Annotated in this window: 55 protein-coding genes, 1 tRNA gene and 1 pseudogene (1 of these 57 running past the window's edge); 19 read left to right on the top strand and 38 right to left on the bottom strand. The window is 39.2% G+C overall.

Annotated elements, in window-relative coordinates; translation table 11 throughout:
• Positions 1-518: the 5' portion of a triose-phosphate isomerase gene (tpiA, locus tag HJG58_RS00285; protein WP_046812055.1), read on the bottom strand. Its footprint begins 277 nt before the window's first position; only the first 518 of its 795 coding nucleotides appear in the window; its start codon is at positions 516-518; its stop codon lies off the left edge, out of view.
• A gap of 291 nt (positions 519-809) precedes the next feature.
• On the opposite strand from tpiA, the gene pilB reads away from it, so the two are divergent.
• The 4 genes from pilB to coaE are packed head-to-tail and all read left to right on the top strand — an operon-like array spanning position 810 to position 5,233.
• Complete coding sequence (gene pilB, locus HJG58_RS00280) at positions 810-2,522, top strand: type IV-A pilus assembly ATPase PilB (RefSeq protein WP_170247559.1); 1,713 nt, start codon at positions 810-812, stop codon at positions 2,520-2,522.
• 26 nt (positions 2,523-2,548) lie between these two features.
• Positions 2,549-3,775 (top strand): type II secretion system F family protein, encoded by a 1,227-nt coding sequence (locus HJG58_RS00275; RefSeq protein ID WP_005079343.1) that lies wholly within the window; start codon positions 2,549-2,551, stop codon positions 3,773-3,775.
• Positions 3,775-4,635 (top strand): prepilin peptidase, encoded by an 861-nt coding sequence (locus HJG58_RS00270; RefSeq protein WP_170247558.1) that lies wholly within the window; start codon positions 3,775-3,777, stop codon positions 4,633-4,635. The genes HJG58_RS00275 and HJG58_RS00270 overlap by 1 nt, the downstream gene beginning before the upstream one ends.
• A gap of 1 nt (position 4,636) precedes the next feature.
• Positions 4,637-5,233, top strand: a complete 597-nt coding sequence (gene coaE, locus HJG58_RS00265) for a dephospho-CoA kinase (protein ID WP_081175453.1) — start codon at positions 4,637-4,639, stop codon at positions 5,231-5,233.
• On the opposite strand, the gene HJG58_RS00260 is transcribed toward coaE, so the two are convergent.
• The 4 genes and pseudogenes from HJG58_RS00260 to HJG58_RS00245 form a co-directional block, all read right to left on the bottom strand.
• Positions 5,230-6,144, bottom strand: coding sequence for a DMT family transporter (locus HJG58_RS00260; RefSeq protein ID WP_170247557.1), 915 nt, complete (start codon positions 6,142-6,144; stop codon positions 5,230-5,232). The two genes, coaE and HJG58_RS00260, sit on opposite strands and share 4 nt — an antisense overlap.
• Before the next feature lie 36 nt (positions 6,145-6,180).
• Entirely contained in the window at positions 6,181-6,930 is a 750-nt protein-coding gene (gene rlmB, locus HJG58_RS00255) for a 23S rRNA (guanosine(2251)-2'-O)-methyltransferase RlmB (RefSeq protein ID WP_016142380.1), read from the bottom strand.
• Positions 6,931-7,032: 102 nt separating this feature from the next.
• Entirely contained in the window at positions 7,033-7,359 is a 327-nt protein-coding gene (ppnP, locus tag HJG58_RS00250) for a pyrimidine/purine nucleoside phosphorylase (protein WP_002115102.1), read from the bottom strand.
• 76 nt (positions 7,360-7,435) lie between these two features.
• Positions 7,436-8,745 (bottom strand): annotated as a pseudogene (locus tag HJG58_RS00245) (tetratricopeptide repeat protein).
• A 114-nt stretch (positions 8,746-8,859) separates the two neighbouring features.
• Here HJG58_RS00245 and recN point away from each other — a divergent pair.
• From recN to ruvX, 3 genes are all read left to right on the top strand, one after another.
• Positions 8,860-10,527 carry a DNA repair protein RecN gene (recN, locus tag HJG58_RS00240; RefSeq protein ID WP_170247556.1) on the top strand — a complete coding sequence of 556 codons (1,668 nt, stop codon included), beginning with the start codon at positions 8,860-8,862 and terminating at the stop codon, positions 10,525-10,527.
• 125 nt (positions 10,528-10,652) lie between these two features.
• The gene (locus HJG58_RS00235; protein ID WP_002114753.1) at positions 10,653-11,207 is read left to right on the top strand and encodes a YqgE/AlgH family protein; all 555 of its coding nucleotides are present in this window, start codon (positions 10,653-10,655) and stop codon (positions 11,205-11,207) included.
• Positions 11,207-11,647: a Holliday junction resolvase RuvX gene (gene ruvX / locus HJG58_RS00230; RefSeq protein WP_002115066.1), complete on the top strand. Its 441-nt coding sequence runs from the start codon at positions 11,207-11,209 to the stop codon at positions 11,645-11,647. Before HJG58_RS00235 ends, ruvX begins: the two co-directional genes overlap by 1 nt.
• Before the next feature lie 31 nt (positions 11,648-11,678).
• Here the strand turns inward: ruvX and HJG58_RS00225 are convergent, their stop codons facing one another.
• From HJG58_RS00225 to HJG58_RS00210, 4 genes are read right to left on the bottom strand one after another with little or no spacing between them, the layout of a single operon-like run.
• Entirely contained in the window at positions 11,679-12,680 is a 1,002-nt protein-coding gene (locus HJG58_RS00225) for an HlyD family secretion protein (protein WP_170247555.1), read from the bottom strand.
• A gap of 39 nt (positions 12,681-12,719) precedes the next feature.
• Positions 12,720-12,926 carry a DUF1656 domain-containing protein gene (locus HJG58_RS00220; RefSeq protein ID WP_002115096.1) on the bottom strand — a complete coding sequence of 69 codons (207 nt, stop codon included), beginning with the start codon at positions 12,924-12,926 and terminating at the stop codon, positions 12,720-12,722.
• A complete protein-coding gene (locus HJG58_RS00215) occupies positions 12,919-15,018 on the bottom strand; it encodes an FUSC family protein (protein ID WP_170247554.1) in 2,100 nt (699 codons plus the stop codon). Before HJG58_RS00215 ends, HJG58_RS00220 begins: the two co-directional genes overlap by 8 nt.
• On the bottom strand, positions 15,009-15,140 hold the full coding sequence (locus HJG58_RS00210) for a hypothetical protein (RefSeq protein ID WP_002115031.1): 132 nt from the start codon (positions 15,138-15,140) through the stop codon (positions 15,009-15,011). The genes HJG58_RS00215 and HJG58_RS00210 overlap by 10 nt, the downstream gene beginning before the upstream one ends.
• Before the next feature lie 367 nt (positions 15,141-15,507).
• Here HJG58_RS00210 and HJG58_RS00205 point away from each other — a divergent pair, with 367 nt between their 5' ends.
• Positions 15,508-16,281, top strand: a complete 774-nt coding sequence (locus tag HJG58_RS00205) for an IclR family transcriptional regulator (protein ID WP_016142387.1) — start codon at positions 15,508-15,510, stop codon at positions 16,279-16,281.
• 185 nt (positions 16,282-16,466) lie between these two features.
• Here HJG58_RS00205 and HJG58_RS00200 read toward each other — a convergent pair whose 3' ends face one another.
• The 9 genes from HJG58_RS00200 to lpxO all read right to left on the bottom strand — a co-directional run bounded on the left by HJG58_RS00200 (position 16,467) and on the right by lpxO (position 24,619).
• A complete protein-coding gene (locus HJG58_RS00200; protein ID WP_104080656.1) occupies positions 16,467-17,078 on the bottom strand; it encodes an alpha-ketoglutarate-dependent dioxygenase AlkB family protein in 612 nt (203 codons plus the stop codon).
• Entirely contained in the window at positions 17,075-17,929 is an 855-nt protein-coding gene (locus tag HJG58_RS00195; RefSeq protein ID WP_170247553.1) for a methylated-DNA--[protein]-cysteine S-methyltransferase, read from the bottom strand. The genes HJG58_RS00200 and HJG58_RS00195 overlap by 4 nt, the downstream gene beginning before the upstream one ends.
• A gap of 130 nt (positions 17,930-18,059) precedes the next feature.
• Positions 18,060-18,647 carry a CDP-diacylglycerol--glycerol-3-phosphate 3-phosphatidyltransferase gene (gene pgsA / locus HJG58_RS00190; protein WP_002114808.1) on the bottom strand — a complete coding sequence of 196 codons (588 nt, stop codon included), beginning with the start codon at positions 18,645-18,647 and terminating at the stop codon, positions 18,060-18,062.
• 118 nt (positions 18,648-18,765) lie between these two features.
• Positions 18,766-19,560, bottom strand: coding sequence for a thioesterase family protein (locus HJG58_RS00185; RefSeq protein ID WP_170247552.1), 795 nt, complete (start codon positions 19,558-19,560; stop codon positions 18,766-18,768).
• Between the two features lie 121 nt (positions 19,561-19,681).
• Positions 19,682-21,481 (bottom strand): excinuclease ABC subunit UvrC, encoded by a 1,800-nt coding sequence (uvrC, locus tag HJG58_RS00180; RefSeq protein WP_046812078.1) that lies wholly within the window; start codon positions 21,479-21,481, stop codon positions 19,682-19,684.
• 133 nt (positions 21,482-21,614) lie between these two features.
• A complete protein-coding gene (locus HJG58_RS00175) occupies positions 21,615-22,145 on the bottom strand; it encodes a CHAP domain-containing protein (RefSeq protein ID WP_170247551.1) in 531 nt (176 codons plus the stop codon).
• A 308-nt stretch (positions 22,146-22,453) separates the two neighbouring features.
• Complete coding sequence (locus HJG58_RS00170; RefSeq protein ID WP_170247550.1) at positions 22,454-23,497, bottom strand: DUF1311 domain-containing protein; 1,044 nt, start codon at positions 23,495-23,497, stop codon at positions 22,454-22,456.
• Complete coding sequence (locus HJG58_RS00165; RefSeq protein WP_014208213.1) at positions 23,494-23,619, bottom strand: hypothetical protein; 126 nt, start codon at positions 23,617-23,619, stop codon at positions 23,494-23,496. Before HJG58_RS00165 ends, HJG58_RS00170 begins: the two co-directional genes overlap by 4 nt.
• Positions 23,620-23,704: 85 nt before the next feature.
• Positions 23,705-24,619 (bottom strand): lipid A hydroxylase LpxO, encoded by a 915-nt coding sequence (gene lpxO / locus HJG58_RS00160; RefSeq protein ID WP_170247549.1) that lies wholly within the window; start codon positions 24,617-24,619, stop codon positions 23,705-23,707.
• 306 nt (positions 24,620-24,925) lie between these two features.
• Between lpxO and HJG58_RS00155 the strand changes: the two genes are divergently transcribed.
• The 5 genes from HJG58_RS00155 to HJG58_RS00135 all read left to right on the top strand — a co-directional run bounded on the left by HJG58_RS00155 (position 24,926) and on the right by HJG58_RS00135 (position 30,535).
• Positions 24,926-25,042 (top strand): hypothetical protein, encoded by a 117-nt coding sequence (locus HJG58_RS00155; protein WP_170247548.1) that lies wholly within the window; start codon positions 24,926-24,928, stop codon positions 25,040-25,042.
• A gap of 150 nt (positions 25,043-25,192) precedes the next feature.
• A complete protein-coding gene (gene fadB / locus HJG58_RS00150) occupies positions 25,193-27,346 on the top strand; it encodes a fatty acid oxidation complex subunit alpha FadB (protein WP_170247547.1) in 2,154 nt (717 codons plus the stop codon).
• A 12-nt stretch (positions 27,347-27,358) separates the two neighbouring features.
• Positions 27,359-28,531 (top strand): acetyl-CoA C-acyltransferase FadA, encoded by a 1,173-nt coding sequence (gene fadA, locus HJG58_RS00145; protein WP_170247546.1) that lies wholly within the window; start codon positions 27,359-27,361, stop codon positions 28,529-28,531.
• A gap of 153 nt (positions 28,532-28,684) precedes the next feature.
• Positions 28,685-29,386: a hypothetical protein gene (locus HJG58_RS00140; RefSeq protein WP_098713105.1), complete on the top strand. Its 702-nt coding sequence runs from the start codon at positions 28,685-28,687 to the stop codon at positions 29,384-29,386.
• Between the two features lie 39 nt (positions 29,387-29,425).
• On the top strand, positions 29,426-30,535 hold the full coding sequence (locus HJG58_RS00135; protein ID WP_170247545.1) for an ImmA/IrrE family metallo-endopeptidase: 1,110 nt from the start codon (positions 29,426-29,428) through the stop codon (positions 30,533-30,535).
• A gap of 50 nt (positions 30,536-30,585) precedes the next feature.
• Here HJG58_RS00135 and HJG58_RS00130 read toward each other — a convergent pair whose 3' ends face one another.
• Positions 30,586-31,077 carry a hypothetical protein gene (locus HJG58_RS00130; RefSeq protein WP_001010125.1) on the bottom strand — a complete coding sequence of 164 codons (492 nt, stop codon included), beginning with the start codon at positions 31,075-31,077 and terminating at the stop codon, positions 30,586-30,588.
• A 275-nt stretch (positions 31,078-31,352) separates the two neighbouring features.
• On the opposite strand from HJG58_RS00130, the gene HJG58_RS00125 reads away from it, so the two are divergent.
• Complete coding sequence (locus HJG58_RS00125; RefSeq protein ID WP_002132686.1) at positions 31,353-32,069, top strand: YidX family protein; 717 nt, start codon at positions 31,353-31,355, stop codon at positions 32,067-32,069.
• A gap of 68 nt (positions 32,070-32,137) precedes the next feature.
• On the opposite strand, the gene HJG58_RS00120 is transcribed toward HJG58_RS00125, so the two are convergent.
• Positions 32,138-32,782, bottom strand: coding sequence for an RBBP9/YdeN family alpha/beta hydrolase (locus tag HJG58_RS00120; RefSeq protein ID WP_170247544.1), 645 nt, complete (start codon positions 32,780-32,782; stop codon positions 32,138-32,140).
• A gap of 71 nt (positions 32,783-32,853) precedes the next feature.
• Here HJG58_RS00120 and HJG58_RS00115 point away from each other — a divergent pair, with 71 nt between their 5' ends.
• On the top strand, positions 32,854-33,219 hold the full coding sequence (locus HJG58_RS00115) for a MerR family transcriptional regulator (RefSeq protein ID WP_170247543.1): 366 nt from the start codon (positions 32,854-32,856) through the stop codon (positions 33,217-33,219).
• Between the two features lie 21 nt (positions 33,220-33,240).
• Here HJG58_RS00115 and HJG58_RS00110 read toward each other — a convergent pair whose 3' ends face one another.
• On the bottom strand, positions 33,241-33,999 hold the full coding sequence (locus HJG58_RS00110; RefSeq protein ID WP_170247542.1) for a hypothetical protein: 759 nt from the start codon (positions 33,997-33,999) through the stop codon (positions 33,241-33,243).
• A gap of 177 nt (positions 34,000-34,176) precedes the next feature.
• On the opposite strand from HJG58_RS00110, the gene HJG58_RS00105 reads away from it, so the two are divergent.
• From HJG58_RS00105 to HJG58_RS00095, 3 genes are all read left to right on the top strand, one after another.
• A complete protein-coding gene (locus tag HJG58_RS00105; protein WP_170247541.1) occupies positions 34,177-34,878 on the top strand; it encodes a DsbA family oxidoreductase in 702 nt (233 codons plus the stop codon).
• Between the two features lie 359 nt (positions 34,879-35,237).
• The gene (locus HJG58_RS00100) at positions 35,238-36,380 is read left to right on the top strand and encodes a hypothetical protein (protein ID WP_170247540.1); all 1,143 of its coding nucleotides are present in this window, start codon (positions 35,238-35,240) and stop codon (positions 36,378-36,380) included.
• A gap of 125 nt (positions 36,381-36,505) precedes the next feature.
• A complete protein-coding gene (locus tag HJG58_RS00095) occupies positions 36,506-37,399 on the top strand; it encodes a selenocysteine synthase (protein WP_170247539.1) in 894 nt (297 codons plus the stop codon).
• Positions 37,400-37,483: 84 nt separating this feature from the next.
• Here HJG58_RS00095 and htpG read toward each other — a convergent pair whose 3' ends face one another.
• The 5 genes from htpG to HJG58_RS00070 all read right to left on the bottom strand — a co-directional run bounded on the left by htpG (position 37,484) and on the right by HJG58_RS00070 (position 43,277).
• Positions 37,484-39,403, bottom strand: coding sequence for a molecular chaperone HtpG (gene htpG, locus HJG58_RS00090; RefSeq protein ID WP_170247538.1), 1,920 nt, complete (start codon positions 39,401-39,403; stop codon positions 37,484-37,486).
• A 101-nt stretch (positions 39,404-39,504) separates the two neighbouring features.
• Entirely contained in the window at positions 39,505-39,858 is a 354-nt protein-coding gene (locus HJG58_RS00085) for a lysozyme inhibitor LprI family protein (RefSeq protein ID WP_170247537.1), read from the bottom strand.
• A 186-nt stretch (positions 39,859-40,044) separates the two neighbouring features.
• Positions 40,045-40,629 (bottom strand): OmpW/AlkL family protein, encoded by a 585-nt coding sequence (locus tag HJG58_RS00080; RefSeq protein WP_170247536.1) that lies wholly within the window; start codon positions 40,627-40,629, stop codon positions 40,045-40,047.
• 328 nt (positions 40,630-40,957) lie between these two features.
• Entirely contained in the window at positions 40,958-42,322 is a 1,365-nt protein-coding gene (locus HJG58_RS00075; protein WP_170247535.1) for a Na+/H+ antiporter family protein, read from the bottom strand.
• A 76-nt stretch (positions 42,323-42,398) separates the two neighbouring features.
• Entirely contained in the window at positions 42,399-43,277 is an 879-nt protein-coding gene (locus HJG58_RS00070; RefSeq protein WP_170247534.1) for an alpha/beta fold hydrolase, read from the bottom strand.
• Between the two features lie 117 nt (positions 43,278-43,394).
• Here HJG58_RS00070 and HJG58_RS00065 point away from each other — a divergent pair, with 117 nt between their 5' ends.
• Complete coding sequence (locus tag HJG58_RS00065; protein WP_005079397.1) at positions 43,395-43,880, top strand: DUF4442 domain-containing protein; 486 nt, start codon at positions 43,395-43,397, stop codon at positions 43,878-43,880.
• 43 nt (positions 43,881-43,923) lie between these two features.
• Here HJG58_RS00065 and HJG58_RS00060 read toward each other — a convergent pair whose 3' ends face one another.
• From HJG58_RS00060 to HJG58_RS00005, 12 genes are all read right to left on the bottom strand, one after another.
• A complete protein-coding gene (locus HJG58_RS00060; protein ID WP_002115127.1) occupies positions 43,924-44,280 on the bottom strand; it encodes a hypothetical protein in 357 nt (118 codons plus the stop codon).
• 207 nt (positions 44,281-44,487) lie between these two features.
• Complete coding sequence (locus HJG58_RS00055; RefSeq protein ID WP_170247533.1) at positions 44,488-44,853, bottom strand: DNA transfer protein p32; 366 nt, start codon at positions 44,851-44,853, stop codon at positions 44,488-44,490.
• 180 nt (positions 44,854-45,033) lie between these two features.
• On the bottom strand, positions 45,034-49,227 hold the full coding sequence (rpoC, locus tag HJG58_RS00050) for a DNA-directed RNA polymerase subunit beta' (RefSeq protein ID WP_002114988.1): 4,194 nt from the start codon (positions 49,225-49,227) through the stop codon (positions 45,034-45,036).
• A gap of 86 nt (positions 49,228-49,313) precedes the next feature.
• Entirely contained in the window at positions 49,314-53,402 is a 4,089-nt protein-coding gene (rpoB, locus tag HJG58_RS00045) for a DNA-directed RNA polymerase subunit beta (RefSeq protein WP_170247532.1), read from the bottom strand.
• A gap of 304 nt (positions 53,403-53,706) precedes the next feature.
• Positions 53,707-54,078: a 50S ribosomal protein L7/L12 gene (rplL, locus tag HJG58_RS00040; protein ID WP_001229360.1), complete on the bottom strand. Its 372-nt coding sequence runs from the start codon at positions 54,076-54,078 to the stop codon at positions 53,707-53,709.
• Between the two features lie 42 nt (positions 54,079-54,120).
• Positions 54,121-54,627 (bottom strand): 50S ribosomal protein L10, encoded by a 507-nt coding sequence (rplJ, locus tag HJG58_RS00035; protein ID WP_002115099.1) that lies wholly within the window; start codon positions 54,625-54,627, stop codon positions 54,121-54,123.
• Between the two features lie 311 nt (positions 54,628-54,938).
• Entirely contained in the window at positions 54,939-55,634 is a 696-nt protein-coding gene (gene rplA, locus HJG58_RS00030; RefSeq protein ID WP_005804118.1) for a 50S ribosomal protein L1, read from the bottom strand.
• A gap of 3 nt (positions 55,635-55,637) precedes the next feature.
• Complete coding sequence (gene rplK / locus HJG58_RS00025) at positions 55,638-56,066, bottom strand: 50S ribosomal protein L11 (RefSeq protein WP_001074682.1); 429 nt, start codon at positions 56,064-56,066, stop codon at positions 55,638-55,640.
• A 109-nt stretch (positions 56,067-56,175) separates the two neighbouring features.
• Positions 56,176-56,709: a transcription termination/antitermination protein NusG gene (gene nusG, locus HJG58_RS00020; protein WP_002115092.1), complete on the bottom strand. Its 534-nt coding sequence runs from the start codon at positions 56,707-56,709 to the stop codon at positions 56,176-56,178.
• A gap of 7 nt (positions 56,710-56,716) precedes the next feature.
• A complete protein-coding gene (secE, locus tag HJG58_RS00015) occupies positions 56,717-57,157 on the bottom strand; it encodes a preprotein translocase subunit SecE (RefSeq protein WP_002114837.1) in 441 nt (146 codons plus the stop codon).
• Positions 57,158-57,232: 75 nt separating this feature from the next.
• Positions 57,233-57,308, bottom strand: a tRNA-Trp gene (locus tag HJG58_RS00010).
• A 60-nt stretch (positions 57,309-57,368) separates the two neighbouring features.
• On the bottom strand, positions 57,369-57,671 hold a 303-nt coding region (locus tag HJG58_RS00005; RefSeq protein WP_456263971.1), incomplete at its 5' end, for an EF-Tu C-terminal domain-related protein.

Raw genomic sequence — 57,671 nt, 5'->3', positions numbered from 1 at the left:
TGCTTTTGCCACTGCTCAGCAGTCACTACAGGAGCAATATCACAAATTTGTTGCAATACAACTTGTTCTGCCAAACCTTGTTCACGTTGTTCGAGGCTTTCACCGACACAATAAATGACAGTCAAGCCCGCATTTAATGCATTTTGGAGTTTAGCTTTCAAAATTTCAACGTTGTCGCCAAAAATATCACGGCGCTCAGAATGCCCAACCAGTACAAAATTAATTTGGCTATCTTTTAATAGTTCTGCGCTGACTTCGCCAGTATAAGCGCCAGTACCCGCTACACGTGATACATCTTGTGCAACTGTATATACTGTTCTTGCAGCATCTTGCAATTGTGTTTGTACCATTGCAAGTGCAATAGAAACCGGAGCAACCCCTACATGACAGCTTTCATCTGCAATTTGGTTTTGTTGCAATAGTTGTTTAAATTCTTCTATAAGTTGTTTGGCATTGGCACGCATTGGGTTCATTTTCCAGTTGCCAACTACCCAAGGCGTAATCGTCGAACCCGACATACGGCTCACCTTTCATCAAAAATGCAGCACATTCTACACGCATTTATACAAATTTCAGATACTTTTCTTTAACGGCTTTGCCCATATCTTTTCTACTAATTGAAAACAGTTATAAAACTTTATTGAATCTAAAGAATCCTCTTTCAAAAATTAATGAATAAAAACTTCGACTAGTTCAAGCTTTGGCGAGTGGATCAAGACCAGAGCATCATTTTCTCAGGTAGTAATTTTAGATAACAAAAGTATAATTTTTTATATACCAATTATAAACATATGAGCACAGGTAGGCAGATGTCAGTCATACATACATCTCCAAAATTTTCGGGGTTTTTTCGGCGATTAGTCGAAGAAAAACATGTGTCGGCAGCGACCATGCAAACAGCATTAGATGCAGCAAAAAGAGCTAAACGGGATACGGTTGCGTACCTGATTGAAGAGGTTCATCTCTCCCCTTCTTTATTAGCAGAAACAATTTCTATTGAATTTGCTGAACCATATTTTGATCTGGATGTTTACGACACAAGCCAAATTCCCAAAGATTTGGTTGATCAGAAACTGATTTTAAAACATCGGGTCTTACCTCTTATACAAAGAGGACAGATTTTGTATGTCGCGACCAGCAACCCGAGTAATATTGAAGCGATTGATGCCATTCGCTTCAATAGCAAGCTCATGGTTGAGCCAGTTATTGTCGAGCACCATAAGCTTGAGAAAATTCTGGCGCAGCAATTTACCGAAGAAAGTAGCTTCGAATTTAGTGATGAAGAGTTTGATCTTGATGTAGATCTAGAAGCTCCATCCTCACAAGAGGATGAGGAAGAAACGCCTCAAGGCGATGAAGCACCTATTGTTAAATATATTAATAAATTACTCATCGATGCAATTCGTATGGGGGCTTCAGACTTACATTTTGAACCCTATGAGAAATCATATCGGGTCCGTTACCGAGTCGACGGCGTGTTGCGTCAGATTGCAAATCCGCCTTTGCAATTGGCTAACCGATTAGCTTCTCGTTTAAAAGTCATGTCTCAAATGGATATTTCCGAAAAACGAGTGCCTCAAGATGGTCGTATCAAGCTTAAGTTATCAAAAACTAAAGCCATCGATTTTCGTGTGAACTCACTTCCAACTTTGTTTGGTGAAAAACTGGTTCTGCGTATTCTCGATCCATCTAGCGCAATGCTCGGCATTGATGCTTTAGGATATGAAGAAGATCAGAAAGCTCTTTTTTTAGAAGCACTCGATAAACCACAAGGTATGCTTCTCATTACAGGCCCTACAGGTTCTGGTAAAACGGTATCTTTATATACAGGCTTAAATATTTTAAATACTGAAAGCTCTAATATTTCCACTGCCGAAGATCCAGTCGAAATCAACCTTGAAGGTATTAATCAGGTTAACGTTAACCCGAAAGTAGGTCTTACTTTTTCGGCTGCACTGAAATCTTTTTTACGTCAGGACCCTGACATTATTATGGTCGGTGAGATTCGAGACTTAGAAACGGCTGAGATTGCGATTAAGGCTGCACAAACCGGTCACATGGTAATGTCCACACTGCATACCAATAGTGCTCCAGAAACACTTACTCGCCTACGTAATATGGGTGTTCCATCCTTTAATATCGCGACGTCTGTCAATCTGGTGATTGCTCAACGTTTGGCGCGTCGGTTATGCCCACAGTGTAAAATTCCTGCCGACATCCCTAAACAGAGCCTAATAGAAATGGGCTTTACCGAACAGGATTTAACCCACCCCGATTTTCAAGTTTTTCAACCTGTGGGTTGTACTGAGTGTCGTGAAGGCTACAAAGGTCGAGTAGGTATTTACGAGGTGATGAAAGTTACACCTGAAATTTCCAAGATTATTATGGAAGATGGCAATGCTTTAGAAATCGCTGCTGCTTCTGAAAAACTGGGGTTTAATAATCTGCGTCGTTCAGGGTTAAAGAAAGTCATGCAAGGCGTCACTTCCTTACAAGAAGTCAACCGCGTGACTAGTGAATAAAAGACAATTTAAAATAAGGATAATTCATGACTGTCAAAAAGGCACAAATGATGCCGACTTTTGCTTATGAAGGGGTTGACCGTAAGGGCGTAAAAATTAAGGGCGAACTTCCAGCTAAGAATATGGCCTTAGCCAAAGTCACCCTACGCAAACAAGGTGTAACTGTCCGTAACATTCGGGAAAAGCGTAAAAATATTCTTGAGGGTTTATTCAAGAAGAAAGTATCAACACTCGATATCACAATTTTTACGCGACAACTTGCAACGATGATGAAAGCAGGTGTGCCACTGGTACAAGGCTTTGAAATTGTAGCGGAGGGTCTAGAAAACCCAGCCATGCGCGAGGTGGTACTCGGGATTAAAGGTGAAGTTGAAGGTGGTAGTACCTTTGCTTCAGCTTTAAGAAAGTATCCTCAACACTTCGATAACTTGTTTTGTTCTCTTGTAGAGTCTGGTGAACAATCTGGTGCGCTTGAAACTATGTTGGACCGTGTAGCAATTTACAAAGAAAAAAGTGAATTGCTTAAGCAGAAAATTAAGAAGGCTATGAAATATCCAGCAACGGTTATCGTGGTTGCTGTGGTTGTTACCATTATTTTGATGGTTAAAGTAGTTCCTGTTTTCCAAGACCTGTTTTCTTCTTTTGGTGCAGATTTACCTGCATTTACCCAAATGGTCGTGAATATGTCGAAATGGATGCAGGAATACTGGTTCATTATGATTATTGTGATTGGAGCAGTGATTGCTGCCTTTCTGGAAGCCAAGAAGCGCAGTAAAAAATTCCGTGATGGCTTAGATAAACTCACACTGAAACTACCTATCTTTGGCGATCTGGTTTATAAGGCGATTATTGCCCGTTATAGCCGTACTTTAGCCACTACGTTTGCCGCAGGTGTTCCGCTCATTGATGCGCTTGAGTCAACGGCTGGTGCAACCAACAATGTCATTTATGAAGAAGCCGTCATGAAAATTCGTGAAGATGTTGCTACAGGCCAACAACTCCAATTTGCAATGCGTGTTTCAAATCGTTTTCCATCTATGGCTATACAAATGGTCGCAATTGGTGAAGAATCTGGTGCACTAGACAGCATGCTCGATAAAGTTGCCACTTATTATGAAAATGAAGTTGATAATGCCGTTGATGGTTTAACTTCAATGATGGAACCTTTAATCATGGCAATTTTAGGGGTGCTCGTTGGCGGTCTAGTGATTGCGATGTATCTTCCAATTTTCCAAATGGGCTCAGTCATATAATGCAAGAAATTATTGCTTATTTTATTCAAAACTTAACCGCACTTTATATTGCAGTTGCACTATTGAGCCTATGTATTGGTAGCTTTTTAAATGTGGTGATTTATCGCACCCCGAAAATGATGGAACAAGATTGGCAGCAGGAATGTCAAATGTTGCTTAATCCCGAACAACCCATCATTGAGCATGAAAAGCTGACATTAAGTAAACCTGCTTCATCATGTCCAAAGTGTCATCAACCTATTCGTTGGTATCAAAATATTCCTGTCATAAGTTGGTTGATGTTAAGAGGAAAATGTGGCCATTGCCAACATCCTATTAGCATCCGTTATCCAGCGATTGAATTACTCACCATGCTATGTTCATTAGTCGTGGTTATGGTATTTGGCCCGACCCTACAAATGCTTTGGGGACTAGTGCTCACTTGGGTTCTGATTGCTTTGACATTTATAGACTTTGATACTCAGCTGCTACCCGATCGTTTCACACTACCTTTGGCTGCTCTCGGCTTAGGTATTAATACCTTTAATATTTACACCTCGCCTAACTCAGCTATTTGGGGATATTTAATCGGCTTTTTATGTCTTTGGATTGTGTATTACTTATTTAAAGTGATTACAGGCAAAGAAGGTATGGGCTACGGCGACTTTAAATTACTTGCCGCATTAGGCGCGTGGATGGGGCCATTGATGCTGCCATTAATTGTGCTATTGTCATCTTTACTTGGTGCAATTATTGGCATCATTTTACTAAAATTACGTAATGATAATCAGCCTTTTGCCTTTGGACCATATATTGCCATTGCGGGCTGGGTTGCCTTTTTATGGGGTGACCAGATTATGAAAATTTATTTAGGAGGTTAAGATGGCTTTTATTCTGGGAATCACAGGTGGTATTGGCAGTGGCAAATCTGCTGCAACACAATGGTTTGAATCCCAAGGAATCCAAGTCGTCGATGCCGATATTGTTGCTCGCGAAGTGGTTGAAAAAGGCCAACCTGCCCTCCAAAAAATCCAACAAACTTTTGGAGATTGGGTGCTTCAACCCGACGGCAATCTAGATCGTCGTGCCCTACGTGAATATATTTTTCAAAACCCTGAAGCAAGACAAACACTTGAGAAAATCACGCATCCAGCCATTCGCCAATCCATTATTCAACAGCTACAAAACCCAAAAAGTCCTTATGTGATTTTAGTCTCACCCCTACTTTTTGAAACCAACCAGCATGAATTGGTTAATCACACTCTATTAGTTGATGCGAGTGAACAAACTCAAATACAACGTGCAAGCCAACGTGATGGGCAAAATCAAGAACAAATCCAGAAAATTATTGCAGCTCAAATGCCGCGCGAGCGTAAACGTGAACTTGCCAATGACATTGTATTTAATGACGGATTACTCGAACATTTATATCAGCAATTAGAGCCTTTACATCAAAGCTATTTGAAGCGCGCCAACTAGTTTTGCTTATTTTGCTGCTGAATTTTTTGTGCCAAGCTATCTTGTCGAAACCAGCGCCAAGGTTGTAAGGCACCGACTCCCATTCCAACCAAGCCCACAACAATTGATGGACTTAATAACTCGCCAAGTAAAGGTACAGCTAAAATGGCAGCAATAAACGGCGCCAAAGTGACAATACTTCCCGTTTTAAAAGCACCAAGTCGCTGAATTGCTGCTACATAAGTCAAAGTTGCGATAATAACGACAAACACACCGTGGAAAATGCCCTGTATCGCTAAATGAACAGGACTCACTTCCATGAAGTTTTTAGGCAAAAATAGAGCATAGATGGGTAAATAAATAATTGCAGACCAAATCGCAACACTTGCCATAGAGTGCCATGCAGAAAGTTTCCACTGTTTAAGTAATACAGTGAAAATGCCCCACCAAATCGCACTAATAAAAAGAAGTAAATCCCCCACGCCAAAGGCCGAAGCGTTACCTTGCAACATCAACACACTCATGAGAGCCAAGGCAGTAATCATAATTGCCAGACTCACCCATGTATGCTTATCAAATGGTTGTCTAAATAAAATGTATGCTGCAATTGCAGTACAAATTGGAATACAACCATTTAAAAAAATGGCAGCATGTGCAGCGGGAGCATAGAGAAACGCGGTGTAGACGGTAAGACAATAAATGACTCCGCCAATGAGCGCCAAAATAACAGCGTGCTTACTCCACAAAAAAGCGAGATCTTTCTTATAGATCAGAATAGGCATCAAAATCAGGAAGGCGATAGCAAAGCGCAGTGCAGCAATGTCCCAAGCACTGATGTGCCACTGTGCATTTAAACGGGCAAAAAGTGTAAACCCGCCCCAAATGCACATGGTCACCAATACAAAAAAATAACCTTGCTTACTGGGAGACATATCAAGACTGCTTACAAAACTAGAAAGGCAGCTAGATTATACCTCAGAACGCTGACGACAAGCCTCATAAAGTGCCATACCCGTTGCCACACTCACATTTAGGCTTTGTAAATTTCCAGACATCGGAATATAAACTTTATGATCACACTGTGCCTGTGTAATTGGGCGTAAACCCGTATCTTCTGCTCCCATCACGATCACGACGGGACCCGCGAAATCACATTTTTGAATTGGCATTGCACTTTCATCAAGCATAGTGCCAATCACACGTGTATGAGTCGTCTCTTTGAGATGGGCTAATGTACGAGCCAAGTTTGTTACTTGGATGAATTTAACTTTCTCAGCTCCACCCGCTGCAACTTTACGAGCTGTTGGGGTTAAACTTGCCGAACGATCACGAGGTACAATCACCGCTTGCACACCCATTGCAGCTGCGGTACGAATGCAGGCTCCTAAGTTATGCGGGTCTGTCACCTGATCTAATGCCAGCAATAAAGCATCTGGGGTTTCAGCCAAGATCTGATCTAGATCTTTTTCATTTAAAGTCGGATGCGGACGTACTGCTGCAACCACACCTTGATGAAACGGTAGACCTGCAAGCTTTTCGAGACTATCACGGCTTGCTTTTTGTACACTAATTCCAAAAGGCTCTGCCAATTGCAAAATCTTTTGCAAACGCTGGTCATCCCGTCCTTTTAAAGTAAACAGGGTTAGCACACGTTCCGGCTCAAGTTCTAACAATGACTCCACTGAATGAACGCCATAATAATATTCCGGTTTTGCCATGCATGACCTCTAACAACGTTTGAGCAAAAAAATAAAAATCCTGCAAAGCCAACTTCACAGGATTTCTTTGGGCATAGTGTACCCGATTTGAATAGGAATTTCTTAGCCTTCTAAATGGCACACGTAATCAAGCACTTCATCAGTTTCGATTTTAAAAAGACTATTACCAGGCACATAAAATGATTGGCCTGCACGGAACAACTCACTTTCATTACTGTCCGCAATTGTTACGCGGCATTCACCTGAAATAATTTCCATACGCTCAGGAACATGAGTTTCAAAAGTTAAAGCTTGCTCAGTCGGCAAAATAACACCTAGTGTTTTCTTCGTTCCATCTTCAAATTGCACAGTATGGCTGATACATGCTCCACCAAAATAAACGTTTGATTTTTTGATGACCGTTACATGATCAAATTGGGTTGAACTCATGTACACTCTCCAGATAATGCCGTATTTATATAAATTATGATGAATGTAGTTTAATTGTGCCTAAATAACTAATCAATCAGTTTTCATACGGATAGACTTGTAATTTCCACTGCTGTGCCTGAATTTTTTTGGCAAAAGCATTAGGTAAGTTAATCTCAATATTTCGACTACTCGACACAATTGCATCGTATCTGCAAACTTCGACCTGATTTTCATCTAGAAGTATCCAACATACTCTTTGTGCAGTTGGATGGGCAACTGCTGTAGTAATTATTGGTGAACCGTCATTCATTCCTACATGAAAATTTTCACTGTCGTTTTGCATTAACGCCAGATCATAAGCTGGAAAATCGATAGCATCTGAATCAAATTGCTGACTATCGTGTATAAGCACACTTTGTTTTAAAGTTGGCCAAATACAATAGCGCAAATAATGTTGATCCATCACCCGATTATCGAGATAACGTCCGGTGGCAACATAATCCCTGATATGTGCTTCAATATTATGAAAAATCCCTGTACACCCGCCCCACATTCCAGCCAAAATTAACTCAGTATGAGAATAATTATCACGCATTAAGTGAAACCATTTATCACTCTTGAGCCAAGCATCTACAGCTGCTTTTTCGCGGTGCGAGACAATGGAGTCGGCATCACGTATCAGAAAACGCTTAATTGTCGGATCATCCATTACCAAAAAGCGCCAGAACAGACCAGATAGCTGTTTTTGAGAATCTGTAACCTGAATAACTTGCGCGCCCTTCTCTTTTAAACGCTGTTGCACCAGTACTGGCACCGTATCATCGACATAAAAGCGACACGTCCATTCAGGATAAATTTGTTTGGCTAACTGAATATTTAAAATAGAGGTTTCACAATAGCGAGGGTTTGCCCCAAACAATGAAAAAGCAATAATATTTTCTTGAGGGTTTGCACTAAAGGTTGGTGGTACCTGATCTGGAATTGCCAAAACAGGTTCGCTCTTCGCTAGTTCTTTTTTGGTTGCAATTGCCAAACGTCCAAATTTGATTGTTTCTTCTTTTTTCTTTAAATGATGACAAACTTCTGTGAGTCCATCATATAAATTTGTATTTACGTTAGCTCCACTTGCTTGAATCGCTTGTAAATAATGTTGATAGGCATCGTTATAACGGCCTAAGCGCAATTCGGTATAAGCTAAATCTGATAAGGCGCCAGCATGCTTGGGAATCAAATTAACAGCTTGTTTAACTGTTGATAAGCTTTGGCATAATTCCCTTGTGCTGCGGCTTGTTTAAATGCATTAAAATGCTGATTTAAAATTTTATTCATTTCCGCAGGATTATTTTTTTTATGGCGGTTGATCATCCCTATTGGTGGTTTCGGTAAGCTTAATGTTTTTTTCATTGTAAATATCCACAATCTTGCTGTTCTATAATTTCAGTTAGAATAATAGATCACTTGTAGCAAATTCAAAACTTCTCTATCTTTAACCCATAATTTGGCGCGTTGGATGCGTTTATGCTCACACATTTAACTTTAATTAATTTTGCATTAGCTGATCATTTGGCTATTGATATAGAACAAGGATTTAATGTTCTAACAGGCGAAACAGGTGCCGGAAAATCATTATTACTGGATGCACTCTCTGCCTGCCTAGGGGAACGTACAGATACAAATTATGTCCGTTATGGTTCGGACAAAGCGGATATTACCGCTGTTTTTACCTATCAAAATAATAGTCCTGAAGCAAAATGGCTCCAAGACCACGAGCTAGATGATGATTCTGGGGAAATCCATTTACGTCGTGTGATTTTCGCAACTGGACGCAGCAAAGCATGGGTTAATGGTCGCCCGAGCAGTCTCTCTGAACTCAAAGAGTTAGGCCGTTTGCTGGTTCAGCTCTATAGTCAGCACAGCCAGCAGCAGCTGCTTGAACCGCCTTATCCAAAGCATTGGCTAGACCGTTATAACAATTTTTATGTTGAAGCGAACGATGTACGTGAAGCCTATAGCACATGGCAACGTACCATCCGTTTGCATCAAGCAGCCTTAGATGCACAAGCAACCCGACTACAACGTATTGGCACTTTAGAGCATCAAATTGAAGAACTCGAAGAGGTCATTCAAACTGACTATAAAGAAATTGAGCAAGAGTTCGATCGCCTCAGTCATCATGAACATATCATGCAAGACTGTAGCTATAGCTTAAATGTATTAGATGAAGCTGAGCAAAACATTACTCAAGAAATGTCTTCGATTATTCGCAGATTAGAATCCCACTCGGGCCGCAGCGAACAACTTTCCGAGATTTATAATTCTTTACTGAATGCTCAAAGTGAAATAGATGATGCAACGGCAAACTTGCGTCAATTTATTGATCGACAAAGTTTTGATCCAGAACGAATGGAAGAGCTCAACTCTAAACTTGAAGTTTTCCATCGTTTAGCACGTAAATACCGAACTCAACCAGAAACGCTTAAAGAAGAATATGAAGCTTGGCAAAGTGAGCTTGAGCAATTGCATCAACTTGAAGACCCAGAAACACTGGCAGAACAAGTTGAAAAGTCACATGAGGAGTTCTTAGAGAAAGCTCAGCATTTAGATCATATTCGTCGTGAAGCTGCTGCCCCACTTGCTAAACAATTAACCGAACAAGTTAAACCTTTAGCACTGCCAGAGGCACATTTTGAGTTTAAGTTTGAACCACTAGAGCAACCTACAGCTGAAGGCTTAAGCTTTATTCAACTATTATTTACTGCCAATAAGGGTATTCCTCCACAACCATTAGCACGAGTAGCTTCAGGTGGTGAACTTTCACGTATTGCACTTGTCATGCAAGTGATGAACGCTGAAAAAACCGAAGCAGAAGTGTTAGTGTTTGATGAAATTGATGTCGGGATTAGTGGTGGAACCGCAGAAGTTGTGGGACGTTTACTTGCTGACCTAGCCCAACATGTTCAACTTTTATGTATTACTCACCAAGCACAAGTTGCTGCTCAGTCAGATCAGCATTTATTAGTGAAGAAACAACAAACTGATCCAGCCAGCAGTACCATTGTACAACTTGATGAAAATCAAATTATTTCTGAGTTAGCACGCATGTCAGGCGGTGTTGAAATTAATGAAACAACCTTGCAACACGCTAAACAATTACGCCAACTTAAATTTCAGGCTTCTTCAAATTAATAAAGAAAATGAGAGAAAAAGATTGGCGAAAACCGATTAACTCTTGTATGTTGATAAAAAGAACCTATATAGATAAAAGGGTCGAGAGACCCTCTAGTGACATTTTTTGAGGGAGAACCGCTTAGGTGACCAAACAATATCTGACTCACCGTTGTCTGATTGCCCCGCCAGAAATGGCAGATGACTTTTTCGCAAACACTGTAATTTATCTTGCCCGTCATGATGAAGAAGGTGCTCAAGGCATTATTATTAACCGCCCTTCCGGCATTCAAATTAAAGAATTACTCAATGATCTCGACATTGAAGCAGATAATGTAAATCCACATGTGGTTTTACAAGGTGGGCCATTACGTCCCGAGGCTGGATTCGTTCTTCATACTGGACAACCGACATGGCATTCATCTATCGCTGTAGGTGAAAATGTTTGTATTACCACCAGTAAAGATATTCTTGATGCGATTGCCCATAATGAAGGTGTTGGTCGATATCAAATTGCTTTAGGTTATGCGAGCTGGGGTAAAAATCAGTTAGAAGATGAAATTACACGCGGTGACTGGCTCATTTGTGATGCGGATATGGATCTGATTTTTAACCTGCCTTATGACGATCGTTGGGATGCAGCTTATAAAAAGATCGGTGTAGATCGTGCATGGTTAGCATCTGAAATCGGACATGCTTAATGACCGAAACACAATCAAAATCGATTATGGCTTTTGACTTTGGTACTCAAAAAATGGGAATGGCAATTGGTCAGTCTTCAATTGAAAGTGCCAATCCTCTCCCTCTATTTGTGATGAAAGATGGAATTCCAAACTGGGATCAACTCTTAAAAATCGTGAAAGAATGGCAACCTGATCTATTTTTGGTTGGTTTGCCTTTGAATATGGATGATAGCGAGTCAGAACTTTCTACACGTGCTCGCAAATTTGCGAGACGTTTACGCCATCAAACCAATATTGAAACATTAATGGTAGATGAGCGTTTAACTACACGTGAAGCACGAGAAGAACTCGGTTTCTACCAAGAGCAAGGTCGAGCAAAAAAACTTTCTGCAGATAGTTTTGCAGCCGCCTTACTCATTCAGAGTTGGTATCGAAATCCGGTCGGTTTAACCCCGTAATATTAAAAAGGAAGGCTAAAGCCTTCCTTTTTTATTTCTCGATAATATGCACAGTTGCCGTACGTCCAGAGACAAAAGCAAGCTGGTTTTTTGGTGTTTCATCTAATACGATTTTCACAGGCACACGTTGCGCTAGACGAACCCAGCTAAAGGTTGGGTTTACATTGGCAAGAAGATTAGAGCTGCTTGAGCGTTCACGATCTTCAATACCCGATGCAATACCCTGTACATGGCCTTTAATTTTCTGGCTATCACCCATTAACTGTACACTGGCCTGATCGCCGACATGAATACGGTTTAACTTCGTCTCTTCAAAATAGCCCACAACATAGAGTTGTTTACGGTCAAGTAGTGCCGCAACAGCCTGACCAACTTGAACATAGTTACCTGGGCGCATATCAAAGTTAGATAAAGTACCATCAGCTGGAGCAATTACCGCAGCACGATGCATATTAAGCTCGGCCAAATGCAAGTTGCTCGTTGCCGCCTCAATCAGAGCCTGTTGTTGCTTAACAGTTGCTTCGGCTTGTTGAATAGCAGCTTGGAGTTGCTCATGTTCAGCGTGAGATTGATCACGTGTTGCGAAAACTTGATCTTGTTCTTGTTTAGAGATAGCGCCATCCATGAGGTTTGAATAGCGGCTTGCGTTTTTCTCGGCTAACTTAATATTCGTATCCGATTTAATCAGGTTCGCTTTTGCTTGTGCTAAACCAGCTTGCGCTTGTGCAAAGGCTGCATTTGCTTTTGCTAAATCAGATTTTGCTTGCTCTACGTCTAAAGCGCGGCGAGAAACATCAATTTTAAAGAGCACCTGACCTTTTTTTACAGTCTGGTTATCTTGAACCAATACTTCTGTCACAAGCCCCGCGACATCCGAAGATACTTGAATAACGTCACCACGAACTCGACCATCCCGCGTCCACGGTGCCGCATTATAGTAATTCCATAAATGCACAATGGTATAGACCGCCACCATTAATGCGACAATCAAAATTACTGGACGGATGACTTTTTTCAAATCCACCTGATTCATTTCACTCACCTAACTCAATCTTTAATTTCGCAAACATCTCTACGCACCGACCCCAACAAAAATTTGATGTATTACCAAAAGTAATAAGAGGTAAAAACACAAATTAAAAATACTAGGTAATGCAATCCAGCCTTGTGCAATCAACTTATTTGTTAAAGGACTTAACCCACGGAAACAGATATATGCCAAGAGTGCTTGAACGAGCAAAGAAGGCACATAAATACCATAAACATTAAACTCACCCATTTGCTGTGGCTCCTCTTAGGGTGCTGCTTTCATTCATTTGCTCTGATGAAACATGGCACATGCTATAAGCAATATTGTTCAGTGAAATGAGTAGTCTTTGTCGTATAGTCATATCTTCAACATTTGAAGCAAGCTGTTTTAATTCAAATAATGCTCGGTAGATTTTCTCTACTAAAACTGTCGTATCGTTTCCGTCATTTTCTTTAGCTCTAAACAGCTCATCCAGATTTTGTTGCAAATCACCAATATGCTGAGTGAGTTCGGATGTTTGAGGAAACTGATTAGCCAACTCTTGTAATCGGCTTAAATCAACAATACTACTCGACTCAATTAGTGCTTGTTGAATTGAGGCTTTAATCTCATCCGATTGCACCATTTTGCTGTTCAGAATCCCAATCCGATCTAACATACTGCGTAGATGAACTTTAAAATCAAGACCATATGGCAGGTAGATCGCTTGTCGCATGGCACGGTAATGCAAGGCTAAAATACGGCTGGCACTCGTGTCTGGTGACATGGCACGAACAACATCAATGACAATCAAAGACACTAAAACACCTAAGATCATGGCAAATGAACTATCAAGATAAGACACCGCATCCATGCTATAAGCATTGTGCAGGTTTAGCCCCATCATGGTATTAATACCCAAAACCATTCCTACTGGCATTAGCATCTGGTTAGCCATCATAGACACTGCGAATAAGAACATCGGTAATAAAACCAGTCCAAGTTCCCAAAAAGTTGTGACATGTGGAAAAATACCAAACGCATAAATGAAAACTAAAACGGCTGAAGCAATACTACCCCAGATAAAAATACGCAGAACCGGAACGGGGTTATCTAAGGCCGTTAAAATACAGGCGGTTACTGCACCCATTTGTGCCATCATAAATCCAGCTTTCCATCCCGAAACAATCCAGACCCCAGTCACAATAAATGTAATAAGAACTGCACTAATACCGCCCCGTATCGCCACACCATGGTCACGGTGCAAACTTGGATATTTGGTCGTCATTGGGGTAATGTTGTCAGGAATTTCTTTATTACCTTGCTGAATTCGCTGCCACAAAACTTTAACGGCCAACACATTGCTAATGAAATGGCGCACATCCATTTTCATAGCTGCAACCAAAACTTGTTGATGTGTAGAAGCCGATTCCATCAAACTTGCAAAATCACTTTCAAAATCATCAGGCAACTGCAAAATATTTTCATCAATAATCAGATCTTTTTGCTCTAAAAACTGTACAACATGAGCTGAAAGCTGTTGCAGTTTTTCTGCATGAGTCTCGATAAATCTAAGTTCTTGGAGCTGCTTGATACGCTCAGATAAAGCGACTAGATTAGCGACCACCATTGAGATTTGATGAAGCATTTCCTGCAAGGGTTTGGTCATGCCATGCAGTTCACCCTTTTCATAACTCAAATGTACTGCCAAGGCATGAATATCTGTGGTGTCGCGAGTAATGGCAGCCAAAAGCTGGGTATTGTTCTGCTGCGAATCTGTATTTAATAAATTAGCAAACAGATTTTCTGTATCTTTTAGGGCTTTTATCACCCGCTGTTTAATTGCTGAGCCAATATGCATTGGAAGAATCGTGGCAGAAACCACTGCACTTGAAATCACGCCAATCGAAATTTCTATAACCCGAGCTAAAGCAATATCGAATATATTGTATTGATCAATATAGGTAATCGCATTGAAGACGATCATGGCTGTCGAGTAACCCGCCAGCATAAAAGCATAACTACGTGGAGTACGATCAAGTAACGACACATAAAGCGCAAAACCCACCCACAACGATAACACCACGGTAAATATCCAAGGTGTATTAATTAAATGTGGTGTTAGAGTTAAGGCAATCACAGCTCCACCAATTGTCCCTACCACCCGATAGACACATTTAGAGGACACCATTCCTGAATATGGATTGGCAATAATCAGGACCGTACCAATCGACCACATCGGGTTAATCAGATCTAATTCAAATGAAACAAATAGTGCCAACATTCCGGCAATAAATGTTTTTAAGGCAAAGATCAGATCAAGCCTACTCGGGCGGAACGCCAGTATTTGCTTTAATAACATGAACTCATCTCAAATACAGATTTGAACTGATGAGCATGCCCTTCAATATTTGATTGTCTTTCTAAAGACAACACAACTTTGCCATTTGCCTCAAAGCAAATGATATGAGGAGCATCCTTCAATACAATGATTTTTCCACATCTCGCCTGATTGGCCGAGATGCTTTCAGTTTGGGCGCCATTTAAACGGCCAAGCTTTGGAAAGAAGAGGTATCAAGAAATCAATCTGGAACCGATCAATTTCTCAATTAGATATTTTGTTTGGCAATTTTTTCAAAATAAAGCAATTTAGTCAACTAAAATATCTCTATTTGATAATTTGATATATTTTTTAATTATCGTATATGATGTATAAGCCAAGAGAAGTTTTCTCTTTGTCAGAGTAAAATACTCAAATCAGGCATTTATTTTAGAATTGAGACAAACCTTCTTTTTTTCTGTTATAAAAACTCAAAGATGACTCGTTGTTAAAGGATACGAACAAGACATTATGGCAATTTCAAGTTTTGGCAAAATTTTAACCGTACTGGATCTATTTTCAGTTTCGCGTCCAATCATTAATGTCGATATTATTTGCGAAGAACTTGGCTTGTCCAAACCAACGAGTTACCGTTACCTCAAAGAACTAGTATCGGCTGATCTATTAAAGCGTATTAATGGAACCTCTGGCGATTATACCTTAGGCTCAAAAATTGCTGTTCTTGACTATATATCCAGAACAACCGATCCATTAGTTCAGATCAGCACACCGTTTATGCGAAATATTGTAGAACGTACCGAACTGTGCTGTTTGCTTACCTATTTAAATGATGACTATTGCATTGACATACATCATGAAATATTTAAAGACACTGAGCTACTTTCATATGGCCGAGGCTGCCCAAGACCGATTTACGTTGGATCATCTCCAAAAACAATGGTTTCGCATTTAAGTAAACAACGCATGCAAGACTACTACCACCGTTACCAGCAAGAATTAAAACAATCAGGTTTTGCTGAAGATGAACCAAGCTTTATCCAGCGTATGCGTAAAATTAAAAAACAAGGGTTCTATTTCTCACAAGGTGAGATTGACCCAAATGTTTCAGGTCTAGCGGTTCCTGTCCGATTTTCAACCAAAGAAGTACCTTTAGCTTTGACCTTAGTTGCCTCTAAAAATCGTTTTGATTTTTTAAATGTTGAAAAGCTCATCGAAATTTTGCAAGAAAATGCAGCACTTATTGAACAACGTTTTATGGAATTATCTGAAAAAGGGGAAATCTAAAACCCCCACCTTATGATAATTTAAACTTTTCTTACACTTTAAAACATTGAATATCTCACAATATTCTCATATTATGATTTTAGCTCCTATTGATGATTCTTTTCATCAGCAGCTCATCAGTAGAAGCATCCCCCTCAGAGGAATAAGCTCATGTTGCCATCATGGGCTTTTTTCTTGCCCTATTTTTATAAAAACTTAAATTGCCGAAAAGTAAGATTAATACGTGGTTGTAAAATCTTTGTTGAGCGATTTAAACGGTGTTGCCAATATTGTTGAGTCTCACCACGCATCACAATGAGTTGGCCTGGCTGTAGCCACAATTCAACTTTCTCTTTACTTTGAATATGCCTAAAAGAAAATTTACGGGTAGCACCAAAGCTTAAAGAAGCGATTGTTGTCGTTCTTGCCAAAGATACATCCGAGTCACTGTGCCAAGCCATTCCTTGGGTTCCATCTTCATAAAGATTTGCCAAACAAGAATTAAATTTTTCTGAAAGTATTTGCTCTACCTGTTGTTTTAATTTAGCCAGGGCTTTGTCCCAAGGCAAAGAATCACGTGCGACACCCGAATATTTATATTGATAGTAGTCATCTCCATACCATGCAACTTTTCGAGCTGTAATAAAGTGCTTGCCATACAACTTAGCCTCGTCATGTTTCCATGCGAGGTGTTGGTAAAGATAATCAAAATATTGTTCAGCTTCTTCTGGGCTTAAAATACAACCATAGTCCTGAACTTCACCATCGTAGGGTAATAAATTCTCACAAGGCTCTGGAGAAAATAAATCCAAAGTCATACAGTTTCTCCATGTTGCTTTGACATCTCCCAAGCTAACAATGCCAATTTACGCCCCTTTTGCCAATGATATTCTCCAACCATCCCTGTGGCACGGATCACTCGATGACAGGGAATCAGATATGCAATCGGATTTTGTCCAATTGCTGTAGCAACGGCTCTAACTGCTTTAGGCTTCCCAATTTGCTCTGCAATATCTTGATAAGTCCGCAATTGGCCTTCTGGAATGGTGAGCAAGGTTTCCCATACTTGTAGCTGAAATGGAGTTCCAGCCAAATTAAGAGGAAGTTTTTGCTGTAAATGTTCTGAAAAATCCTGTTCAAACCACTTTGCAATTTGTTGATGCCAAATCGGCGACTGATTTTTTAATCGAGCCTTTGGAAAGGACTGCTTAATGAGTTGTTCAATATTCTCGTGAGTTTCGATAAATCGAATAGAACATATCCCTTTTTCACTACTGACAACCAACAACTCACCAAAGGGGCTTGTCTCAACCGAATAATTAAGAATAACGCCTTGGCCTTGTTGTTTATATTCACCAGGCGTCATCCCTTCAAGCTGAATAAACAGATCGTGTAAACGTCCTGTGCCAGATAAACCCGTATTTAAAGCAGTTTCCAATAAACTCCGTTGTTGCAACAGATGATATTTGGCCTGTTGCAAACTCATATATTGCACAAATTTTTTGGGGCTAATCCCTACCCATTCCTGAAACTGGCGTTGAATATAGCTTGAGCTTAAATTCATATGACTCGCAACATCGTCCAGACTGGGTTGCTGATCTAGATGTTCATATAAATATTCAATCACAGTGGCAATTACAGCAAATTGCCGAGAAGAAAGCATTTGCATGTGTCACCTCCTTAGCACTTATATCTTACATTAAAGTAGCCAAAGCCCTATGACGACCCGATTCTTGCACTCTTTAAAAATAAAAAAAGCCTTTCATTGTAGAAAGGCTTAATCATTCAATATGCAGCACTTAAGGTTGCTTTAAATAAGGCCAAGCTGCTTTAAGATAAATAAACATTGACCATAAAGTTAAAATGACTGCTGTATATAACAAAGCATATGCGAGCATTTCTAAAGGCTGCCAATTGAGTAAGAACACACTAATGGCAATCATCTGAAAGGCTGTTTTATATTTACCTACAGTCGATACTGCCACACTAGTTCGTGCGCCAAGTTCTGCCATCCATTCCCGCAAAGCAGAAACTGTAATTTCGCGTGAAATAATCACAATTGCTGCAAAAGCCATTGAAATGGTTGGATTCCACTGCACTAAAACAATAAGTGCAGCCGCCACCATGAGCTTATCTGCAACTGGATCTAAAAAACGGCCAAATGCTGACGTTTGGTTTAAAGTTCGTGCCAAATAGCCATCAAACCAATCGGTAATAGCAGCAAACACAAAAATAGCCGTCAAGATAATATGACGACTCATACTTCCTTCATGCTCACCAATACCCATTGCAGGCGGCCAATACGCGATCACCAAAAATACAGGAATAAGCGCAATACGCGCTAATGTTAGGATATTTGGGATATTCAGGATTCGCCCTGTGGTCATAAACACCGCCAATTAAGTCTTCATGCATCTTGTAACAGACAAAAATACTTTCTTCAATATTGTATCTATCTGTAACAGCCACTTTATACGAAATATATGAATCAAGGAAGTGGACTGTTTAGGTAAATACCGTAACAGTTTGCCGTAAAATTGCAATTAAATGATCATTTTGGTCCCAAAGATGGGCATATTCTGTGGAATAACCTTCACCTGCATATTCAGTTACCACTTTATATTTAAACCAGTCACACAATTGATGTGGAAACGGGTGTACATAGGTAATGTGCCAAGTTAAAGAGCTTGCAGGAGCAACTTGCTTAAACATTGGCAATACACCAGGCGGCCAAATATCCATCAAAACAATTAAATCTGGCAAAGTCATTTGACGATTTTCATGCTTATCGGGATTAAACCTTGACCATCCTCCAAAGTCAGCATACTGACTTCCTGTAACAGGATAATGACCTTCTGCCCAACATACATCAAAATGTTGATAGCATTCTGGCATTTGTCTAGCAAAAGGAATAGGCTGCAACTCTTCAGGTTGCCTATAAACTGGAACGATAGGCTCATGTCGCACTTCAATATTCGATGCACGAGGCACACCAAAGCTTGCGACCAAAATCGTTTGTACCGCCCCATCTTGCCATAAACGCGTTTCAAGTGTAGTGACCGACTTTCCTTCTCTTAAAATTTCAATAGTCAATTGAGCAGGTCCCTGCTGTACAGGGCCCACGAAAGTAACACTACAACTTAATAATCTTTTATTTAGATCTTGAATATTGCAGCAGGCTTTTTGCATGAGTAGTCCAGCAACAAGACCACCAAAAACAGTTCGCCCTTGTAGCCACCCTTCGGGTATTTCAATCGATTCCTTTTGTTTTATTTCTTCAAACAATTGCAGTAATGACATTCACTTCCCTAAAGCACTCCGACTCTTAATGAAACATCTTTCATCATTTTAAAAGGAATGTGAATGATCATTCTTCTACTTATATACTAACTATTTGGTCACTCAGCATAGAAACCTATCTTTATTCATGCAGAATTTTATAAATCGTTCTTGCCATCATTTCACCAAAACCGGGCACAAGAGTAAGCTCTTTTTCAGATGCTTTTAAAACACCTTGGATCCCACCAAAATGACTTAATAAATCTCGACGGCGCTTTGGACCCAACCCTGGAATTGCTTCTAAAACTGAGGTACTTCGGCGTTTATCACGTTTAGCTCGGTGTTTAGTAATTGCGAAGCGATGGGCCTCATCACGCACCTGCTGAATTAAATGCAATGCCTTATGGTCTTCCGGTAACTGGATTTTTGTGCCATCGGTAAAATGCAGGGTTTCAAGTCCGGGTTTACGCCCTTCACCTTTAGATACACCTACCATAAAAGCGTCCAGCCCAAGCTCTTGCATGACTTCCATTGCCATATGGAGTTGGCCTTTACCACCATCAATCAACAGCAAATCAGGCAATATGGCCTTTTTATAACGTCGTGTTAAGGCTTGACGCATAGCAGCATAATCATCGCCTGCTGTAATGTCTTGAATCGCAAATTGGCGATAGTCACGCTTACGAGCACCCCCTTGATCAAACACAACACATGAGGCAATTGGAGCTTCCCCCATGGTATGGCTAATATCAAAACATTCGATGCGATCGACGGGTCTTCCAATCACCTGCTCTAACTGATGGAAACGCTCATTAAGTTCTAAATGATTACTCAACTGTCCTTTAATGGCATGTTGAACGTTCATTTCAGCTAACTCGAGCCACTCGGCACGAGTTTCTCGAACATTACTCTTAATCTGAACTTTTTTGCCAAACTGCTGTGCCAACGCTTCTTCTAATTCTTTACAGTCAGGCAAAGCAATATTTACGATAAGCTCATTGGGAACTTCATCTGCAACCTGAAAGTAAAAATTCGCCATAAAGTCACTGAGCATTTGCCCAAGATCATCACCGAGCATGTCTGGGAAATAACTTTTTCCACCCAGCATTCGCCCGTTGCGTACATACATAATTTGCACGCATGTCACACCTGCCTGGTATGCAATTGCCAGAATATCCGCTTCGCCTTTGACTTTAAACACGGCTTGTTGCGCTTGAACTTCACGCAGTAAAGACAATCGATCACGGTAAAAAACAGCTTTTTCAAATTCAAGCTCAGCCGCTGCTTGTTCCATTTTGGCAATAAGCTCTTGATTAAGCTCTTTGGTATCACCTTGCAAAAAGCGAATACTATTATTAACGTCTTCTTTATAATCTTCGGGTGAAATCAGACCTACACAAGGGGCTGAACATCGCTTGATTTGATATTGCAAACATGGACGCTTGCGCTGTGAAAAATAACTATTTTCGCACTGACGCACATTAAAAAGTTTTTGCAAAACCAGTAATGTATCACGTGCACTATAGGCACTTGGGTACGGGCCAAAAAACTTACCAATTTGGTGCTTACCTTTACCACGCCCACTGGCAAGTCGAGGATAAGGCTTATCAGCCGAAACAAAAATATAGACATAAGACTTATCGTCCCGCAGCATAATGTTATAAGGCGGGCGGTGTTGCTTAATTAAGTTTTGTTCTAAGAGTAAAGCTTCAGTTTCTGAACGAGTAACCAAAGTTTCAATATCATAAATTCGCGCAACTAAAGCTTGTGTTTTAGGATGCTCAATCGTTTTAACAAAATAACTCGACACCCGATTTTTTAGATTTTTTGCTTTGCCGACATATAACAATTCACCCTCCTTACCTAGCATTTTATAAACACCTGGAAGCTGGGTCATGTTGGCTAAAATTTTTTCAATATGAGGACGAGCGTTTTGATTCACTATTGGCATGCATGGCTTAATACTGAATACCTAATGTGATGTTTTCACCCCTACTTTTCAAGTGCTTTACTGTGCCAGAACATAAATTTGGAAATAGATTTAGATATGATCCGACAGATTGTGTCGTACTCGCTTAAGAATCTAGACGGTAGTAACTATATTTAACATCTTTTTCTTTATACACCGCATAGCTTTTTTGACGGAAATCCGAGAACCAACCATTGCCTGTATAACCTGCAATATGACCATAAGTGTGACCACTTGTTCGCTCAATAATGTAAATGTCACCTTCTTGTGGACGGTTAAAAGCAGGTTTAATTTTCTTATAACCATTCTTTTCTAGCGTTTGCCCCCAATCAGAAGCAGCTACAGGATGCTTTGACACATCTGCTCCAGCCGCTTGTAGAGCAATGCGAATATTTTTGGCGCATTTCTCTTTACTATGGTTGGCAGAGATACTTTCGAGCTTACTGGAGAACTTATGCAAATTAATATTTTGGTCTTTAGTTTTATGATTTTTAGTTCTAGATCGTTTAGATTTTTCAGTCGTCGAAGCGGCTTGTCTTAACATCACTTTTGTTTTTAAATCGCCTTGAGAACTGTCTTCTTTTCTCTCTTCGATATGATGAACATGTGCATGAGCTGCGTGATGAGCATGAGCCATTTTAAAACCTACTTCCGCTGACCAGTCTTCGAAAAAACCGCGCCATTGTAGAATCAAAATTGGCTATTGGCTTTTAATAGTTGTAACAAATTGCCAGCACCGTGAAATAGATCACAAAAGTTATTGGATGCTTTATGCCATAAAAAAGGCCCTTTCGGGCGCTTTAATATTTGTATAAATATACATTACAAATGAAATTCAATTACTGAGCTTAAGCCCCTACTTGCAAAAGTAGAGTATTTACCCGTAATTGGTCAATCGCATTCCTTTCAATACGACTGACCAAGCATTTATAAAGAGTTTTAGGATTAATTTAAATTATTTAAATAAACCGTTCGCTCTATCGTTTTTTGAGTAAAGCACTGTGTATATTGCATCTCTTGGTTTTGCTTACGCATGTCAGCAGTCCAATAATCGGATTGCTTTTGGTAAGTTTCTAAGTCTTTTTCAGGAATTTCATCTACAGTCTTTTGTGCCAGTACCTTACATTCAACATCACGTTTTTTAAACCAATCTGATTGATCTTGTTTAAATTGAGTTTTTTTCTCAGCACTCAATTTGTCCCAAGTCTGATTTAAGCGTTCAACTTGCTTCGCTTTGTCACTATCCAATTCTTTTTTACGAACATCCATGGCTTCCTGAGCCAAAGCTGTTTGCTCTTCATTATTTTGTTCAGATAATTGCTGATTTTCTTCAATATTTTCTTCAATCAACTCATTTTCTTTAACATAGGCTGCATATTGCACAGCTTTAGTGGCAACAAAAACCAATCCTTCAATCACACTATTTTGAGTTGACAAGTCAAACACCAAACCCTCTTTATCTGTTTTTGTGATGTTATAGAAAAAGCCACCTTTCAATTGGTCATTTTCAAGAGTCAAAGATGATTCATTATCTGAAAAATAGTCATTGAGCGTATCCGATTCTTTATCAGAATGACGCAGCTCTTCAATATATGCTTTTTCCGCACGTTTTTGTAAACCTTTCGGCAGTGTAATGACCAATTGGCTTTCACAACTTAATTGTGTATTTTTTTGGCTTTCGTCTTCTAATGGTAAAGTGCGGATATTTTTAATTTCAAACTTCAAACCTTGATTAATTTTATTAAGAATATCTGCATCAACCTGATATTGACTTTGTCTTAAGCTACGCTCAATTTGCTTCAAATATTCTTTTTTCAAAGAAGTTTGAATCTGATTTAAATTCTCAGGGTGTGTACAACTCCAATCCGAAACTACCTCAACTTTTTCTGTTTTTGATTTTGGCTCTGGCTTAGATTTACCGCATCCAGTCGATATTACTGCTGCACTGAATGTAGTTATTACTAAAGCTTGTTTCATCACCGTATTCATTTATATTCCACGCAAATTTTTAAATTTATTAAGTACAAGAAAGGTATATATTTACCAGTTGTATTATCATCCCAATAATTAATATAAAATTCACCTAAAATTTTAAATAAAGTACTATTCATGCCAATAATCTTTTTTTAAATGCATAAAATAAATGCAAATTATTTAAATAATCAAAATAAAAAAACGCCCTTTCGGGCGCTTTAATTAAAATACATATGGTCGAACAAAAATCAGGAAAAAAATCCCAAGCATAAGGAACCATTTCAAGAAATAATATAACTTACGCTTTTTCGCTTTTAATGCTTTGGCTTTAATACGAATTTGGTACACATAGCCAAATACTTTATTTAAACCACCCGTTTTATCCCCCGTTTCATTCGGTGAACTTGCCGCAGTCATCACATTGCGACCAAACCAATGGTTGAAACGCTCCATCCATTTTACTTTCATTGGACGTTCAACGTCTGCAAAGAAAATAATACGGTTTTGATCAGTCTTATTTTCAGCATAGTGAATATAAGTTTCATCAAACACGACACTTTGACCATCACGCCAAGAATATCTTTCGCCATCGACATCAATAAAACAACGGTCATCATTTGGTGTAATTAGACCTAAGTGATAACGCAATGAACCTGCATACGGATCACGGTGTCTTACTAAACGACTATCAGGTGCAAGCTCGGTAAACATGGCTGCTTTAATTGTCGGCAATGTTTTAAGAAGTGCTGTGGTTTTTGGACAAAGTTCAGCAGCAGATGGATGACTCGATTCATACCATTTAAGGTAAAAACGCTTCCAACCTGTTTTAAAGAATGAGTTAAAACCTAAGTCGTTATAGGTACTTGAAGCTTTAATCCCACCTTGGTCATATAACGCCTTCGCTTCATCACGAATCATTTCCCAATTTTCATCCAGCACTTTTAAATCTTTAAAATGCTGTGTGTCGATATAAGGCTGATTCGGCACCTTTGAAAAGATGTACATTAAAAAGTTAATCGGTGCGAGCAAGGTTGAATGGTCAAAAAATTGACGATAAAACGAGTGACGCACTTTGCCGCGATGTTGGATATACAATGCTGATATCACAAAAATCGCTAATATGATCCACTTAATCATATTGCTACTCTTTCAAAAGATTAGGGGCAACTTCACCTTATATTTAAGGAGAGAGAAACCGGAAGTTTATTTAATTGGCGCAAATTTTAACAAAATTGACTTAGAAAAAGCGAATGTAAAAAAATTAAGTCAAATAATAGACAGCGCTGTTGTAATAAAAATTTTAAATATAGTGTATTTTTCCATAAATTTAAGGAAGTTAAAATTTATTACTATTATTACTGTTATTTACAGACTATCCTTCTAACAATTGACATTTTTGACAAAAAAATAACTTTTAAAACTTATTCGTTTTTATATAAAAAATTGATAATTCCAATGCTTTATAAAGAAAAAATTAAGTTAAAACAAATGTCTTTCGTTATTAGCTATCTTTATAATTTCTTTTATGCATTTCATATAGATGAATTGAATAATAAATAAGATGACCCTTGCGTCACGGCTTGATACAACTTGTCAGGTTTTTTTTAGATATAGTTATCGTAAGATTAGCGAAGCATAAATGTGTACCTAAGATGTGCACACGCTTCATAACATCAACTTAGAAGTCCTCCAAAACTAAGGAGATCAGGCATGATCCACGCTGGCAATGCCATTACCGTCCAAATGCTTTCGGACGGAATTGCAGAATTCCGCTTTGACTTACAAGGTGAGTCGGTCAATAAATTTAACCGTGCAACAATTGAAGATTTCCAAGCTGCTATTGCTGCGGTAAAAGCAAATAATGATATTAAAGGCTTAGTTGTTACCTCAGGCAAATCGACATTTATTGTTGGGGCAGACATTACCGAATTTGGTGAAAACTTCGCACAAGGCGAAAAAGCGATTGTTGACTGGCTTATGCCTGTTCACGAAATCTTCAATAGCTTTGAAGATTTAGAGATTCCAAAAGTAGTTGCTATTAACGGTATGGCGTTAGGTGGCGGTTTTGAAATGTGTTTAGTTTGTGACTACCGTGTGATGTCAGAAGCTGCACAAGTGGGCTTACCGGAAATTAAACTTGGTATCTACCCAGGTTTCGGTGGTAGCGTACGTTTAAGCCGTCTGATCGGTATCGACAACGCGGTTGAATGGATGGCGATGGCTGCTCCTAAAAAACCTGCTGCTGCTTTAAAAGATGGCGCTGTAGATGCAGTTGTAGCTGCTGATAAATTACTTGAAGCTGCAACTGACTTGGTTAAGCAAGCAATTTCTGGTCGTTTAAACTGGAAAGCAAAACGTCAAGAAAAGCTTGAAGCTGTAAAATTGAACCCGCTTGAACAAATGATGGCGTTCAATACTGCAAAAGGTGCAGTGCTTGCTAAAGCAAATCCTGCTCAATACCCTGCTCCAAAATTATTACTCGATTCATTACAAGCAGGTGCAAGCCTTGCGCGTGACGAAGCATTAAAAGCTGAAGCTGAAGGCTTTGCAAAAGCTGCGATTACACCACAAGCTGGTGCATTGATTGGTTTATTCCTCAATGATCAAGTTGTTAAGAAAACTGCTAAAAAATATGAAAAAGGTGCGCACCCAGTAAACCAAGCAGCTGTACTTGGCGCTGGTATCATGGGTGGTGGTATTGCTTACCAAGCAGCAAGTAAAGGCACACCAATTATCATGAAAGATATTGGTAATCCACAACTTGCTCTAGGTATGAAAGAAGCAAACAGCTTGTTAACTAAACAAGTTGAACGCAAGAAAATGAAACCTGCGCAAATGGGTGAAACGCTTGCACGTATCCGTCCTACTTTAAGCTACGATGAGTTTAAAGAAGTTGATATCGTGATCGAAGCAGTTACAGAAAATCCAAAAGTAAAAGAAATCGTTCTTGCAGACACTGAAAAGAATGTTCGTGAAAATACGATTATTGCTTCTAATACTTCTACGATTTCAATCACGCGTTTAGCAAAAGCATTACAACGTCCTGAAAACTTCGTTGGTATGCACTTCTTCAACCCAGTTCACATGATGCCGCTTGTAGAAGTCATTCGTGGTGAAAAGACTTCTGAAGAAGCGATTGCAACTACTGTTGTTCTTGCTCAAAAAATGGGTAAAACACCAATCGTTGTAAACGACTGCCCAGGGTTCTTGGTTAACCGTGTATTGTTCCCTTACTTCGGTGCGTTCGACCTTCTTGTAAAAGACGGCGCAGACTTCCAGCAAGTTGACAATGTAATGTCGAAATTTGGCTGGCCAATGGGCCCTGCTTACCTCATCGACGTTGTAGGTATCGACACAGGTGTACATGGTGCAGAAGTCATGGCTGAAGGTTTCCCAGACCGTATGAAGCCAGACTACAAAGGTTCAATCCAAGCAATGTACGAAGCTAAACGTCTTGGTCAAAAGAATGACGTTGGTTTCTACAAATACGAACTCGATAAGAAAGGCAAAAAAGCAAAAACTGTTGATCCAACAGCATATGAAATCATTGCTCCTTTCGTTACTGGTGAAAAACGCGAGTTTGATAACCAAGAAATCATTGACCGCATGATGCTTGCTTTCTGTAACGAAACAGTTCGTTGCTTAGAAGACAACATCGTTGCAACTGCAGCTGAAGCTGATATGGCAATGATTATGGGTGTAGGTTTCCCTCCATTCCGTGGTGGTCCATGTCGTTATATCGACCAAACAGGTGTTGCTGAATACGTTGCGCTTTGCAACAAATATGCGCACTTAGGTAAGGCTTATGAAGCGCCACAAATGTTGCGTGACATGGCTGCTAACAACAAAAAATTCTACGGTTAAGGAGCAACGTGAATGGCTACTTTAAATCCACGTGACGTTGTCATCGTTGATGGCGTACGTTCTGCAATGGGTAAAACCAAAAACGGTATGTTCCGTAATGTACGTGCTGACAGCTTATCTGCTGAATTGGTTCGTGCACTCGTTGCTCGTAACCAGTTTGATGTAAACGAAGTTGAAGACCTGATCTGGGGTTGTGTAAACCAGACTCTAGAACAAGGTATGAATATTGGTCGTAACATCGGCCTATTGGCTGACTTACCAAAAACTGTTGCTGGTCAAACAGTAAACCGTCTTTGTGGTTCTTCTATGCAAGCGCTTCATACTGCTGCTGCACAGATTGCAACAAACCAAGGTGATATCTTCATTATTGGTGGTGTAGAGCACATGGGCCACGTAGGTATGATGCACGGCATCGACTTAAACCCAGAAGCATCTAAACACTATGCAAAAGCATCTAACATGATGGGCTTAACTGCTGAAATGTTAGGTCGCATGAATGGTATTAGCCGTGAAGAGCAAGACGCTTTTGGTGTTGAATCTCACCGCCGTGCTTGGGCTGCAACTCAAGAAGGTCGTTTCAAAAACGAAATCGTTGGTGTTGAAGGCCACGATGCAAATGGCTTTAAAATCCTTTGCGATATCGACGAAGTAATTCGTCCAGATGCAAACCTTGAAGCGTTCAAAGCATTACGTCCTGTATTTGACCCGAAAGGCGGTACTGTAACTGCGGCCACATCTTCAGCTTTATCTGACGGTGCTTCTGCAATGTTACTTATGTCTGCTGAACGCGCACAAGCTTTAGGTTTAAAACCACGCGCTGTAATTCGCTCTATGGCAGTTGCAGGTTGTGACGCAGCAATCATGGGTTACGGTCCAGTTCCAGCAACTCAAAAAGCACTTAAACGTGCTGGTTTAACGATGGCTGATATTCAAACTATCGAGTTAAACGAAGCATTTGCTGCTCAAGGCTTATCAGTAATGAAAGGCTTAGGTATTTATGACAAACAAGACATCATTAACTTAAATGGTGGTGCGATTGCTTTGGGTCACCCACTAGGTTGTTCTGGTGCGCGTATCACAACGACTTTGTTAAACGTAATGGAACAACAAGATACTCAAATTGGTCTTGCGACCATGTGTATCGGCCTTGGTCAAGGTATTGCAACGATTATCGAACGTGTTTAATTAACACCAAGATAAAAAAATCCCCGCTATGTGCGGGGATTTTTTTAAGAAATATTTAGATACAAACTAATAGGTAACATATTTAATTTGTATCCTTTTTTTGTCATCATTAGATGCTATATTTAGTATACAAATTTTTCTTAGAGTAAACTTATGCAGCATACGCTTCATAGCATGAATTGGAATGAGTTAAATCAAATTCCTTGTGAAATCTTACAAGGAACTGATGCTAACAACAAACTTATTGAGCTTGGGCTTGATATTACGGATGAACTACAGCTCGCTTTTCGGTTATCTAATAACGGATACGCAATTCGTAAGAAAAAGAACCCAGGTCGTGCTATGGGACGATGGGGTGATATCTGTGAACATGCAGATACGATCCTAGAACCATTCGGATGGTCTTTAATTCGTAAGAACGGTCAACCCTGTCTTGTTAATTCTGAGAAAAATTTACAACTTATATTTATGTCTCCGAATGATGAAGCATTTGGAAACGAGTTAAATGTAATTACCTCAAAATGCCATAAAGGTCATGCAACTGAGTTAAAATTATTATCAAATAAATCTCATTATGCGGATGAAAAATTTTTCAGAACTTTTATTGTTTACTATCAACCAAGTAACCTAATCGATTCTGAAAATAGTAGTTTCTTACCATTTGAAATTGCATATGCTACTGGTGTTTATAAGGTGTCTGCTGAGGATGAAAAAACTAAGTGCTACCCTATTAATCATACATTAAGATTAATTATGACTGAATCTCCAAATGCTCCAGAGGCATATGAAGCACCAATTCCGGATGAGAACAATCCTATTACCGAAGATGACTTCGGAGACTTACAAGCTATTTAACTTCAAAGAGTTAAATAATTTGCTTTAATGAGAATTTGTATGTACCAACTTGATCGTATCAAAGCCGCGCAAAATTTGCGCGGTTTTAGTCATTCGAGAACAGCTGAAGCTCTTGATATTCCCTTAGCCACTTTTAAAAAATACTTGAGTGGAGAGAGAAGTGTACCCTATGACTTTTGGAAAAAATTATCTCAGATTTTTAATGTCCCTTTGTCTTTTTTTTACGAAAAGAACTCTACACCGTTTGGAATGTCTGAAGTCAATTTTAGAGCAAGAGCTAGGATCAAAGCATCTTATTCGAATTCTATCGCCGAATATATTTCTTTAGCAGAATCGATTAGTTCTTATTTTTCAAGAAATATTAAGAATCTTCCTGTCTTTAATATATTGGATGATTATAATCTTGATCCTGATAGTGATGACTCCCCTGAAATTACTGCTTTACGTATAAGAAGTGAATGGGGACTAGGTGTACAACCTATTAATAATATAATTTCTTTAATGGAACTTAAGGGTATAAAGGTATTCTCTCTTCCATTAAATGTTAGAGAGGTAGATGCGCTTTCTATTTCACTTGATGGACAACCATTCGTATTATTAGATACTTTTAAATCTGCAGAACGATCGAGGTTTGATGCTGCGCATGAACTCGCACATATTTTTTTGCATATTTATGATACACAAACACCAACCGACGATATTGATTACAAAAAACGTGAAAGTGAAGCTGATAGATTCGCTTCCTGTTTTTTAATGCCTAATGAAAGTTTCCGTGAGTTAGCGCCAAATGAAATGAGTATTGGCAATATGCTAAAATATAAAAGTTATTGGCGTGTTTCATTACAAGCGATCAATTATAAATCCCATAAACTTAATTTAATTACAGATTGGGTTTATAGAAGTAATTGCATGAAAATTAACTCATTGGGCTATCACAAAAATGAGCCTCAACCAACTCACCACGATCAATCAATTCTGTATCTAAAATTATTAAAACTTTTAGATGCGAAAGGCAATTTTTCAATAAATGAAATGCTCAATGAAATAGGTATCTCTTGGGAAGATTTTGATAACCTAACTTTTCGTTCACTCACCTTATTTACAGATTATAAAGAGTCAAAAAGACCAAAATTGACTATTGTTCAATAAATATTTATTAACTATAAAACTACTGTCCCCGCTTAGTGCGGGGATTTTTTTTATCGGCCTTTTAAACCATCTTGGATTTGTTGCTGTAATTTCAAAATATCATCTAAATTTACTTTCATCGTACCTTCACGATAAGCATCGACATTACTTCGGTTAATGTTCAGCGGCTTTAACATTTCAAAAAGACCATTGGTTGGATCAGAAGACTGAATCCCGCCCGCTACAGCTAAAATATACTCTTGTAGAAATGGAGAAAGCTGAGACAAGTCTGGCTGTGCCATGACTGGCTGATAATCTACTGTAGTCATGCCTTCAGGGACTAAAGCATTCTGTATATCGTTATGAGTTTTATACTCACGATGTTGTAGAGCCTGACGCACTTTTTTATCTTCTTGAAATGGGACAAAGCCTACTTCTTCACGTAGCTCAGATTCGGCCATAACGCGAATTGTTGGTAAAGTAGCCACTTCTTCTGCTTGAACAGTTGGTAAACCCATAAAAGCAAATACAGCAATAAAGGCTGATTGTTTTAGAAAGTTCATAACTGGCTCCCAAGATCAGTCACCCTACGCGAACTCAAAATGATGACTAAATAAAATGTTCTATAAATAGGCTACAACAAAGTCATTTTTGATTCAGTAATGCTCAGATAAACGGTAAATAACGTTAGATTTTTAAAATTATTAAAAAGAAATTCATAAAAGATTTTAGAAATTAATCTGAATGTGGCTAAGTCATATTATATTGCCAGATTTAAATATTACGATTTTTTGTTTATAGTCAGCTTTTTATAAATCTATTGAATTCGACAGAAATAATGAACTTTAAAATATTAAATCAGAATATTCTTATGAGCTGCTTACTAGCCAGTTTCTTTCTCACTGGTTGTGTGAGTAATCGAATTATTGGTGAAAACACGCGAGAGCTATTTACAAAATACGACTCAGGCTATGAATGGATCACTTTAACAGAAGATGATGTAATTGCATTCGGTAAACCATCAGTATCTCTCCCAAATGAACCAGAGGACAGTATTGTTATCGCAGGGAAAAAATATAGTTATGTCATTAGTAAAGGCGGTAACGATTTCATTCAATTAATTAGTCAATTAAATCCACAATATATTCAAATAAGTAATGAGCTAGATTTTAATGCTCCAGCTTCGAATAGTAACCATTTTTACGGACATATTAGATTTTCTTACACCCCACCTAATGGGAAATTGAACGAGAAAGAATCAGCTTTATTTAAACAATATGGTGTAGTTCCATGTGACTATGAAAAGACATTAGAACTACATAAATTTGAGTTAAATCTTAGAGGAACTGTTTATCCTCCTGTAAACAATCTTAAAAAAATAACCCCTTTATCTAAGCCATATCACGTTAGAATCCAATATCTTCATGATAAAAGCGGAAAAGTGCCCTTATCAACTAAGGAGAAGCTAGCAAGTTTACCACTGCTTCCGTTTACCTTAACTTTCGATATTATCGCTTTACCTGCGAAAGTCATGGGTATCATTTACCAGCCTTAATAGATTAGGAATAAAAATTACAAATTTCAGTAAAGATAAAAAATCCCGCTCAATGCGGGGATTTTTTATCAATTTTCTAATATTTCTTTTAAAGAATCGACTAATTGCGGAAATTCCGTATAACCTTCCCGACCTAAAAAGTGCCCACCATTAGGAACGGTAATATAAGGCGCATCAATATCCTTAGCCAATTGAATCGTTAGTTGTGGTGGAACCAAATCATCATTATCAGACAAATAAACCAGCTTTTTCTTTATGTCACGGAAATAGTTGGTGTCGACTTTACTCTTTGTTATATAAGGACTAAGAGGTGAAGAAACTGAAATTGGTCCAGAGAATCCAGATACTAAAATCATTCCTCCAATATTTTGATAATCATGTCTTTGCAAAAAGTGCAGTAACGTAATCACCCCTAAACTGTGCGCAACAAAATAAGTATTTTCATCCACCTTAGGGATCTGTTGATCTAAAACCTTTTGCCATGCATCTACATCAGGATGCTCAGAATCTGGAAATGGAATTAAGGTAACGGTTGTATGCTCATCTTCTATTTGATGTTTTAGGTCTAAAAACCAGTGATCATCTATAGAAGCTGAATAACCATGAAGTACAAATATTTGACGCATGTTGTTCTCCCGAAGTTCAATTATTTTGGCATTTGCAATAAATGACATGAAGCCGAATAACACCAATAAAATGAGTTTTCTGATCATGGAACAAGTACCATTTTGAAAGATAAAAACATGCTAAACTATGACACCAGTGTTAAGGTCAACCCCATTTTATGAACTTAGCTAAAGTTGCCGAACTCACAAAAGTAAGCCCTCGTATGCTGCGTTATTATGAGAGTTTAGGGCTTATAAAGCCTTATCGAGCAAGTAATAACTACCGAAGTTATACGCAAAAAGATATTGAAAATATTAAGAAAATTAAAATATTAAATGATGCAGGCATGCATCTAAAAGATATTCAGGTCTTGCTGCCTTGTTTTGATTTAGATGAACGCGTATTTACACTATGCTCAGTGGTTCAAGAAAAACTGCAAACTGAACTCATGCATGTGTCTGAGCAGTTAAACAAACTACAATCTTCTCAAAGTTTATTACAATCTTTTTTAAGTAAAGGGAAAGCTGAGAGCACCAATCCATAAATTTTGATGCTCACGTTCAATTTATTCTTTTAAATCTCCTTCGAGCGCAGCTACATTTTTTTTCTTAATTTTTTCAATTTTTGCATTTAGCTTTAGAACATCTTGATAAAGCCCATTAAACTTTTTGACCTGAGCATTTTCATGAAAAAGAATCATCTGATCTTTCTTTTGCCATTCATAATTTTTTAGAAGCTTAAACATTTGTTCAGCTTTATCTAAAATTTGTAGCTCAATCATAAAAATTGCATGATCTTGATCTGCTTTTTGTTGAGACCCCAATTTCATTTCCAGCAGTTGCCTCATCTCTGCATCCACAGATAATTCCTGAACTTTTGCTAAGAAAGTTTTATGAATTTTTTCATATTGAGTTTGATATTTATCTGAAGCCGTACGAACATCGGCTAACATTTTTTCTGTTTCCACATACTTCTGTTTTTTATCAAGATCTAAACGATCAACATTTAAAAAAGTATCCCACTTTGCTGCTTTTAATTCTCTTAAATATTCATTACGTGCATTTATATTTTGAATCCAATAACTTAAGAGAAATTCTGAAATTTGCTTATAGTGCCCTGCCAAACGCTTATCATGAATATCGAGCTGGACGGGTTTAGACCAATCTTGTGCTTGTTCATAAAGCTGATTCATTTTTTCAGTCATGACGACATCAAACATTTGACTACTGTCTTTGGCCTGCTGCTGTTTGATATGTTGATAGGTGAAAAAAATAATGCTTGTGATAACAACCAGACTTGCAATCGCAATCAAAACTCGGCGCATACACACCTCCTATTTCCATTCTTATAGTTTTGCTCTTTATCGTTATAAAATAGAGCTTATTCTTCTTTATATGCCATTTATTTCACAATACGCAACACTGTATTCGCTACTCAAAGCTTTAAATCCTTATCCATCATCCCTATTATGATGGGTAATTAAAATTTATGAGATTCTCCCATGCGTGTTGATGTCTGGTCTGATGTAGTTTGCCCTTTCTGTTATATCGGCAAAAAACGCCTTGAACATGTCGCTGCTGAAGCAGGTATTGATCTTGAAATTCACTGGCATAGTTTTGAATTAGATCCTGATGCGCCAGCAAAACATGACACTTCAAATACAGAACGTTTGGCTAAAAAATACGGCCGTACCTATGAAGAGATGGAAGAAATGGAACGCAATATTGCGGCCATGGCTGCCTCTGAAGGTATTGATTTTCAATGGCAAAAAGCCAACTCAGGCAATAGTTTTAATGCACACCGTATTATTCACCTTGCACAAAGCAAAGGTTTAGGCAACCAAGCAAAAGAAGCTTTTTTCCATGCTTATATGACCGAAGGTCTCGCAATTGGCGAACGTGAAGTCGTAGAAGAAATTGCATCTCGTATTGGCCTTGATAATGCCGAAGTTGAATATGTATTAGATACCAACGAACTATCTGACTTTGTCCGTCATGATGAAAAAATTGCTCAAGAGCAGCTCAATGTAACTGGCGTGCCATTTTTTGTATTCGACCAAAGAATCGCGCTTGCTGGTGCTCAACCTCGTGAAGTCTTTTTACAAGTTTTAGAAAAAGCGCAAATCAAAGCAAATACTGAAGAAGTCGAGCAAGATGATGCAGCTGTTTGTACTGATGAATCATGTGATATTCCAAAGAAATAGATCAACACAATTAAAATGTGATCAAATCGTATGTTTTATCACCATTTTAGCAATAGAGCGTTCTAAAAAAAGAACTATCTAATTGCTAAAAATCAGTTTATTATTGCCGCTTAGAATATTCGCGCTGTAATGTTCTGTTTTTTATGTGTTTAATGATCGGAATTTAAAGTTTCCTTGATCTATCGTCCCCCTTCACTGGGGGATTTTTTTTGGCTAAAAATAACCGCTACTAGCTTAAACTTTTTCATTTATTTCAAATATGTAAAAAAAGTTAAATTTACTTAACTTTTGTGTCTCCCTCTTGATTTTATTAGAAAAATCAACAAAAGTGGAAACAACAACAAAACATAAAGATAGATATGAAAACATTTCATGTAATGCCATACCGGCAGCTTTTTGCACTTTTAACTATTGGATTTGGTTCAGTATGCATCGCTCATGCAGAGACGGTCTCTTCTTCTACAAACCAACAAGTAGGAAGTACATCATCTGGAGTACAAACCGAAGTTAACTCAGATGAAAATCTGTTAGATCAAATTCCGCGCTGGGTGGACGCGACTCCAACTATTTTTCCAGAGCAGTCTAATCAACCTATTGTTCCACCTACCGAACAAACAGAAGATCAAACCTGGGTTGACCGTAAGCAAAAGAAAATTCGTAATTGGGCCGATCGTACTTCTGAAAAAATTGATAATTGGTTTGGTGAAGTCGATCCACAAAAGCCAGCTACCGCAACCATTCGTGTCATGGTCGATAACTATTGGAATGAATACGATAACTATGAAATCAAACCCAGAATTCGCGGTAAGATTAAATTACCTACTCTAGAGAAACGCATTAGCGTGGTATTTGGTGATGACTCGTTAGATGACGAATTTAATAATAGCCCAGCCAATGTCAATCAGAATCCCAATCAAGATCCAAATAAAAAGTTAGATGGTAAACGAACTCGAGATGACAACAGCTCAATCGCTTTACGTTGGTCAAATTTCTCGAAAAAGTTACCTTTTGAAACAGATGCTGACTTAGGTATTCGTTCTGGAGACGATATTTATGTTCGTTTAAAAGCATCAAGAGACTGGCAACTTCGTAATGATTTTAAGTTTTATGCAGAGCAAATTTATCGTTACGGCATAGACAGCGAAAACTATCTGCGTAGCAATCTTGAACTTACACATGCTAGGCCAAATCAACCGTTTTTATCGAATCAGTTCAGCCTGACCTATGCTGATGATCAGGATGATGATCTAGCTTGGGAAAACCGAACTTTCCGCGAACACAGTTTCTTTGCAAACAACCGTTTTAACTATGGTATTTATACTAGCGGTTATTACAACGACAATGACTTGCGTTTAAACAGTTGGGGACCGTTTGTTTCATGGCGCCAACCCGTTTTACGTGAATGGTTCTTTGTACAAGGCGATGTAAATTACTTTAATGACCACCGCGAAGATCGTAACCATTTTGTCAGCACCTTCTTACGTTTAGAAGCACTTTTCTAAGCTAGCAAACATCACCTTGGAACCTTATCCAAGGTGATGAATAAGAAAATACTTTTAAATAAAATTTTAAGATTAGCCTTTTAAAGTATTGTTCTAATTTTATTTTTGATTCCTTATCTTTAAAAATGAATCAATTTTCTTCTCCATTTCAAAATAAATCGACAGTCTTCATTTGTATTTATAGTTTAGGTCTATTAGCTTTACTTCCACACACTCAATTTTTTTATAACTCTTTAAAACACCAACGGTCACGGCGTTACCCCTATTCTTCTACAAGCTTCGCTAAAGTAAAAAGACAATCACTTTCACACTCACCTTGTGAAGTAGAAGCACACAATGCTTTATCTGATGCTGGTTTAATTCAAGAACTTATGGCTGTATTTGGAAATGATACGTTATGGAAACGTGCGACTCAGCCTGAACAAACTTATAAAGCCTTTGGTAAGAAAAAGAAGAAGACCTCATCGGCACAGGTTTCGGCTACTAATCCACTGAGTGCAAGCTGGACCACCATTTCAAAATGGATGCCTTTTGAAAATGACCTTGATTTAGGATCTAACTCTGAGAGTGATGTGTATGTCCAGTTTCTGGCAAAAAAGAAATGGAATTTGAGACATAACATTAGCTTTGATACAGAGCAGATATTTCGCTATGGCTCTACTAGCCGAAACTACACTGAAACCACGCTAAACCTAACGCAAAAAATGCAAGATAACACATTATTTTCTAATAAATTTAATGTGAATAAGAGCGAAAATGAAGAATACAACTGGGGCAATTGGACTTTTCAACAATTTGAGTTTTTAAAAGATAATAGTCTGACTTACGGTATTTATAGCGGTGGTGTATATACCAAAAATGATATGCGACTAAATAGCTGGGGTCCTTATATTTCATGGCGTCAGCCTATATGGCGAGATTGGATTTTTATGCAAAATGATCTTAATTTTTTTAATCATCTTGATGATGATCCTAAGCATCAACTTAGTGTGCAAATGAATCTTGAAGCTAATTTTTAACCAAAAATCATCAAGTTGTGGATAACTCTTTCTTTATCCACAAAAAAGCCCCTGACAGTTCAGAGGCTTTTTTATATCAAAAAATTATTTCAACAATAAGCTATTAATACGCTTCACATAAGCTGCTGGGTCTTCTGGTAAACCACCTTCTGCAATCACAGCCTGATCAAAAATTACGTTTGCCAAATCATCAAACTGTTCTGAACCTTCAAGTTTTTTCACCAAAGGATGCTCAGGGTTAATTTCTAAAATTGGCTTGATTTCAGGTACAGCTTGCCCCGCTTGTTTAAGCATACGAATAAGTTGTGGAGACAACTCACCCTCACTTGTTACTAAACATGCAGGAGAATCTACCAAACGAGTTGTTACACGTACTTCTTTAGTTTTAGCCTTCAACGAATCACTTAATTTCTCAACCACAGGCTTAAACTGTTCAGCCGCTTGCTCAAGTGCCTTTTTCTCTTCGGCATCTTGCAAATCACCTAAATCAACCGCGCCTTTAGATACATTCTTTAATGGAGTACCGTCAAACTCTTGGACAAAATTCATTGCCCATTCATCAACACGCTCTGCCATTAATAATACTTCAATACCTTTTTTCTTAAACAACTCAAGCTGCGGCGAGTTTTTCGCTGCTGCTAGACTGTCAGCAGTCACATAATAGATGGCTTTTTGCCCCTCTTTCATACGTGCCTTATAGTCAGCAAAAGAAGTCGTTACTTCATCATTTGTTGAAGTCGCATAACGTAATAATTTTAAAATACGTTCACGATTACCAAAGTCTTCGCCCAAGCCTTCTTTAAGTACTGAACCAAATTCACTGTAGAAAGTCTTGAATTTTTCTTGGTCTTTTTCATCTTCCGATTTAGCCAAACCATCAAGTACAGTTAATACACGGCGTGCATTACCTTCACGAATCGTTTTGACATCACGGCTTTCTTGCAACAATTCACGACTAACATTAAGCGGTAAATCAGCACTGTCCACTACACCTTGAACAAAGCGTAAATAGTTTGGAATCAAATTATCCGCATCATCCATAATAAAGACGCGTTTTACATATAGCTTAATTCCCGCTTTTGCTTCACGAGTAAAAATGTCATGAGGTGCTTTACTTGGAATATAAAGTAACTGGGTATATTCCGTACTACCTTCAACACGGTTATGTGCCCAAGCCAGTGGCGCTTCAAAGTCATGAGTTAAGTTTTTATAAAACTCAATATATTGCTCTTCAGTCACTTCACTCTTGTTACGTGTCCATAAAGCACTTGCCGAGTTAATCGCTTCCCACTCGTCAGTTTTGACCATTCGGCCACCTTTAGGCTCTTCACCTTCAGCAACCTCTTCTTCTTGCCAAACTTCTTTTTGCATTTCAATTGGCAAGCTAATGTGGTCAGAGTATTTATTAACGATTTGCTTAACTTTATAAGATTCTAAATAATCAAGTGCATCATCACGTAAGTGAAGAATAATGTCAGTACCACGTGAGGCCTTATCAATTTGCTGAACTTCAAACTCGCCTGTACCACCACTAATCCAGCGCACCCCTTCAGATGTCTCTAGACCCGCACGGCGTGATTCAACCGTAATCTTGTCGGCAACAATAAAACCTGAATAGAAACCCACACCAAATTGACCAATCAACTGAGCATCTGCTTTTTGATCGCCAGTCAATTTTGACATGAAATCTTTAGTGCCTGACTTAGCAATTGTACCCAAGTTATCAATTGCTTCTTGTTGGCTTAAACCAATACCGTTATCAGAAATCGTTAACGTTTTATCTTCTTTATTTAAGCTGATTCGTACATGTAAGTCTGGATCATTTTCATAATATTCAGGATGATTGATTCCTTCAAAACGTAACTTATCACATGCATCTGATGCATTAGAGATAAGCTCACGTAAGAAAATCTCAGGGTTAGAATAGAGAGAATGCGTCACTAAATGTAAAAGCTGGGCTACTTCTGCTTGGAAACTATAATTTTGTGATGCTTGTTCACTCATAAATCACTCCTTAAATTTTGAAGCTGTTTGTTCTCGAATGCTTTATGAATGGAGTACTTCTAGAATTTTTCAATCCTGAATATCAAAAATTTTTACTCTAATTAAAATGGGCCGTGGCTTAACACCCTATCTTGCAATATCGCATCTAACTGCTTTTGACGTTGTTGGTAAGCTTTGCCAATACAACTGACATTTGCAGCACAAGCGTTTCTTTTTTTCAGCCATTGCTGCTGAGTATCTTTCTGATTATCTCGCCCACCCATAGGTAAAGCATGCAGAACGATTTGATACGTCGTTGCCATTTTTACATCTGCATCATTTAAAGAACGGTTTTTACAAATACTTTTTTCCGTTTTCGTTTTTGCAGCATCGCAAGAAAAACTTGCAGCTTGTAAATTTTGAGTAAAAGCAATACCGCTCAAGAGTGCTAAACAAATCGCTAATTTGTTATTCATATTTTTATTCCCATGCTTGTAATGAATAGAAATTAGTTTAGAAAAAAACTTGCAGAAAATATGTGTAAAACTGTCTGTTTTATGCTTTTTTAGTGCAAATAAAATCCATAAAAAAACCTCACATAAAATATATGTGAGGTGCCTGAGTCTAGGTTTATTATTATATTTTTCTATTTATTATTATGCTTAAAATTTATAGCTATAACCCAAAGTGTAAACAAAAGGATTAATATCTAGATCAAATTTAGCACCATTTGTTAAAGTAACTTCTGGGCTTAAATCAGCATAACGTACATCTACAAATACACCCCAGTTTTTAGCATCAGCAGGTTGGAAATTAAAACCAACTTGTCCTGCCACGCCAAAGTCTTCTTTTACATCTTTTACAATACCATCTTCATCCCAAGCAATAAATGCTGTAGCACCAACACCAATATAAGGTGTGAAACGAGTCGAATTTTTAAAATGATATTTAGCAGTAATCGTTGGCGGTAATTGTTTAATACGTGCTACCTTATTTCCATTTAACAACACATCATGATTAACAGGCGCTGCTAATAATAATTCTGCCGAAAATGGAGACTGGCCAAAGAAGTATTCTACTGATGGTGTAAAAGCATATTCATCATCTGCTTCAACTACAGTGTTTTCAGCAAGTGTCGTATCTTCTGATGGCGCAATAACACTACCACCAAATTTCACTTGCCAGTTACCAGCAAAAGTAAAAGAAGACATCCCCATTAATGCAATAACCAAAGCTTTTTTGAACACTTTAATATCTCCAACCTTATTTATATTTATAATAAACATTTATTTTAAACCCATGCAATACTCATTATAAAATTATTTTATAGTTTATTTTTAAACTACTGTTTTAAATAAAATTATATATTACCCAACTATTTTAATAGGTTTTATTCCAACCTTACTAATCAAGATTATTTTATATTACCAACCATTTTAATATACTTTAAAATTCCGAGTATTTTAATATAATTTATTTTGAATACATGTTTTATTTAGACAATAAAAAACCTTCTTAATTTAAATCTAAAGATCATGATTAAGAAGGTTTATGATTCAATATTTTATAAAAACTTTATAAAACCATTGCAGCGATCCAGCCAAAAATTAATAGCGGAATATTGAAGTGAACAAAAGTAGGTACAACCGTATCCCAAATATGATCATGTTGCCCGTCTACCCCTAAACCAGCTGTTGGCCCTAAGGTTGAGTCAGAGGCTGGTGATCCAGCATCACCTAATGCTGCTGCTGTACCAATAAGTGCAATTGTAGCCATAGGAGAGAAACCAAATTGTAAACACAAAGGTACGTACATGATTGCCAAAATTGGCACAGTAGAAAATGAAGAACCAATTCCTAAAGTAATCAATAATCCCACTAACAACATCACAAAAGCAGCAAGTGCTTTACTATCACCAATCCATCCAGCTGTGGCTTTGACCAATTCAGGAACTTGATGTGTTGCCTCAATTACCGCTGCAAAGCCTTGAGCAGCAATCATGGTAAAGCCAACCAATGCCATCATTCTCATACCACTAACGATAACATCATCAGCTTCTTTCCATTTGAAAATTCCTGCACAGCTCAAAATCGCAACACCTACCAGCCCTGCGACAATCATAGAGTCTGAATAAAGTTGAACAATAATTGTAGCTATTACTGCAAAAGCAGCCATAAACAAGGTAAACCGTGCAATTTGAGGAGCTTGTTGTTCCTGAATCATTTCTCCAGCAATACTACGAGTAGCATTATGTAATGTTTTATCTTGGTAATCTCGAGGTTTACGATAGCTAATAAAAACAGCTATTAGCATCCCTAAGAACATTCCCGATACAGGGATTAACATTGCTCGTGGAATTTGATCATTACTGATATGAAAACCATAGCTTTGACCAAAATGATTAATGTTATGCGCTAAAATATCATTTAAGAAAATTGCACCAAATCCCATTGGTAAGAACATATAGGTAGCGACTAAACCAAACGTAAGTACACAAGCGACTGCTCTACGATCTAAACGTAAATGATTAAATACAATAAGTAAGGGCGGAATTAAGACAGGTATAAATGCGATATGTACAGGAATTACATTCTGTGATGCGATAGCTGCAAGTCCAATCGTACTAAAAATGAGAAATTTCACCTGCATTTGTGCACGTATATCTGCGTCATTTTTGAGACTTTTAACAAGTTTATAAGCTAAAAGATCAGGTAAACCTGAACGTGCTAAAGCTAAAGCGAAAGCACCCAACACGCCATAAGCTAGCGCAATTTTTGCACCACCGCCCAAGCCATTGTTAAATGCATCTAAAGTACCTTGTAGCCCTAAACCAGCCAACAAGCCGCCAGTCAAAGCGCCAATGACCAATGCAAATACGACTGGAACACGCCCTAGTGAAAGGCCAAACATGACAGCAACCGCTGCAATAATCGCAAACATAACTTTGAACTAAATGAAACGAGGGCGCCATTTTAACAGAGTTTAAATTGAGCGATTGCTATCCTATAATTTTTATTTATATATTTTTCACGATAAATTGACGTATATAATCCGCAATTTTTTCAGGTTGACTAAGTACAGCCCAGTGATTTGCTTCAAGCTCTACATACTCAAATTTTTCTACCCACTTTGGCATAGCCTCAGTGATGTATTCTGGGCTTACAAAAGTATCATATTTTAAAATAACCGCTTTTACTGGACACTGTGCATAACGTTGACGTGGGTCAGTTAAGCGAGGAATAAAATTGGCACGATATAAATTAATGCCATATTTTCCATCGGCATTAATATTATTATTTAAAGGTAAATTACTTTTCCTTTCTAGCTGAGTAAGAACTTTACCCCATTTTTCAGGACTAAATAGAGACCATACAGTTGGTGCTATTAACGGAAGATGGAATGCCCCGATATACCAAGATTTGGTTAATATTTTTAAGATTTGAGCTGGTGAAGATTTAAATTTATCACGTAAAAATAAAGCAGCATGATCAAGACATGGTCCAGAAATGGTGGTGTATGATAATAAACGACCTTTGAACTTAGGCTCGGTGGCAGACTCCCAAGACTGAATCGAACCCCAATCATGTGCAGCCATATGGAATTGACGATTTGGTAATAACTCATCAACAACTTCTTGGAGATCTAGAGATAAACGCTCTAAACGATAATCACGTATACGTTTTGGTATAGATGACAAACCAGCTCCACGCACATCGTAAGTAACAATATAGAAGTCATTGATCAAATGCTCAATGATTGATTCCCATACTTCTTGATTGTCAGGATAACCATGTACTAAAACCAACGGTGTATTTTTTTCGTCACCCCATGTTTTAGCACAAAGCGTTTGTTGATCACTTGTTGTTACTGTATGAACTTTTGGCTGCATAATCATTTCCTATCTTGTTTTTCAATCGATCATGTCGTTAGTCGGATAGAGCATTGCCATCAATATAAAAAAGATGATACTTATCTAGTATGAATACTGTTGCAATAAAAAAAATTGACTATTATGGCTATTTTAAGAAGACTTCAGAACAATCCTACGATTTCAAAATTTCTATTTAATCACTATCCCCCTTATCGTGGCGCAGGGATTTATATTGAAATCATGAATTTAGAACTTTGCCATGTGCGTGTAAAGATGCCGCTGACTTGGAAAAACCAAAATTTAGTCGGTACACATTTTGGTGGAAGCCTTTATTCAATGGTTGACCCATTTTATATGATGATTCTTATGCATCATCTCGGATCAAAATATATTGTTTGGGACAAAGCTGCTGAAATTAATTTTCTTTCTCCAGGACGCAGTACTGTACATGCAGATATTCGAGTTGATTTAGCTGAAATAGAACAAATTCGTGAACTTGCCGAGAACTATGAACCTGTTTTAAGAACATATCATCTAAACATTTTTGATGAATCTGGGGTAAGAATTGCAGAGGTTCAAAAAACGCTTTATATCAGACGTAAAAAAGCGAAACCTTTTCCTCAATAAAAAATAAGCGCTAAAAGCGCTTATTTTTTTATTTGTTAATTTTTTATCTTTTCTCTTCAATCGCAGCACCAGCACCACCACCGATCGCACCGCCAATTGCAGCACCAGAGTCACCACCAATCAGTGCTTTACCTACGACTGAACCGATACCAGCACCAATCGCACTCTTAGTCGTTGTCTGTTTACTGCCGCCTTGGGTATTAGAGCCTACGCCTGCACCTACCGCTGCGCCTAAGCCTGCACCAATACCTCCACCTACATGGTTACCTAAACCACCACCAAGTGCTCCACCTGCTGCTGCTGCACCAATACGTTGGTCAGATGGGCTCATATTTTGGCAGCCTGTGAACATAAGTGTAGACAACATTAAAGCAGAAACTAATCCAATTGTTTTTTTCATGACCGTTCTCACAATGATCTGTTCTAGAGAAAAGAATAATCCCCTTTTATGAGGAATTTGATCAGATTGTGTTATCCGTCTGTCCTAATCGATTGATATTTTGTAAAGCTCTGCCTTTTATATTTATTAAGCCAAATTTTAATTATAAAAAAGAAGTCTTTAATCACATAAAGACTTCTTTAGTTTAACAATTATTTAAGGATATTTTTAGTACTTCCCTTTCTTCTCTTCATAGGCTGCACCGGCACTACCACCCAATGCTCCACCTGTAGCAGCACCAGCGTCACCACCAATAATTGCTCCACCTAATACAGCGCCGACACCAGCACCAATTGCACTATTACGTACGGTTTTACTGCTAGACCCTTTTGCATTAGCCGCAACACCTGCACCGAGTGCCGCTCCTAGACCTGCACCTATATTACCGCCCATGTGTTTTCCTACCGCACCACCTGCGCCACCACCAATAGCAGCTGAACCAATACGTTGACTTTCTGGGCTTGCATTCTGACAACCAACAAACAAAGTTGTAGACATCAGGCCAATACTAACAATCATCATCATTTTTTTCATTAGATTTACTCCAGTCTTCATAAGCAGGTAGCCTAATGTGTTTTTGTGGAGTCTTTATCCCGCTTAAGTAATAAAATAATTGCTCTTTAATATATTTATGTAATTACAATTTAAAATTGTTATAAATAAATATAAATAAAAAAGGCACCCTAAGGTGCCTTTTTTAGTGCCATTCTAAACTTAGAATTGTTCAGAGTTTAATGCTTGGCTGAATGCTTGGTCTACTTCGCTGAAGTCATTATGAAGCTCATGCTCTGCAGCTTCTGCTTCTTGACGACGACGCTCTAAGTGGTACGCAAGACCAGTACCTGCTGGAATCAAGCGACCTACTACAACGTTTTCTTTCAAGCCACGTAAATCATCTTCTTTACCTGTTACAGCCGCTTCAGTTAACACACGAGTTGTTTCCTGGAACGATGCAGCAGAGATGAACGAGTCAGTAGAAAGCGACGCTTTAGTAATACCCATCAATTGACGTTCAAACTTCGCAGGGAACTTGTTCTGAGCCAAGACAGCTTGGTTCTCTTGAACAACACGGATGTAATCCACTTGCTCGCCTTTGATGAAGCTTGTATCACCGCCATCAGTGATATCAACTTTACGCAACATTTGACGTACGATAACTTCAATGTGCTTATCGTTGATTTTTACACCTTGGAGACGGTAAACGTCTTGAACTTCGTTCACGATGTAGTTAGTTAATGCAACTTCGCCCTTCAAACGCAAGATGTCATGTGGGTTTTGTGGACCATCAGAAATAGTCTCACCACGGTTTACATGCTCGCCTTCGAATACGTTGATTTGACGCCATTTTGGAATCAATTCTTCGTAAATCTCAGAACCATCATCCGGAGTAATTACCAAACGGTTTTTACCCTTAGTCTCTTTACCGAAGCTTACAACACCTGATACTTCAGCAAGAATCGCATGCTCTTTTGGCTTACGCGCTTCGAACAAGTCAGCTACACGCGGAAGACCACCGGTAATATCACGAGTACGTGATGTTTCTTGTGGTACACGACCAATAACGTCACCCACACCAATCGTTTCGCCATCACGGACAGTTACGATTGTGTTTTGTGGTAAGAAGTAGAACTGTTCGCCGCCATCTGTTGTATCCAACACAATTGCAGGACGTAGATCTTTACCAGAAGCAGGACGAGCTGTTACAGGCAAGATTTCAACAGTAGTCATACCAGTTGCATCATCAGTTTTCGATGTTGCAGTTACGCCATCAGCGATTTGGCTGAAACGCGCTTTACCAGCAACTTCTGTTACTAATGGATGTGTATGCGGATCCCAAGTCGCTACGATACCGCCAGCTTCTACAGCTTCACCATCTTTCAACAAGATGCTTGCACCGTAAGGAAGTTTGTAACGCTCACGCTCACGACCTAAATCATCGGCAATACCAATTTCACCTGAACGTGAAACTGAAACCAAATGGCCTTTTGCATGTTGTACAGTTTTCACGTTATGGAAACGTACAGTACCTTTGTTACGTACTTGAACACTGTTCGCAGCAGAAGTTCGGCTCGCAGCACCACCAACGTGGAACGTACGCATCGTTAACTGTGTACCCGGCTCACCGATTGACTGTGCAGCCATTACACCGACTGATTCACCTGGGTTCACCAAGTGACCACGTGCAAGGTCACGACCATAACAACGAGCACATACACCGAATGTTGATTCACATGCGATTACAGAGCGTACTTTAACTTCATCGACACCAGCTTCTTCAAGCTGAGCTGCGATTTTCTCGTCAATTAACGTACCACGAGGTAATACAACTTCATCATCAGATGCACGACGTACGTCTTCAGCAGTTACACGACCTAATACGCGGTCACGTAATGGCTCGATGACATCACCACCCTGAATGAATGGAGTCATTACTAAACCACCCGCTGTACCACAGTCAGGTTCAGTAATTACCAAGTCTTGCGCTACGTCTACAAGACGACGAGTCAAGTAACCAGAGTTCGCAGTTTTCAATGCTGTATCGGCCAAACCTTTACGCGCACCGTGTGTTGAAATAAAGTACTGAAGTACTGTTAAACCTTCACGGAAGTTCGCTTTAATCGGAGTCTCAATAATCGAGCCATCCGGTTTTGCCATCAAACCACGCATACCAGCAAGCTGACGAATCTGCGCCGCACTACCACGGGCACCCGAGTCAGACATCATATAGATGCTGTTGAATGATTTTTGTTTCTCGTCTTCACCTTGTTTGTTTTTAACAAGTGTATAAGACAAGTTATCCATCATTGCTTTAGCAACTTGGTCGTTTGTACGCGCCCAGATATCGACAACTTTGTTATAACGCTCACCAGCAGTTACGAAACCTTGTTCGAACTGTTGTTCGATTTCACGAACTTCTGTTTCTGCTTTATCAATAATTGTGTGCTTAGTAGGTGGAATGAGCATGTCTTCCATACCTACAGATACACCTGAACGAGTCGCTTGACGGAAGCCCAAGTACATTAATTGGTCAGCAAAGATAACTGTATCTTTCAAACCAAGTTTACGGTAGCAAGAGTTGATCAATTTAGAGATGTTCTTTTTAGTCATCTCAAGGTTGATCATGTCAAAGCTCAAGCCTTGTGGAACAATTTCCCAAAGCAAACAACGACCAGGTGTTGTATCAACAATAATAGTTTGGTGTTCACGTTCACCATTTTCATTGATAACAGTTTGGTGTACACGTACTTTAACACGCGCATGGATCGCAACCTGACCAGTAGCAAGTGCACGGTTTACTTCATGAGTATCCGCGAACACCATGCCTTCACCTTTGGCATTTACAGCATCACGTGTGATGTAGTAAAGACCCAAGACAACGTCCTGAGAAGGAACGATGATTGGCTCACCGTTTGCTGGTGACAAGATGTTGTTTGTTGACATCATCAATGCACGAGCTTCTAACTGTGCTTCAAGTGTCAATGGAACGTGTACCGCCATTTGGTCACCATCGAAGTCGGCGTTAAACGCAGCACAAACGAGTGGGTGAAGACGGATTGCCTTACCTTCAATAAGAATAGGTTCAAATGCTTGAAGACCTAAACGGTGAAGTGTTGGCGCACGGTTCAACATTACTGGGTGTTGACGAATTACAGAAGCAAGAACGTCCCAAACTTCCGGAGTCTCACGCTCAACCATTTTCTTCGCAGCTTTAATGGTAGTTGCCTGACCTGAAGCTTGTAGTTTCGCGAAAATGAATGGCTTGAATAATTCAAGTGCCATTTTCTTCGGAAGACCACATTGGTGAAGACGTAAAGTAGGACCTACAGTAATTACCGAACGACCAGAATAGTCAACACGCTTACCTAATAAGTTCTGACGGAAACGACCTTGTTTACCTTTGATCATATCTGCCAAAGATTTTAATGGACGCTTGTTAGAACCAGTAATTGCACGACCACGACGACCGTTATCAAGCAATGCATCTACAGATTCTTGTAACATACGTTTTTCGTTACGTACGATGATATCTGGAGCAGCAAGGTCAAGAAGACGCTTCAAACGGTTGTTACGGTTAATGACACGACGGTATAAATCGTTCAAGTCAGAAGTCGCGAAACGACCACCTTCAAGTGGAACTAATGGACGTAAATCAGGTGGAAGTACTGGAAGTACATTCATCACCATCCATTCTGGCTTGTTGTTTGAATCTTTGAATGCTTCCATCAATTTCAAGCGTTTAGACGCTTTTTTCAACTTCGTTTCAGAAGTTGTTTGAGGAATTTCTTCACGTAAACGTGCGATTTCAGCTTCAAGATCGATATCTTTCAACAAGTCCTGAACCGCTTCTGCACCCATTTTCGCAGTGAATTCATCACCGTGTTCTTCAAGTGCATTGAAGTATTCTTCGTCTGTTAAAAGTTGATACTTTTCAAACGGAGTCATACCTGGGTCAGTTACAACGTATGATTCGAAATACAATACACGTTCGATATCACGAAGTGTCATATCTAATAATAAACCGATACGGCTCGGTAACGATTTTAAGAACCAGATATGTGCAACTGGAGAAGCAAGTTCAATGTGACCCATACGTTCACGACGAACTTTCGCTGTAGTTACTTCAACGCCACATTTTTCACAAATGACGCCTTTGTATTTCATACGCTTGTATTTACCACACAAGCATTCGTAATCTTTTACTGGACCAAAAATTTTGGCACAGAACAAACCGTCACGTTCAGGTTTAAAAGTACGGTAGTTAATTGTCTCAGGTTTTTTAACTTCACCATGAGACCATGACTTAATCATTTCTGGTGACGCAAGACCAATACGGATACGGTCAAACTCAATTGGTGCATGACCATCTGAGTCCGTTTTCTTACGCATGATATCGAGCAAGTCTTTCAATTTTTTTCTCCGTGTGTCGGGAAGCAATGCTTACCCGACTGGGTCACAAATATTGTTTTTACCTAAAAAATCGTGAGTCTTACGACTTAGTCACCATTTTTCAGTTCAATGTTGATACCTAAAGAACGGATCTCTTTGGTCAATACGTTGAACGATTCAGGCATACCCGGGTCCATATAATGGTTACCATCTACAATATTCTTATAGATGCGTGTACGACCTTCAACGTCATCCGACTTAACAGTTAACATCTCTTGGAGAGTATATGCTGCGCCGTAAGCTTCGAGTGCCCAGACCTCCATCTCACCGAAACGCTGACCACCGAATTGTGCTTTACCACCAAGCGGTTGCTGTGTAACAAGAGAGTAAGAACCAGTTGAACGCGCATGCATCTTGTCATCAACCAAGTGGTTCAATTTGAGCATGTACATGTAACCTACAGTTACAGGACGATCAAACTGTTCACCAGTACGGCCATCAAACAATACTGTTTGACCTGTACGAGAGATACCAGCTAACTCAAGCAAGTCTTTAATTTGGCTTTCTTCAGCACCATCGAATACAGGAGTAGCTAAAGGTACACCGGCACGTAAGTTGCCTGAAAGTGCCAAGACTTCAGCATCAGTTAAGCTATCAAGATCCTCTTGCTCACCACCGACTTTGTTATAAATCTTGTCTAAGAATTCACGCAGTTCTAAAACTGTGCGCTGTTCTTTCAACATTTTCTCGATTTTATCACCAAGCCCTTTAGCCGCCATACCTAAGTGAGTCTCAAGAATCTGACCCACGTTCATACGAGATGGTACGCCCAACGGGTTCAATACGATATCTACTGGTACACCGTTAGCATCGTGTGGCATGTCTTCAACAGGTAAGATGTTAGATACAACACCCTTGTTACCGTGACGACCAGCCATCTTATCACCAGGCTGAATACGACGTTTAACAGCTAAGTAAACTTTAACAACTTTCAATACGCCAGTTGTTAATTCATCACCTGTTGCAAGCTTACGTTTCTTCTCAGCGAATTTCTCATCAATTTCTGCGCTCTTTTCTTTTAAGAACACTTGAATTTGAGTTAAACGCTCAGCGATTGCTTCATCTGCTGGTTGAATTTCAAGTAAATCAACAAGCTCTAAACCAGATAACACTTCTTCAACGAGTTTGTCACCACGTTTAGTTGAACCACCGCCATTAGACTCTTGGCCTTTAAGCAAACGAATTACACGCTCACGAGCTGCTTCTTCAAAGATCTTATATTCTTCTTTCAAGTCTTTACGGTAAGCATCAAGTTGTGCTTTTTCGATCGCCAATGCACGGTCATCTTTCTCTAAGCCATCACGAGTGAAGACTTGAACATCGATAACTGTACCTTTTGTACCAGATGGAACACGTAAAGATGAATCTTTAACGTCAGCTGCTTTCTCACCAAAGATTGCACGAAGCAATTTTTCTTCAGGAGTTAACTGAGTTTCACCTTTAGGCGTTACTTTACCAACAAGGATGTCACCTGCTGTAACTTCAGCACCGATATAAACGATACCTGATTCATCAAGTTTAGAAAGTGCAGCTTCACCAACGTTAGGAATATCGGCAGTAATTTCTTCTGCACCTAACTTAGTATCACGCGCTACACAAGATAATTCTTGAATATGAATAGAGGTTAAACGGTCTTCTTGAAGTACGCGCTCAGATAATAAGATCGAGTCTTCATAGTTGTAACCATTCCAAGTCATGAACGCAACGCGCATGTTTTGACCAAGCGCAAGCTCACCCATATCTGTAGACGGACCGTCTGCCAAGATATCACCGCGAGCAACTTTGTCGCCCAAATTCACGATAATATTTTGGTTGATACAAGTGTTCTGGTTAGAACGCGTATATTTAATGAGGTTGTAGATATCTACACCAGCCTCACCAGCGATCATTTCATCTTCGTTTACACGAATAACGATACGAGAAGCATCTACGTATTCAATTGCACCACCACGGTTTGCAATTACACACACACCTGAGTCACGTGCAACATTCGCTTCCATACCTGTACCTACAAGCGGTTTATCCGCACGTAGAGTAGGAACTGCCTGACGTTGCATGTTTGAACCCATAAGCGCACGGTTCGCGTCATCGTGTTCAAGGAATGGAATAAGTGATGCAGCAACAGATACAACCTGCTGAGCAGAAACATCCATATGCGTCACTTTTTCTGGTGGCATACGTACGAATTCACCTTGATGACGAACAGAAACAAACTCTTCTGTTAAGTTGCCATCTTTATCTACTGCAGAATCGGCCTGTGCAATTACAGTACCTACTTCTTCAATCGCAGAAAGGTATTCAACTGCATCAGTTACTCGACCATCTACCACTTTACGGTAAGGTGTTTCCAAGAAACCAAAGTCATTTGCTTTTGCATATACTGAAAGCGAGTTAATCAAACCAATGTTTGGACCTTCCGGCGTTTCAATTGGACATACACGACCATAGTGAGTTTGATGTACGTCACGTACTTCAAAGCCCGCACGTTCACGTGTTAAACCACCAGGCCCAAGCGCAGATACACGACGCTTATGCGTAATCTCAGATAATGGGTTGTTTTGGTCCATGAACTGAGATAATTGGCTTGAACCAAAGAATTCTTTGATTGCAGCTGCAACTGGTTTAGCGTTAATTAGATCTTGTGGAGACAAGTTATCTGTTTCTGCTTGGCTTAAACGTTCTTTAACTGCACGTTCAACACGAACTAAACCAACACGGAATTGGTTTTCAGTCATTTCACCAACAGAACGTACACGACGGTTACCCAAGTGATCGATATCGTCGACTTCACCTTTACCGTTACGGATTTCAACTAATGTACGTAATACATCAATGATATCATCGTGCGATAAAATACCTTCTACTTCACGTGACTTCTGGTCAGTACCAACTTCGTATGGACGACCCAAACGACGGTTGAACTTCATACGACCTACTGGAGATAAGTCATAACGCTCAGAAGAGAAGAATAAGTTATTGAATAAGTTTTCAGCAGCTTCTTTTGTTGGCGGCTCGCCTGGACGCATTACTTTATAAATTTCAACTAATGCTTCTTCACGACCAGCCGTTGTATCTGCACGTAAAGTGTCAGCAACAAACGAACCACGATCAATATCGTTCGTAAACAAGATATTGAACTGTTTAACACCACCTTCTGCCAACTTCACCATAACTTCATGGCTTAACAAAGTATTCGCAGCAATTACCTCACCATCACGCAAAGTAATATTTTCAGCAGTGATACGCTCATATAAGTATTCATCAGGAACTGAAAGTTTTGTTAAACCAGCAGCTTCCATTTGACGTACGTGACGAGCATTAATACGTTTACCTTGCTCAACAATAACTTTGCCGTCATTGTCAGCAATATCAAATTGAGCCATTTCCCCACGTAAACGTTCAGGTACTAGGTCAATCTGGTAGCTACCCATATCAAGATACACAGGTACTTTTTCATAGAACAAATTCAAGATTTGTTCGTTGTTATAACCTAATGCACGTAATACAACAGTAGCAAGTAATTTACGACGACGGTCAATACGTACGTAAACTAAGTCTTTCGCATCAAATTCGAAGTCTAACCATGAACCACGGTAAGGAATGATACGTGCTGAATACAACACTTTACCACTTGAGTGGGTTTTACCCTTATCGTGATCAAAGAAAACGCCTGGTGAACGGTGTAATTGAGATACGATTACACGCTCAGTACCATTAATAACAAATGTACCGTTTTCAGTCATGAGTGGAATTTCACCCATATAGACTTCTTGTTCTCGTACGTCTTTAATTGATTTAGTTTCGCGATCTTTAATAATCAAACGAATTTTAACGCGCATTGGTGCCGCATAAGTCGAACCACGAAGAATACATTCGCGTACATCGAACTCAGGTTTACCAAGGCTATACTCAACAAATTCTAAAGCAGCATTGCCAGAATAACTTTCGATAGGAAAAACTGAACGAAATGCGGCTTGGAGACCGATATCTTCGCGGTTTTTTGGAGTTTTGCCATCTTGCAAGAATGTTCTGTACGAATCGACCTGAATCGAAAGTAAGTACGGTGCATCCATTACTTGGGGCAATTTACCAAAATTCTTACGGATCCGTTTCTTTTCGGTATATGAGTATGCCATCTGGAGTCCTCGGAAAGTAAACTAAGCCCGCCTGCAGAACGGGCTCAGAAGGAATTACGCAGGCCGATATGGCCACCACTGTTTACAAATGCTGCAATTTTTAGTGGTATAAAAACGCTTAACAATATTTTTAAAAAAGAAAAATATTGGTAAACATTTGAAATTACTTGTCTTATTCTGATTTTCTCAAAAATCAAACAAAACTAACAAAAATCGAGCCGATTATTGTAACGCAAAAAGGCTGATGACCCAAGAGCCATCAGCCATTTTATGGAGCCGATTTAAAAACCGACTCCTTTTACAATTACTTAAGTGTAACTGTAGCACCAGCTTCTTCAAGTTTCTTCTTAAGTTCTTCGCCTTCTTCTTTAGAAACGCCTTCTTTAAGAACTTGAGGAGCACCTTCAACTAGGTCTTTAGCTTCTTTAAGACCAAGGCCAGTTGCTTCACGAACTGCTTTAATTACAGCTACTTTGTTAGCACCGAAAGAAGTCAACTCAACGTTGAATTCAGATTGTTCTTCAGCAGCAGCAGCAGCGCCACCAGCTGGAGCAGCAACAGCAACAGCTGCAGCTGAAACGTTGAATTTCTCTTCGAAAGCAGAAATTAATTCAACAAGTTCAAGAACAGTTTTTTCAGCAACTGCGTTTAAGATTTCTTCGTTAGTTAAAGCCATGAGAATAACTCCAAATGGATATTGAATGGTGTGTAAAATTGATTAAGCAGCTTCTGACTCGTTTTTCTCTTTGAGCGCTGTAATAAGGCGACCCAATTTCGAAATAGGAGCTTGAAGGACAGAGGCAAGCATAGTAAGAGCTTTCTCTTGGTTCGGAAGGTTTGCAATTACGCTAACGTCAGCACCTTGATAAACTTTGCCGTCAAATGCAGCAGCTTTTAATTCAAATGCTTTGTTAGTTTTAGCAAAATCTTCGAACAAACGTGCAGCTGCACCCATGTCATCTTCAGAAGTTGAAAAACCTAGAATTGTTGGACCAACAAGGTTGTCGTTCAAGATATTGAATTGAGTATCTTGAAGTGCGCGTTTAGCTAAAGTGTTACGTACAATACGTGTAGAAACACCTAACTTACGAGCTTCAACACGAAGTGTTGTTAATTGCTCTACGCTTAAGCCTTGGTAGTCAGCAACAACGGCTGCAAACGCCTTAGAAGCAACTTCACTTACTTCCGCAACGATCTGTTTTTTGTCTTCAATAAGAAGAGCCATTGTAAAACCTCCTAAGGTGATTTATGTACCCAATGGGCACACTCCCAATTCGTAAGCCTTTCGACTTACACGCGGAGGAGGAACAAATCACACCACCGCGTCTACGCAGGCTGGTTTATTAAGAAAAGTGCTATTCGAAAATAACATCTTTTCGCCTGAGGTCTTTGACGCTGATAAATTCTCATTTATCAATTCAAAGTCCGCCTGATGGGTAAGGGATAAAGCTTTGCCCTACCCAACCAAATAGAAAAATATTTCTATTTAAGTTCTGTCCCCAATCAGGACTTTAAAATTCTTTACTAAGTCTAAACTTAGTTAGAAACGTTGTTTACATCAACAGTAAGACCAGGACCCATAGTTGAGCTCAAAGTGATCTTTTTGATGTATACACCTTTAGAAGTTGCAGGTTTTAACTTTTTCAAGTCAGCAACTAAAGTTTCAACGTTTTGACGGATAGCAGCAGCATCAAAGCCTACTTGACCGATCGCAGCATGGATAATACCCGCTTTGTCTACACGGTAACGAGCCTGACCAGATTTAGCGTTTTTAACAGCATTCGCTACGTCAGGAGTTACAGTACCAACTTTAGGGTTTGGCATTAAACCACGTGGACCAAGAATTGTACCGAGCTTACCAACAACACGCATAGCGTCAGGAGCAGCGATTACAACATCAAAGTCAAGGTTTCCACCTTGGATGCTTTCAGCAAGGTCATCAAAACCTACAACATCAGCACCAGCTTCTTTAGCAGCTTCTGCTTGCGCGCCTTGAGCAAATACAGCTACACGTACAGTTTTACCAGTACCTGCAGGTAATGTAGTTGCACCACGAACAACCTGGTCAGATTTACGTGGGTCTACACCAAGATTTACAGCTACATCCAAAGATTCTTTGAACTTTGCAGCAGGTAGGCTGTTAAGAACTTGTACCGCTTCTTCCAAAGTGTAAACTTTGTTTGCTTCAACAGCAGCAGCAATGGCTTTTTGACGTTTAGTTAACTTTGCCATGTCTTATAGCTCCACTTCCAAGCCCATAGAACGTGCAGAACCAGCGATGGTACGAACACGTGCGTCTAAATCAGCACCAGTTAAATCCGGTTCTTTAGTAGTCGCAATTTCTTCTAACTGAGCACGAGTCAACTTACCAACTTTAGTTTTGTTTGGTACAGATGAACCCTTTTGAATACCAGCAGCTTTCTTAAGAAGAATAGAAGCTGGAGGAGTTTTCATGATGAATGTGAACGACTTGTCGTTATACACAGTAATCACTACAGGAATTGGAAGACCTGGTTCAACTTTTTGTGTAGCAGCATTGAATTCTTTACAGAATGCCATGATGTTTACACCACGTTGACCTAACGCAGGACCAATTGGTGGAGATGGATTTGCTTTACCAGCTGGAACTTGCAGCTTGATATAGCCGTCAATCTTCTTAGCCATTTTAAAATACCTCTGGGTACAAACGCCGCTAGGCTCCCCAATCTTTACGCAACACTACTGTTACAACAACAATGCCCGATAAAATCGGGCGCTTTTCAACCAATTGAGATTAAATCGTTTTTTCGACTTGGCGAAACTCGAGTTCAACCTGAGTTGGTCGATTAAATACATTAATCGTCAACGTTAAACGTGACTTATCGTATTGAACCTCTTCCACTACACCTTTAAAGTCTGTGAATGGACCGTCAATAACAAGTAATTCTTCACCTGGCTCAAACATCGTTTTAGGACGAGGCGCTTCACCAGTATTACGTACACGCGCAAGAATCGCATCTGCTTCACGTTGAGTGATTGGTGCTGGTTTTTCAGGTGTTCCACCAATAAAACCTAGAACCTTTGGACATTCTTTAACGATATGCCAAGTATCATCATTCATTTCCATTTCGACTAACACATAGCCAGGAAAGAATTTACGCTCAGATTTACGTTTCTTACCATCCTTCATTTCTACCACTTCTTCGGTAGGAACAAGGACATCACCAAAGCTATCGGCAACAGCGCTACGCTGGATTCGTTCTGTAAGTGAACGCATCACTTGTTTTTCATAGCCAGAGTAGGCATGAATAATGTACCAACGTTTCATAGCTCTTTTACCCGATAATCAACTTAATTAACCAACCCAAACCATAGTCAAAGCACCACAAAACCAATGATGCGACAACTACAACCAATAGAACCTGCCACGATGTAGTGACTGTTTCTTGTTTTGTTGGCCAAGTTACTCGACGCAATTCGACTCGTGCATCTTTTAGCAAGCGAACGAAGCCTTTACCTTGATGGGTGGCGTATAATAAACCTAAAGCCACAACGATACAAGCAAAAATTGCCCCAACGCGCACCCAAACATTATTTGCAGGCGCCCAATACGCTGGCAAATGTTGATTCACCATGGTAGCTAAAAGCAACAATGCTATTGCAATCACCCATAGAACAATATCTAAAGGCGAACCAGAACGAACAACTTCAGCAGAATTATTTCTTTGAGGAATTGGCGCGTCGCTCAATGCGTCACGCGATTTATCATTCGACATTTTTGTACTCGTCGTAGAACTCGCGACTTATTATATGAACAACTAAGCCAGCATCAAGCTTTTTATTTCAAAATATGGCAGGTCAGGAGGGACTCGAACCCCCAACATTCGGTTTTGGAGACCGACGCTCTACCAATTGAACTACTGACCTATAATGCAAGTTGAGAGCCAAAGCCCTCAACTTGAGACGTAATCCGTCACTATAATATGCTTATGCAGTTACTTTCGCAACAACACCAGCACCTACAGTACGACCACCTTCACGGATCGCAAAACGTAGACCTGGGTCCATTGCGATTGGGTGGATTAATTCTACTGACATTTCAACGTTGTCGCCTGGCATAACCATTTCAACGCCGTCTTGTAATTGGATTGCACCAGTTACGTCAGTTGTACGGAAGTAGAACTGTGGACGGTAACCATTTAAGAATGGAGTATGACGACCACCTTCTTCTTTAGAAAGTACGTATACTTCTGCGTCGAATTTAGTGTGCGGCTTGATTGTACCTGGTTT

It is taken from the genome of Acinetobacter geminorum, assembly GCF_013009345.1.
In the GTDB taxonomy this organism is placed as follows: domain Bacteria; phylum Pseudomonadota; class Gammaproteobacteria; order Pseudomonadales; family Moraxellaceae; genus Acinetobacter; species Acinetobacter geminorum.
Note: the sequence above shows the minus strand (reverse complement) of the source record. Positions and strands in the feature narration are given on the sequence as shown.

Coding starts and splice junctions, on each gene's coding strand:
- HJG58_RS00095 (WP_170247539.1), top strand. CDS start 36,506: ATGAATCAATTTTCTTCTCCATTTCAAAATAAATCGACAGTCTTCATT.
- ruvX (WP_002115066.1), top strand. CDS start 11,207: ATGACCGAAACACAATCAAAATCGATTATGGCTTTTGACTTTGGTACT.
- HJG58_RS00205 (WP_016142387.1), top strand. CDS start 15,508: ATGGCAATTTCAAGTTTTGGCAAAATTTTAACCGTACTGGATCTATTT.
- HJG58_RS00055 (WP_170247533.1), bottom strand. CDS start 44,853: ATGAAAAAAATGATGATGATTGTTAGTATTGGCCTGATGTCTACAACT.
- HJG58_RS00100 (WP_170247540.1), top strand. CDS start 35,238: ATGAAAACATTTCATGTAATGCCATACCGGCAGCTTTTTGCACTTTTA.
- HJG58_RS00275 (WP_005079343.1), top strand. CDS start 2,549: ATGACTGTCAAAAAGGCACAAATGATGCCGACTTTTGCTTATGAAGGG.
- HJG58_RS00260 (WP_170247557.1), bottom strand. CDS start 6,144: ATGTCTCCCAGTAAGCAAGGTTATTTTTTTGTATTGGTGACCATGTGC.
- rplJ (WP_002115099.1), bottom strand. CDS start 54,627: ATGGCTCTTCTTATTGAAGACAAAAAACAGATCGTTGCGGAAGTAAGT.
- HJG58_RS00225 (WP_170247555.1), bottom strand. CDS start 12,680: ATGAATCAGGTGGATTTGAAAAAAGTCATCCGTCCAGTAATTTTGATT.
- HJG58_RS00105 (WP_170247541.1), top strand. CDS start 34,177: ATGCGTGTTGATGTCTGGTCTGATGTAGTTTGCCCTTTCTGTTATATC.
- rplA (WP_005804118.1), bottom strand. CDS start 55,634: ATGGCAAAGTTAACTAAACGTCAAAAAGCCATTGCTGCTGCTGTTGAA.
- HJG58_RS00120 (WP_170247544.1), bottom strand. CDS start 32,782: ATGATCAGAAAACTCATTTTATTGGTGTTATTCGGCTTCATGTCATTT.
- recN (WP_170247556.1), top strand. CDS start 8,860: ATGCTCACACATTTAACTTTAATTAATTTTGCATTAGCTGATCATTTG.
- HJG58_RS00200 (WP_104080656.1), bottom strand. CDS start 17,078: ATGACTTTGGATTTATTTTCTCCAGAGCCTTGTGAGAATTTATTACCC.
- secE (WP_002114837.1), bottom strand. CDS start 57,157: ATGTCGAATGATAAATCGCGTGACGCATTGAGCGACGCGCCAATTCCT.
- HJG58_RS00215 (WP_170247554.1), bottom strand. CDS start 15,018: ATGTTATTAAAGCAAATACTGGCGTTCCGCCCGAGTAGGCTTGATCTG.
- fadB (WP_170247547.1), top strand. CDS start 25,193: ATGATCCACGCTGGCAATGCCATTACCGTCCAAATGCTTTCGGACGGA.
- rlmB (WP_016142380.1), bottom strand. CDS start 6,930: ATGGCAAAACCGGAATATTATTATGGCGTTCATTCAGTGGAGTCATTG.
- HJG58_RS00125 (WP_002132686.1), top strand. CDS start 31,353: ATGAACTTTAAAATATTAAATCAGAATATTCTTATGAGCTGCTTACTA.
- HJG58_RS00115 (WP_170247543.1), top strand. CDS start 32,854: ATGAACTTAGCTAAAGTTGCCGAACTCACAAAAGTAAGCCCTCGTATG.
- nusG (WP_002115092.1), bottom strand. CDS start 56,709: ATGAAACGTTGGTACATTATTCATGCCTACTCTGGCTATGAAAAACAA.
- pilB (WP_170247559.1), top strand. CDS start 810: ATGTCAGTCATACATACATCTCCAAAATTTTCGGGGTTTTTTCGGCGA.
- pgsA (WP_002114808.1), bottom strand. CDS start 18,647: ATGACCACAGGGCGAATCCTGAATATCCCAAATATCCTAACATTAGCG.
- HJG58_RS00195 (WP_170247553.1), bottom strand. CDS start 17,929: ATGCAAATGCTTTCTTCTCGGCAATTTGCTGTAATTGCCACTGTGATT.
- HJG58_RS00270 (WP_170247558.1), top strand. CDS start 3,775: ATGCAAGAAATTATTGCTTATTTTATTCAAAACTTAACCGCACTTTAT.
- HJG58_RS00135 (WP_170247545.1), top strand. CDS start 29,426: ATGTACCAACTTGATCGTATCAAAGCCGCGCAAAATTTGCGCGGTTTT.
- rplL (WP_001229360.1), bottom strand. CDS start 54,078: ATGGCTTTAACTAACGAAGAAATCTTAAACGCAGTTGCTGAAAAAACT.
- HJG58_RS00070 (WP_170247534.1), bottom strand. CDS start 43,277: ATGATTATGCAGCCAAAAGTTCATACAGTAACAACAAGTGATCAACAA.
- HJG58_RS00085 (WP_170247537.1), bottom strand. CDS start 39,858: ATGAATAACAAATTAGCGATTTGTTTAGCACTCTTGAGCGGTATTGCT.
- coaE (WP_081175453.1), top strand. CDS start 4,637: ATGGCTTTTATTCTGGGAATCACAGGTGGTATTGGCAGTGGCAAATCT.
- HJG58_RS00185 (WP_170247552.1), bottom strand. CDS start 19,560: ATGTCATTACTGCAATTGTTTGAAGAAATAAAACAAAAGGAATCGATT.
- ppnP (WP_002115102.1), bottom strand. CDS start 7,359: ATGAGTTCAACCCAATTTGATCATGTAACGGTCATCAAAAAATCAAAC.
- HJG58_RS00060 (WP_002115127.1), bottom strand. CDS start 44,280: ATGAAAAAAACAATTGGATTAGTTTCTGCTTTAATGTTGTCTACACTT.
- htpG (WP_170247538.1), bottom strand. CDS start 39,403: ATGAGTGAACAAGCATCACAAAATTATAGTTTCCAAGCAGAAGTAGCC.
- HJG58_RS00130 (WP_001010125.1), bottom strand. CDS start 31,077: ATGAACTTTCTAAAACAATCAGCCTTTATTGCTGTATTTGCTTTTATG.
- rpoB (WP_170247532.1), bottom strand. CDS start 53,402: ATGGCATACTCATATACCGAAAAGAAACGGATCCGTAAGAATTTTGGT.
- HJG58_RS00075 (WP_170247535.1), bottom strand. CDS start 42,322: ATGTTTGCGATTATTGCAGCGGTTGCTGTCATGTTTGGCCTTTCACTA.
- lpxO (WP_170247549.1), bottom strand. CDS start 24,619: ATGATTAAGTGGATCATATTAGCGATTTTTGTGATATCAGCATTGTAT.
- fadA (WP_170247546.1), top strand. CDS start 27,359: ATGGCTACTTTAAATCCACGTGACGTTGTCATCGTTGATGGCGTACGT.
- HJG58_RS00065 (WP_005079397.1), top strand. CDS start 43,395: ATGGCTATTTTAAGAAGACTTCAGAACAATCCTACGATTTCAAAATTT.
- HJG58_RS00175 (WP_170247551.1), bottom strand. CDS start 22,145: ATGGCTCATGCTCATCACGCAGCTCATGCACATGTTCATCATATCGAA.
- HJG58_RS00110 (WP_170247542.1), bottom strand. CDS start 33,999: ATGCGCCGAGTTTTGATTGCGATTGCAAGTCTGGTTGTTATCACAAGC.
- HJG58_RS00170 (WP_170247550.1), bottom strand. CDS start 23,497: ATGAATACGGTGATGAAACAAGCTTTAGTAATAACTACATTCAGTGCA.
- rplK (WP_001074682.1), bottom strand. CDS start 56,066: ATGGCTAAGAAGATTGACGGCTATATCAAGCTGCAAGTTCCAGCTGGT.
- HJG58_RS00220 (WP_002115096.1), bottom strand. CDS start 12,926: ATGGGTGAGTTTAATGTTTATGGTATTTATGTGCCTTCTTTGCTCGTT.
- HJG58_RS00165 (WP_014208213.1), bottom strand. CDS start 23,619: ATGAATAGTACTTTATTTAAAATTTTAGGTGAATTTTATATTAATTAT.
- HJG58_RS00140 (WP_098713105.1), top strand. CDS start 28,685: ATGCAGCATACGCTTCATAGCATGAATTGGAATGAGTTAAATCAAATT.